At 71.4% G+C, this 57136-nt stretch carries 50 protein-coding genes, 2 pseudogenes and 1 riboswitch (2 of these 53 cut by a window edge); of the genes and pseudogenes, 19 read left to right on the forward strand and 33 right to left on the reverse strand.

The features are described from left to right. Together ACF073_RS03895 and ACF073_RS03900 are read left to right on the forward strand one after the other, a co-directional pair. Window positions 1–158: the end of a 2-oxoacid:acceptor oxidoreductase subunit alpha gene (locus ACF073_RS03895; RefSeq protein ID WP_392066573.1), read on the forward strand. The gene continues 1771 nt to the left of window position 1, outside the view; only the last 158 of its 1929 coding nucleotides appear in the window; the start codon falls outside the window, past its left edge; it ends in the stop codon at window positions 156–158. Then, window positions 151–1212, forward strand: coding sequence for a 2-oxoacid:ferredoxin oxidoreductase subunit beta (locus ACF073_RS03900; RefSeq protein WP_392066575.1), 1062 nt, complete (start codon window positions 151–153; stop codon window positions 1210–1212). The genes ACF073_RS03895 and ACF073_RS03900 overlap by 8 nt, the downstream gene beginning before the upstream one ends. Before the next feature lie 13 nt (window positions 1213–1225). Here the strand turns inward: ACF073_RS03900 and ACF073_RS03905 are convergent, their stop codons facing one another. Beyond that, window positions 1226–1666 (reverse strand): winged helix-turn-helix transcriptional regulator, encoded by a 441-nt coding sequence (locus ACF073_RS03905; RefSeq protein ID WP_392066577.1) that lies wholly within the window; start codon window positions 1664–1666, stop codon window positions 1226–1228. A gap of 93 nt (window positions 1667–1759) precedes the next feature. Between ACF073_RS03905 and ACF073_RS03910 the strand changes: the two genes are divergently transcribed. Continuing rightward, a complete protein-coding gene (locus ACF073_RS03910; RefSeq protein WP_392066578.1) occupies window positions 1760–2614 on the forward strand; it encodes an SDR family oxidoreductase in 855 nt (284 codons plus the stop codon). Between the two features lie 138 nt (window positions 2615–2752). Next, window positions 2753–3709, forward strand: coding sequence for an EamA family transporter RarD (gene rarD / locus ACF073_RS03915; RefSeq protein WP_392066580.1), 957 nt, complete (start codon window positions 2753–2755; stop codon window positions 3707–3709). A 71-nt stretch (window positions 3710–3780) separates the two neighbouring features. Here the strand turns inward: rarD and ACF073_RS03920 are convergent, their stop codons facing one another. Continuing rightward, complete coding sequence (locus ACF073_RS03920; RefSeq protein ID WP_392066581.1) at window positions 3781–4926, reverse strand: hypothetical protein; 1146 nt, start codon at window positions 4924–4926, stop codon at window positions 3781–3783. A 194-nt stretch (window positions 4927–5120) separates the two neighbouring features. On the opposite strand from ACF073_RS03920, the gene ACF073_RS03925 reads away from it, so the two are divergent. After that, window positions 5121–5732 carry a flavodoxin family protein gene (locus ACF073_RS03925; protein ID WP_392066583.1) on the forward strand — a complete coding sequence of 204 codons (612 nt, stop codon included), beginning with the start codon at window positions 5121–5123 and terminating at the stop codon, window positions 5730–5732. Here ACF073_RS03925 and ACF073_RS03930 read toward each other — a convergent pair. The 4 genes from ACF073_RS03930 to ACF073_RS03945 all read right to left on the reverse strand — a co-directional run bounded on the left by ACF073_RS03930 (window position 5729) and on the right by ACF073_RS03945 (window position 10295). Beyond that, a complete protein-coding gene (locus ACF073_RS03930; protein WP_392066585.1) occupies window positions 5729–6613 on the reverse strand; it encodes an ABC transporter permease in 885 nt (294 codons plus the stop codon). The two genes, ACF073_RS03925 and ACF073_RS03930, sit on opposite strands and share 4 nt — an antisense overlap. Then, window positions 6600–7802, reverse strand: coding sequence for an ABC transporter ATP-binding protein (locus ACF073_RS03935; RefSeq protein WP_392066587.1), 1203 nt, complete (start codon window positions 7800–7802; stop codon window positions 6600–6602). The genes ACF073_RS03930 and ACF073_RS03935 overlap by 14 nt, the downstream gene beginning before the upstream one ends. A gap of 34 nt (window positions 7803–7836) precedes the next feature. Further along, window positions 7837–9036: an outer membrane lipoprotein carrier protein LolA gene (locus ACF073_RS03940; protein WP_392066589.1), complete on the reverse strand. Its 1200-nt coding sequence runs from the start codon at window positions 9034–9036 to the stop codon at window positions 7837–7839. A 248-nt stretch (window positions 9037–9284) separates the two neighbouring features. Further along, window positions 9285–10295, reverse strand: coding sequence for a polyprenyl synthetase family protein (locus ACF073_RS03945; RefSeq protein ID WP_392066591.1), 1011 nt, complete (start codon window positions 10293–10295; stop codon window positions 9285–9287). A 588-nt stretch (window positions 10296–10883) separates the two neighbouring features. Continuing rightward, window positions 10884–11063: riboswitch (cyclic di-AMP (ydaO/yuaA leader) on the forward strand. A 4-nt stretch (window positions 11064–11067) separates the two neighbouring features. Between ACF073_RS03945 and ACF073_RS03950 the strand changes: the two genes are divergently transcribed. Continuing rightward, window positions 11068–11547: a transglycosylase SLT domain-containing protein gene (locus ACF073_RS03950; RefSeq protein WP_392066593.1), complete on the forward strand. Its 480-nt coding sequence runs from the start codon at window positions 11068–11070 to the stop codon at window positions 11545–11547. 142 nt (window positions 11548–11689) lie between these two features. Here the strand turns inward: ACF073_RS03950 and ACF073_RS03955 are convergent, their stop codons facing one another. The 3 genes from ACF073_RS03955 to ACF073_RS03965 form a co-directional block, all read right to left on the reverse strand. After that, window positions 11690–12502 carry an HAD family hydrolase gene (locus ACF073_RS03955; RefSeq protein WP_392066595.1) on the reverse strand — a complete coding sequence of 271 codons (813 nt, stop codon included), beginning with the start codon at window positions 12500–12502 and terminating at the stop codon, window positions 11690–11692. A 243-nt stretch (window positions 12503–12745) separates the two neighbouring features. After that, on the reverse strand, window positions 12746–13948 hold the full coding sequence (locus ACF073_RS03960) for an NAD(P)-binding domain-containing protein (protein WP_392066597.1): 1203 nt from the start codon (window positions 13946–13948) through the stop codon (window positions 12746–12748). Between the two features lie 46 nt (window positions 13949–13994). Beyond that, window positions 13995–15239, reverse strand: a complete 1245-nt coding sequence (locus tag ACF073_RS03965) for an ATP-grasp domain-containing protein (RefSeq protein WP_392066875.1) — start codon at window positions 15237–15239, stop codon at window positions 13995–13997. Window positions 15240–15507: 268 nt separating this feature from the next. On the opposite strand from ACF073_RS03965, the gene fahA reads away from it, so the two are divergent. The 5 genes from fahA to ACF073_RS03990 all read left to right on the forward strand — a co-directional run bounded on the left by fahA (window position 15508) and on the right by ACF073_RS03990 (window position 22108). Beyond that, the gene (gene fahA, locus ACF073_RS03970) at window positions 15508–16725 is read left to right on the forward strand and encodes a fumarylacetoacetase (RefSeq protein WP_392066599.1); all 1218 of its coding nucleotides are present in this window, start codon (window positions 15508–15510) and stop codon (window positions 16723–16725) included. 328 nt (window positions 16726–17053) lie between these two features. Further along, on the forward strand, window positions 17054–17992 hold the full coding sequence (locus ACF073_RS03975) for a M56 family metallopeptidase (protein WP_392066601.1): 939 nt from the start codon (window positions 17054–17056) through the stop codon (window positions 17990–17992). 160 nt (window positions 17993–18152) lie between these two features. Then, window positions 18153–18941, forward strand: coding sequence for a GntR family transcriptional regulator (locus ACF073_RS03980; RefSeq protein WP_392066603.1), 789 nt, complete (start codon window positions 18153–18155; stop codon window positions 18939–18941). A 34-nt stretch (window positions 18942–18975) separates the two neighbouring features. Further along, complete coding sequence (locus ACF073_RS03985) at window positions 18976–19203, forward strand: ferredoxin family protein (RefSeq protein WP_030347217.1); 228 nt, start codon at window positions 18976–18978, stop codon at window positions 19201–19203. Between the two features lie 139 nt (window positions 19204–19342). Further along, on the forward strand, window positions 19343–22108 hold the full coding sequence (locus tag ACF073_RS03990; RefSeq protein WP_392066605.1) for a fumarate reductase/succinate dehydrogenase flavoprotein subunit: 2766 nt from the start codon (window positions 19343–19345) through the stop codon (window positions 22106–22108). Window positions 22109–22136: 28 nt separating this feature from the next. Here the strand turns inward: ACF073_RS03990 and recQ are convergent, their stop codons facing one another. The 15 genes from recQ to ACF073_RS04065 form a co-directional block, all read right to left on the reverse strand. Then, window positions 22137–24131, reverse strand: coding sequence for a DNA helicase RecQ (gene recQ / locus ACF073_RS03995; protein ID WP_392066607.1), 1995 nt, complete (start codon window positions 24129–24131; stop codon window positions 22137–22139). A 201-nt stretch (window positions 24132–24332) separates the two neighbouring features. Then, complete coding sequence (nuoN, locus tag ACF073_RS04000) at window positions 24333–25982, reverse strand: NADH-quinone oxidoreductase subunit NuoN (RefSeq protein WP_392066609.1); 1650 nt, start codon at window positions 25980–25982, stop codon at window positions 24333–24335. Continuing rightward, on the reverse strand, window positions 25979–27550 hold the full coding sequence (locus tag ACF073_RS04005; protein ID WP_392066611.1) for an NADH-quinone oxidoreductase subunit M: 1572 nt from the start codon (window positions 27548–27550) through the stop codon (window positions 25979–25981). Before ACF073_RS04005 ends, nuoN begins: the two co-directional genes overlap by 4 nt. Window positions 27551–27555: 5 nt before the next feature. Next, entirely contained in the window at window positions 27556–29451 is a 1896-nt protein-coding gene (nuoL, locus tag ACF073_RS04010; RefSeq protein ID WP_392066613.1) for an NADH-quinone oxidoreductase subunit L, read from the reverse strand. A 15-nt stretch (window positions 29452–29466) separates the two neighbouring features. Next, the gene (gene nuoK, locus ACF073_RS04015) at window positions 29467–29766 is read right to left on the reverse strand and encodes an NADH-quinone oxidoreductase subunit NuoK (RefSeq protein WP_392066615.1); all 300 of its coding nucleotides are present in this window, start codon (window positions 29764–29766) and stop codon (window positions 29467–29469) included. Beyond that, on the reverse strand, window positions 29763–30605 hold the full coding sequence (locus ACF073_RS04020) for an NADH-quinone oxidoreductase subunit J (RefSeq protein WP_392066617.1): 843 nt from the start codon (window positions 30603–30605) through the stop codon (window positions 29763–29765). The genes nuoK and ACF073_RS04020 overlap by 4 nt, the downstream gene beginning before the upstream one ends. Next, window positions 30602–31213 carry an NADH-quinone oxidoreductase subunit NuoI gene (gene nuoI, locus ACF073_RS04025; protein WP_392066619.1) on the reverse strand — a complete coding sequence of 204 codons (612 nt, stop codon included), beginning with the start codon at window positions 31211–31213 and terminating at the stop codon, window positions 30602–30604. Before nuoI ends, ACF073_RS04020 begins: the two co-directional genes overlap by 4 nt. Continuing rightward, a complete protein-coding gene (gene nuoH / locus ACF073_RS04030) occupies window positions 31206–32570 on the reverse strand; it encodes an NADH-quinone oxidoreductase subunit NuoH (protein WP_392066621.1) in 1365 nt (454 codons plus the stop codon). The genes nuoI and nuoH overlap by 8 nt, the downstream gene beginning before the upstream one ends. Further along, window positions 32567–35071 carry an NADH-quinone oxidoreductase subunit G gene (locus tag ACF073_RS04035; RefSeq protein ID WP_392066623.1) on the reverse strand — a complete coding sequence of 835 codons (2505 nt, stop codon included), beginning with the start codon at window positions 35069–35071 and terminating at the stop codon, window positions 32567–32569. Before ACF073_RS04035 ends, nuoH begins: the two co-directional genes overlap by 4 nt. Continuing rightward, the gene (nuoF, locus tag ACF073_RS04040; protein WP_392066625.1) at window positions 35068–36414 is read right to left on the reverse strand and encodes an NADH-quinone oxidoreductase subunit NuoF; all 1347 of its coding nucleotides are present in this window, start codon (window positions 36412–36414) and stop codon (window positions 35068–35070) included. Before nuoF ends, ACF073_RS04035 begins: the two co-directional genes overlap by 4 nt. Continuing rightward, entirely contained in the window at window positions 36414–37280 is an 867-nt protein-coding gene (gene nuoE / locus ACF073_RS04045; RefSeq protein WP_392066627.1) for an NADH-quinone oxidoreductase subunit NuoE, read from the reverse strand. Before nuoE ends, nuoF begins: the two co-directional genes overlap by 1 nt. Then, window positions 37277–38617 carry an NADH-quinone oxidoreductase subunit D gene (locus tag ACF073_RS04050; RefSeq protein WP_392066629.1) on the reverse strand — a complete coding sequence of 447 codons (1341 nt, stop codon included), beginning with the start codon at window positions 38615–38617 and terminating at the stop codon, window positions 37277–37279. The genes nuoE and ACF073_RS04050 overlap by 4 nt, the downstream gene beginning before the upstream one ends. Next, a complete protein-coding gene (locus ACF073_RS04055) occupies window positions 38614–39378 on the reverse strand; it encodes an NADH-quinone oxidoreductase subunit C (protein WP_392066631.1) in 765 nt (254 codons plus the stop codon). Before ACF073_RS04055 ends, ACF073_RS04050 begins: the two co-directional genes overlap by 4 nt. After that, a complete protein-coding gene (locus tag ACF073_RS04060) occupies window positions 39375–39929 on the reverse strand; it encodes a NuoB/complex I 20 kDa subunit family protein (RefSeq protein WP_392066633.1) in 555 nt (184 codons plus the stop codon). The genes ACF073_RS04055 and ACF073_RS04060 overlap by 4 nt, the downstream gene beginning before the upstream one ends. A 13-nt stretch (window positions 39930–39942) precedes the next feature. Further along, complete coding sequence (locus ACF073_RS04065) at window positions 39943–40302, reverse strand: NADH-quinone oxidoreductase subunit A (RefSeq protein ID WP_003992243.1); 360 nt, start codon at window positions 40300–40302, stop codon at window positions 39943–39945. Between the two features lie 781 nt (window positions 40303–41083). Between ACF073_RS04065 and ACF073_RS04070 the strand changes: the two genes are divergently transcribed. Beyond that, entirely contained in the window at window positions 41084–41914 is an 831-nt protein-coding gene (locus tag ACF073_RS04070; RefSeq protein ID WP_392066635.1) for a C40 family peptidase, read from the forward strand. A gap of 368 nt (window positions 41915–42282) precedes the next feature. Beyond that, the gene (gene def / locus ACF073_RS04075) at window positions 42283–42906 is read left to right on the forward strand and encodes a peptide deformylase (RefSeq protein WP_392066637.1); all 624 of its coding nucleotides are present in this window, start codon (window positions 42283–42285) and stop codon (window positions 42904–42906) included. A gap of 18 nt (window positions 42907–42924) precedes the next feature. Here the strand turns inward: def and ACF073_RS04080 are convergent, their stop codons facing one another. Beyond that, window positions 42925–44208 (reverse strand): geranylgeranyl reductase family protein, encoded by a 1284-nt coding sequence (locus ACF073_RS04080; protein WP_392066639.1) that lies wholly within the window; start codon window positions 44206–44208, stop codon window positions 42925–42927. Window positions 44209–44306: 98 nt separating this feature from the next. Here ACF073_RS04080 and ACF073_RS04085 point away from each other — a divergent pair, with 98 nt between their 5' ends. Then, on the forward strand, window positions 44307–44825 hold the full coding sequence (locus tag ACF073_RS04085) for a GNAT family N-acetyltransferase (protein WP_392066641.1): 519 nt from the start codon (window positions 44307–44309) through the stop codon (window positions 44823–44825). An 82-nt stretch (window positions 44826–44907) separates the two neighbouring features. Beyond that, window positions 44908–45243: a PASTA domain-containing protein gene (locus tag ACF073_RS04090; RefSeq protein WP_392066643.1), complete on the forward strand. Its 336-nt coding sequence runs from the start codon at window positions 44908–44910 to the stop codon at window positions 45241–45243. A 49-nt stretch (window positions 45244–45292) separates the two neighbouring features. Here the strand turns inward: ACF073_RS04090 and ACF073_RS04095 are convergent, their stop codons facing one another. The 6 genes from ACF073_RS04095 to ACF073_RS04120 all read right to left on the reverse strand — a co-directional run bounded on the left by ACF073_RS04095 (window position 45293) and on the right by ACF073_RS04120 (window position 52429). Then, entirely contained in the window at window positions 45293–45988 is a 696-nt protein-coding gene (locus tag ACF073_RS04095) for a demethylmenaquinone methyltransferase (RefSeq protein WP_392066645.1), read from the reverse strand. 118 nt (window positions 45989–46106) lie between these two features. Next, entirely contained in the window at window positions 46107–46706 is a 600-nt protein-coding gene (locus ACF073_RS04100; RefSeq protein WP_392066647.1) for a hypothetical protein, read from the reverse strand. Window positions 46707–46723: 17 nt separating this feature from the next. Then, window positions 46724–47923: a cyclic dehypoxanthinyl futalosine synthase gene (gene mqnC, locus ACF073_RS04105; protein WP_392066649.1), complete on the reverse strand. Its 1200-nt coding sequence runs from the start codon at window positions 47921–47923 to the stop codon at window positions 46724–46726. Between the two features lie 71 nt (window positions 47924–47994). Further along, on the reverse strand, window positions 47995–49029 hold the full coding sequence (locus tag ACF073_RS04110; protein WP_392066876.1) for a prepilin peptidase: 1035 nt from the start codon (window positions 49027–49029) through the stop codon (window positions 47995–47997). Between the two features lie 76 nt (window positions 49030–49105). Continuing rightward, a complete protein-coding gene (locus ACF073_RS04115) occupies window positions 49106–51427 on the reverse strand; it encodes a PQQ-binding-like beta-propeller repeat protein (protein WP_392066651.1) in 2322 nt (773 codons plus the stop codon). A gap of 156 nt (window positions 51428–51583) precedes the next feature. Continuing rightward, window positions 51584–52429, reverse strand: a complete 846-nt coding sequence (locus tag ACF073_RS04120; protein WP_392066653.1) for a menaquinone biosynthetic enzyme MqnA/MqnD family protein — start codon at window positions 52427–52429, stop codon at window positions 51584–51586. A gap of 287 nt (window positions 52430–52716) precedes the next feature. On the opposite strand from ACF073_RS04120, the gene ACF073_RS04125 reads away from it, so the two are divergent. The 3 genes and pseudogenes from ACF073_RS04125 to ACF073_RS04135 form a co-directional block, all read left to right on the forward strand. Next, window positions 52717–52920: a cold-shock protein gene (locus ACF073_RS04125; protein WP_392066655.1), complete on the forward strand. Its 204-nt coding sequence runs from the start codon at window positions 52717–52719 to the stop codon at window positions 52918–52920. A gap of 393 nt (window positions 52921–53313) precedes the next feature. Then, window positions 53314–53827: pseudogene (locus ACF073_RS04130) on the forward strand (AzlC family ABC transporter permease); the annotation flags it as partial. Between the two features lie 5 nt (window positions 53828–53832). Beyond that, window positions 53833–54132 (forward strand): annotated as a pseudogene (locus ACF073_RS04135) (AzlD domain-containing protein); the annotation flags it as partial. On the opposite strand, the gene ACF073_RS04140 reads toward ACF073_RS04135, so the two are convergent. Both ACF073_RS04140 and ACF073_RS04145 read right to left on the reverse strand, forming a co-directional pair. Then, a complete protein-coding gene (locus ACF073_RS04140) occupies window positions 54132–55745 on the reverse strand; it encodes a serine/threonine-protein kinase (RefSeq protein WP_392066657.1) in 1614 nt (537 codons plus the stop codon). The pseudogene ACF073_RS04135 and the gene ACF073_RS04140 sit on opposite strands and share 1 nt — an antisense overlap. A gap of 264 nt (window positions 55746–56009) precedes the next feature. After that, a complete protein-coding gene (locus tag ACF073_RS04145; protein WP_392066659.1) occupies window positions 56010–56474 on the reverse strand; it encodes a hypothetical protein in 465 nt (154 codons plus the stop codon). A 327-nt stretch (window positions 56475–56801) separates the two neighbouring features. Here ACF073_RS04145 and ACF073_RS04150 point away from each other — a divergent pair, with 327 nt between their 5' ends. Further along, window positions 56802–57136, forward strand: the 5' portion of a protein-coding gene (locus ACF073_RS04150) for a class I SAM-dependent methyltransferase (RefSeq protein WP_392066660.1). The gene runs 298 nt beyond the window's last position; only the first 335 of its 633 coding nucleotides appear in the window; it begins with the start codon at window positions 56802–56804; its stop codon lies beyond the right edge, outside the window.

Genomic DNA, 57136 nt, shown 5'->3' on the forward strand with positions numbered 1-57136 from the left:
ACGACAAGGTCGTCATCCCCGAGATGAACCTCGGGCAGCTCGCCACCCTGATCCGGGCGAAGTACCTGGTCGACGCCCACTCCTACAACCAGGTCAACGGCATGCCGTTCAAGGCGGAACAGCTCGCCGCGGCGCTGAAGGAGGCCATCGATGACTGACGCCACCCACGGGCTGCTCCAGCTGGTCCCGAAGGCCGAGGCCAAACAGTCGATGAAGGACTTCAAGTCGGACCAGGAGGTGCGCTGGTGCCCGGGCTGCGGTGACTACGCGATCCTCGCGGCCGTCCAGGGCTTCATGCCCGAGCTGGGTCTGGCGCGCGAGAACATCGTCTTCGTCTCCGGCATCGGCTGCTCGTCCCGCTTCCCGTACTACATGAACACCTACGGGATGCACTCCATCCACGGCCGCGCCCCGGCGATCGCGACCGGCCTCGCCACCTCCCGCCGCGATCTGAGCGTGTGGGTGGTCACCGGTGACGGCGATGCCCTCTCCATCGGCGGCAACCATCTGATCCACGCCCTGCGGCGCAACGTCAACCTGAAGATCCTGCTGTTCAACAACCGGATCTACGGCCTGACCAAGGGCCAGTACTCGCCCACCTCCGAAGTCGGCAAGATCACCAAGTCGACGCCGATGGGCTCGCTGGACGCGCCGTTCAACCCGGTGTCGCTGGCGATCGGCGCGGAGGCGTCCTTCGTGGCGCGCACGATCGACTCCGACCGCAAGCACCTGACCGAGGTGCTGCGCGCCGCCGCCGAACACCCCGGCACCGCGCTGATCGAGATCTACCAGAACTGCAACATCTTCAACGACGGCGCCTTCGACGCCCTGAAGGACAAGCAGCAGGCCGACGAGGCGCTGATCCGTCTCGAGCACGGGCAGCCGATCCGCTTCGGTGCCGACGGCGCGAGAGGCGTCGTGCGCGACCGGCGGACCGGCGACCTCGAGGTGGTGACGGTGACCCCGGAGAACGAGGCCGACATCCTGGTGCACGACGCCCGCACCGCGTCCCCCACCACCGCTTTCGCCCTGTCCCGGCTGGCCGACCCGGACACCCTGCACCACACCCCGATCGGGGTGTTCCGCTCCGTCGAACGGCCCGTCTACGACACCCAGATGGCCGAGCAGCTCGACACCGCGGTCGAACAGCGCGGCAAGGGCGACCTGGGCGCGCTGCTCGCGGGCGGGGACACCTGGACGGTCGTCGGCTGATCCGGCGGGTGACTCACGAGGCCCGGGACTGGATTTCCCGGGCCTCGTCGTATGCCTCCCGGGCCCGCTCCACCGCGCCGAGGCGGTCGTGCGTCCACTGGGAGAGGCCCCGGATCCGCTCCGCCGCCTCGCGGCCGAGGCCGGTGAGCGAGTAGTCGACGCGCGGCGGGATGACCGGCTTGGCGTCCCGGTGGACCAGACCGTCGCGCTCCAGCGTCTGCAGGGTCTGGGCGAGCATCTTCTCGCTGACGCCCCGCCCGCCGAAGGCACTGATCGCCCGGCGCAGTTCGCTGAACCGGTACGACCGCTCCAGCAGCTCGATGAGGACGAGGACGCCCCAGCGGCTGGTGACGTGCTCCAGGACGAGGCGGTAGGGGCACAGCGCCTCGGCATCCGCGACCTGCTTGCCCGGCGAGGGCTGCTCCCCGACCGTGACCTTTTTGCTTACCGTCATGCCAGTACCTTACTTGAAAGTGGGTACTTTCCAATCGAAAGCGCAGCTCCTACGGTGAGTGTCACAAGCCATCCCACAAGGAGTTTCTGAACCATGAGCATCGTCGTCACCGGAGCCACCGGACACCTCGGCCGCCATGTGGTGGAGCAGCTGCTGGAGAAGGTTCCGGCGGAGCGGATCACCGCCGTCGTGCGCGACAGGGCGAAGGCCGCCGGCCTCGCCGCCCGCGGAGTGAGGCTCGCCGTCGCCGACTACAACGCGCCCGAGACCTTCGAGGGCCTGTTCGCCGCCGGTGACAAGGTCCTGCTGATCTCGGGCAACGAGTTCGACAAGGGCCGGGTGCGGCAGCACACGGTCGTCATCGACGCGGCCAGGGCCGCCGGGGTGGCACTGCTCGCCTACACCAGCGCCCCCGGCAGCCTGACGGCCGCACTGGCGGACGACCACCGGGCGACCGAGCGGGTGCTGCTCGCCTCCGGTCTGCCGTACAGCCTGCTGCGCAACGGCTGGTACCACGAGAACTACACCGAGAACCTGGCGCCGGTGCTGGAGCACGACGCGGTCGTCCAGGCCGCCGGCGACGGCCGGATCTCCTCGGCCTCGCGCGCCGACTACGCCGCCGCCGCTGTCGCGGTGCTGACCGGCGAGGGTTACGAGAACACGACGTACGAGCTGGGCGGCGACGAGGCGTGGGGCTTCGCCGAGTACGCGGCCGAGCTGAGCCGGCAGACCGGCAGGGAGATCGCCTACAACCCGGTCTCCACGGAGGCCCTCACCGCCATCCTGACCGGCGCCGGGCTGCCCGGGCCGCTGGCCGCGATCCTGGCCGGGGTGGACGCCTCGATCGAGAAGGGCGAGCTGGTCGTCTCCTCCGGCGACCTGTCCCGGCTGACCGGCCGCCCGACCACACCGCTGGCGAAGGCCGTGACCACCGCCCTGAAGGGCTGAGCCGGGACCGCTCGGCCGGCACCTGGCATCCCTGCCTGTCATGACCGTATGGCGATACGAGCATGACAGCCGAGGGTGCCCGGCGCTACCTTCGTCCTCGCGCGTCCATGCCGGACGCGCGAGCGCGAAGGAGGGGCCGTGGCCGGGACGTCCGACGGTGAGCACCGCATAGGTCTGCTGAACGGTTTCGCCGCCTATGGGATGTGGGGACTCGTCCCCCTGTTCTGGCCGCTGCTCAAACCCGCCGGCGCCCTGGAGATCCTGGCCCACCGCATGGTGTGGTCCCTGGCGTTCGTCGCCGGGGCGCTGCTCTTCGTACGCCGCTGGGCCTGGGCCAAGGAGCTGCTGCGCCAGCCCCGGCGGCTCGGTCTCGTCGCGGTGGCCGCCGCCGTCATCACGGTGAACTGGGGCGTCTACATCTGGGCGGTGAACGCCGGCCATGTCGTCGAGGCCTCGCTCGGCTACTTCATCAACCCGCTGGTCACCATCGCGATGGGCGTACTGCTCCTGAAGGAGCGGCTGCGGCCCGTGCAGTGGGCGGCGGTCGCGGTCGGCTTCCTCGCCGTCGTCGTCCTGACCATCGGCTACGGCCGGCCGCCGTGGATCTCGCTCTGCCTCGCCTTCTCCTTCGCCACCTACGGGCTGGTGAAGAAGAAGGTCGCCCTCGGCGGCGTCGAGTCACTGGCCGCCGAGACCGCGATCCAGTTCGTGCCGGCGCTCGGCTATCTGGTGTGGCTGGTCGCGCACGGCGACTCCAGTTTCATGAACGACGGCGCCGGGCACGCCGCCCTGCTGGCCTCCACCGGCATCGTCACCGCTCTGCCCCTGGTCTGCTTCGGCGCGGCGGCGATCCGCGTGCCGCTGTCCACGCTGGGCCTGCTGCAGTACCTGGCCCCGATCTTCCAGTTCCTGCTCGGCATCGTGTACTTCCACGAGGCCATGCCGCCCGAGCGGTGGGCCGGGTTCGCGCTGGTCTGGCTGGCGCTGATCCTGCTCACCGGCGAGGCGCTGCGCTTCGCACGGCGCCCGGGCCGGCTGACCGTACCGGTGAGCCGTGCGGCGGAGACTCCCGCGTCGGCACCGGCGGACGCCTGACCCGCGGGTCCGTACGGTCGGGCGGCGTCCCCTGAGCCCGAGGGCGCACCCCCGGGCGCGGCGCCGACCGGTCAGACCTGCGCCGCCTTGGCGGCACGGTCGGACAGGCGGACCATACGGGCGCGGGCGGACTCCAGCGGGCGCGGATCGTCCGCGGCGGGGCCCGGCTCGGCGGTGAGGTCCGTCCACAGGTCGATCAGGTCGCGGCCCAGCCGCAGCCCCTCCTCGGGGTCGCGCACCGCACGCCAGGCGGTGGCCGCGCTCTGCACGTTGCCGTAGGCGGCCTCCCCGTCCCGTGCCTGGCTGCGCAGCCGGGCGACGTCCAGGGACAGCCGGCAGGCGCGGACCGGCTCGTCCCCCAGATAGGCGATGTAGGCGGACAGTTCGCGCAGGTGCAGCACCTCGGCGTGGGCCGGCCCGAACACGGCCGACGCCTCGGCGAGCGTCCGGTCGGCCAGTTCCGCCGCCGCGCCGATACGGCCCGCCCGTACGGCCTCGTTGATACGGCCCATCGGCTCGGTGAGCAGCTCCGCGCCCTCGGCGGTCTCCGTCAGGGGCCCGTCCCCGAGCACCTCCTCGGCGACCGCGTCGAACCCGCGCGGCGGCGTGGGAGTGGGGGCGGGGGCGGTATCGGCCGGCTCGAACGGCAGGGCGATGACGGGGGCCCGGGTGGCGGGGGCGGGCGTGCCGGTGCTCCGCGCGGCGGGGGCGGGCGCGACAGCGTTCCGCGCGGCCGGCACAGGGGCGTCGGCGGACTCGTCCGGCACGGGCGCGTCCATCAAGGGCACGTCCATCAAGGGCGGCGGCCCGAACTGCCCGGTCGGCATCTGCACGGTCCCCGCCCGTACGGTCCCCGCCGCGGCACCACTCGACGGCGATTGCGCCCGTGACGGCGATGACGACGGCGCCTGCGACCGCGGCGCGGCCAGCTTCACCGGCTCCCCCGTCATCCGGCTGGAACCGTCCGCCGAGACCTCCAGGGGCACCACGCAGCCCGCGACGTCGTCGTGGATCGTGGCGCGTATGGGGGCGCCGAGGCTGATCGCCAGGCGCTGGAGGTGATTCAGGACGGCCTGCTGGATGTCCTCCCCCGGTGCCGCCACGACCCGGGCCGCACCCACCGACGCACTTCCCGCGCCGAGCACCCGGACGGGCACCACCGTCGGGTGCCCCACGGGCTGCTGCGCCCGCCTCTTCTCGAAGCTGAGTCCAGCCATCGGTGTCCCTCACTCCCCCGGCGCCGCGATCCGGTCGTACGCGTCCTGCCCACCAGTGTGTCGGCTGCCCCCGGCCTCCACGTCACCACGACGTCACAGCATCGCACCAGCCGAGCCCTGGCCAAAGTTAGTTGCGCATGCATAAGATGCACACGCCTTTATTCGCGGTACGACACGACTCATCTGGGGGACCCATGAGCCGCAGCTTCCTCTTCGTCCTGGGCAGCGCCCGCACGGAGGGCAACACCGAACTGCTGGCCCGCGAGGCCGCCGCACAGCTGCCCGCTGACGTGGAACAGCGCTGGATCCGGCTCGCCGACCACCCGCTGCCCGGCTTCGTCGACCTGCGGCACGACAGCGACCACGTCCGGCCGTCGCCGGACACCAGCGCCGGCCTGCTGCTGGACGCCACGCTCGCGGCGACGGACATCGTGATCGCCTCCCCGCTGTACTGGTACTCGGTGTCCCACCTCACCAAGACCTACCTGGACTACTGGTCCGGCTGGCTGCGCACCCCGGGCGTCGGCTTCGAGGAGACGCTGGCCGGCCGCACCCTCTGGGGCATCGCCGCGCTGGCGGACCACGAGCCGTCCGTCGCCGACCCCTACGTGGGCACCCTCAACAACTCGGCCGCCTACATGAAGATGCGCTTCGGCGGCGTTCTGCTGGGCAACGGCAGCGCACCCGGTGACGTACGCAAGGACACCGACGCGCTGGCGCGCGCCAAGACGTTCTTCGCGCAGGACGCGCCCCTCGCCCGCTTCCCCTACGAGACCGCCGGTGTCCAGGCCGGCGCGAACAGCTAGGCGCTGATGTCCTTCGCCGTGAACCGCGCCCAGGCCGCCGATCCGAACACGGCCGCGTAGAGGGCCTGGAGGCCCAGGTTCTTGACGAGGTCGTCCCAGTAGACGGGGTCCCGCATCAGATCGGCGAAGGACAGCCAGTAGTGCGGGAACAAGTAGGGCTGCACCGCGTGCAGCTGGGGTATCTGGTCGATGATCTGCACGGTGATGAGCAGGCCCACCGTGGTCGCCATCGCCGCGATGCCGCTGTTGGTGAGGGTCGACACGAATAGGCCGAGGGCCGCCACTCCGATCAGTGAGGCCGCGACGGCCAGGGCGATGAGCAGGGCGCGGCCGAGCCCGTCGGCGAAGCTGATCCGGGTGCCGGAGATCGTCGTCAGCTCTCCCAGCGGGAAGAGCAGCGCGCCGGCGATCAGCGCGGAGACGGCGACGACCAGGGTGGCCAGCAGGCAGAAGGCCATCACCGTCGTGTACTTGACGAGCAGCAGCCGGGTGCGGCCGGCCGGGGCCACCAGCAGATAGCGCAGGGTGCCCGCGCCGGCCTCCCCGGCGACCGCGTCGCCCGCGACGACGCCGACCGCCATCGGCAGGAAGAACGGCAGGGTCGCGGCCAGCGCGGTGAACACCAGGAACAGGCCGTTGTTGGTGATCTGCGAGATGAACGCCGGGCCCTCGCCACTGGCCCCGCCCGCCGGGCCGCCGCCCCGGGTCTCGATCTTCACCGCGATCCCGACCAGCACCGGCACCGCGGCCAGCACGCCGAGCAGGGCGAGGGTGCGCCACCGGCGGACGGTGGTGACCAGCTCGCTGCGCAGCAGCCCGAAGGTCCACAGGGGGCTCGGCCCGCGTACGGCGTCCGGCTGGAGCACATCAGCCCGCGACATCGAATCCCTCCCCGGTCAGCGCCACGAACGCGTCCTCGAGCGAGGCCCGTTCGAGCGTGAGGCCCCGGACGCGGACGCCCGCGGCGACCAGGGCCGCGGTCACCTCGGCGAGGTCCCGCTCGGGCGGTTCGCCGGTGACGCGGTCGCCGTCGGCGGTCACGTCCCCGACGCCCAGCTCCTTCAGCACGCGGGCCGCGTCGGCCGGGTCCGGGGTGGTCACCACCAGCCGGCCGCGCGCCCCCGCGGCCAGGTCGGCGACCGCGCCCTGGGCGATGAGCCGCCCCTGTGCCATGACCGCCGCGTGCGTGCACACCTGCTCGATCTCGTCGAGGAGGTGGGAGGAGAGGAAGACGGTCGTACCGTCCGCGGCCAGCTCTCTGATCAGGGTGCGGATCTCGCGCATGCCCTGCGGGTCGAGGCCGTTGGTGGGCTCGTCCAGGACGAGCAGCCGGCGCGGCTGGAGCAGTGCCGCGGCCAGCCCGAGGCGCTGCTTCATGCCGAGCGAGTACGCCTTCGCCTTCTTGCCCGCCGCGGCGGGCAGGCCGACCCGGTCCAGGGCGGCTTCGACGCGGGCACGCCGGGTGCGCGGGTCGGCGGTCGGGTCGGCGGCGTCGTAGCGCAGCAGGTTGTCACGGCCGGAGAGGAAGCCGTACAGGGCCGGGCCCTCGATGAGGGCGCCGACCTGCGGCAGGACCGTGCGGGCCGCCTTCGGCATGGGCCGGCCGAGCACCCGGACCGTGCCCGCGGTCGGTTCGATCAGGCCCATCAGCATCCGGATGGTGGTGGTCTTCCCCGAGCCGTTGGGGCCGAGGAAGCCGAAGACGCTGCCCGCCGGGACGGTCAGGTCGAGACCGTCCACGGCGAGCTGTCCGCCGCGGTAGCGCTTGGTGAGACCCCGCGTGGCGATCACGCTCGCCCGGTCCGCCGCCCCACCGGTGTCCGGCGCACCTGCTCGGTCCAGGCCCGGCGCACCTGCCCGGTCCGGGTGGGGTGCGCCGGCTCGGTCCGGGCGGGGTGCGCCGGCTCGGTCCGGATGGGGTGCGGCGGTTCGGGCGCGGTCGGGTACGGCGGCCGGGGGACGCGCGGGTGCGCGGTCCGGTACGCCGTTCGAGGGGCGCGCGGGCGCGTTCTCGGGCGCGCGCTCCGGGGCGTCCTTCGGGTCACGCCGCGCGGAGGACGGTTCGTCCATCGGCTCCCCCCTCGATTCGTCGTGCCCGGACGGGTCACTTCCCCGCGTCGGCCGCCTTCACCAGGGCGTCCTTGGTCACCGCGCCGGCGTACACCTTGCCGTCGTCGGTGATCAGGGCGTTGACCAGGCGGGTGGAGAAGACCGTGCCCTTGCCGAACTTCCCGGAGACCTCGTCGCCCAGGGAGCCGAGGAAGCCGCCGAGGTCACCGCCCTGGGAGCCGGTCGGCAGGCCGCCCTTGGCGCCCGTGTCGAAGGTGGCGACGGAGGTCCAGCCCTTGCCGAGGACGTTCAGCCCGGCCATGCCCCCGGCTACGTCCCCGCCGTGCTCCGGGGTGTGCCGCGGTGCCTCGGCGGCGTCCCGCTCCTCGGTGACCTTCGCCCCCTTGGGCGGGGTGAAGTCGAAGGCGGAGGCGGCCGGCCGGGCGAAGGAGACCTGGGTGAAGCCCGCGTCGACCACGGCGGCGCCGCCGCTCTTCGGGGTCAGCGTGAACTTCAGCGGCAGGCCGGTCCTGGCGTCCACGGCGATGCTGATGGCGCCGACCGTGGTGCCGGACTGCTTGGGCCGGATCAGCAGCTTGTAGGCGTCGCGGCCGGCGACCTGCGCGGTGCCGTCGACGGTGACGGACGTGGTGTCGTCCACCGACTTCAGCGCCTCGTCGGCGAAGTCCTTGGGCGTGGCCGGGGGCTCGGCACCGCGGCCCTTGCCGGAGCCGGCGGCCGTGGAGTGGAAGACCTGGTTGCTCTTGCTGTCGTAGCCCCAGACGTTCTTGCCGTCGTGGATCAGGCTGTACTCGGCGCCGCTCTCCAGCAGCGAGAGCTTCTGCCGGTCGGGGCCGTCGGCGGCGACGCGCAGGGTGTGCGTTCCGGTGACCAGCTCGGTGAGCTTGGTCTGCGGGTCGGCGGAGGAGCCGTCGCCCGAGCCCCGGGCGGCGCCGGAGAGCAGGCCGTTCTCCAGGCCGCCGAGGTCGGGCAGGCCGAGGTCGGTGCTGATCTTCACCGTGCCGGACAGCTGCTGCACGTCCGACTTGGCGATCTTCTCGATGAGCTGCTGTGCGCTGATCTTCGGCAGGTCGGGGTCGCCGGAGTCGGCGAGCGCCGGGACCAGCCCGATCGTGGCCGCCGCCACCCCCACCACCGCGACCGGGACCGCGTACCGGGCGGCCTTGCGCCGGCCGGAGGGCGCGTCCTCGTCCCGGGCGGCGCTCAGTGCGTCGTCGGATTCGTACGGTGCCATGTGTGCCTTACCTCCGTCGTCGGCGGCGGCTGTCCTCACGCTGGTCCACCTGAGCCGCCATTCTCACCCGAATCGGTGAGGAGTGGTGATTTCCGTGGTTTCCATCTGACCAAATCGGCCGTGAGGAAGCGTCAGACCGTGGAGCCAACTGCGTCTACTCCTGCGGTATGACATAGGAAGGCGACATCTCCACCCGACCCGTAGGGGTCGGGCCGGGGGGGTGCCGTGCGCGGCGGTGTCCGGCCGGGTCAGCCGGCCCGGTGCACCACCGCGTCGCACAGCTCCAGCAGCGCCGCCTTGGCGTCGCACTCGCGCAGCGGGGCCAGCGCGGCCCGCGCCTCCTCCGCGTACCGGACGGTGTCCCGGCGGGCCTGCTCCAGCGCGGGGTGCGCGCGCAGGGCGGTCAGCGCCTCCGCGTGCCGGCCGTCGTCACTGAGGTCGGAGTCCAGCAGCTCGCACAGCGCGAGGTCCTCGGCGAGGCCCAGCCGGGCGGTCCGCTCGCGCAGCCGGAGCACCGGCAGGGTCGGGACGCCCTCGCGCAGGTCGGTGCCCGGGGTCTTGCCGGACTCGTGGGAGTCGGAGGCGATGTCCAGGACGTCGTCCGCGAGCTGGAAGGCGACTCCCAGCCGTTCGCCGTACTGGGTGAGTACGTCGACGACCGTCTCGTCCGCGCCGGACATCATCGCGCCGAACCGGCACGCCACCGCCACCAGGGAGCCCGTCTTGCCGCCGAGCACGTCCAGGTAGTGCTCGACCGGGTCGCGCCCGTCCGAGGGACCCGCGGTCTCCAGGATCTGACCGGTGACCAGCCGCTCGAAGGCCAGGGCCTGCACCCGGACCGCCTCGGGGCCGAGGTCGGCGAGGATCTGGGAGGCGCGGGCGAAGAGGAAGTCGCCGGTGAGGACGGCGACGGAGTTGTCCCAGCGGGTGTTGGCGCTGTCCACGCCGCGCCGCACGGCCGCCTCGTCCATGACGTCGTCGTGGTAGAGCGTGGCGAGGTGGGTCAGCTCCACGACCACGGCCGACGGCACGACGCCCGGCGCGTAGGGGTCGCCGAACTGGGCGGCGAGCATCACGAGAAGTGGCCGGAAACGCTTCCCTCCGGCCCGTAGGAGGTGCTGCGCGGCCTCCGTGATGAACGGGACCTCGCTCTTGGTGGCCTCGAGCAAGCCTTCCTCGACAGCCGCCAATCCGGCCTGGACATCGGCTTCCAGAGCCTGGTCCCGCACGCTCAGCCCGAACGGCCCGACGACGGTCACGAGGGGTCTCCTGTCTGCTGGTGTCTGCTGGCGATTACGCGGTTTGTCGATAGGTCGTTGCCCTCACTCAAGTCAGCGTATCCGGTCCCGTTTCGATCACCGATAGCGCCCACCGGTCCAGCCCGGGCGGTATCGGACCATGACCGCCATGGTTTTGATCAGATGGTAATAACGGACATTTATCGACTTAACAGTAATCCGAGCACCGTGTCGTGACCTCTCCAGGCCCCCCTTTCGGTCACTCTCCCCCCATCGACCACTACGGCAACGACACGCACCACATCCCGGCTTCCACCATTAGTCCGACTTCAGGCGTGAATCCCTCTAATCCCTCATGTCTGATTTGCAGGGTTTTGCCATTTCGTGAATTGGGTCACTCGCCCCAGGGGTCCACTTCACTCCCCCGGACCCCCACCACCCCTTGCCGCGTCGGCGAGTTGAGGATTGGCAACCGCAAAGGATCAAGCGCCTCATACGGCGTCGATCAAGGTCAAATGGCGCATTGCGTGAATCCGGTACTTGTTCCCGACATGTGCGGTCGCATACGTTCCGGGCCGTCGGGCGGACGCCTAATCCTGCCGCCGCCCGCATAACCCATCGACGAACTCATTCGTACGGCAGGAGCGGGGGACCCAGGTAAGCCGCCGGACCGGAACGGCCCATGCCGCACCGGAACGGCTCGGGGTGAAGCCGTGCCCTCCCCAGGCACGGCCGGGCACCTCCCCGCCCGAACCCGACAGCTCACCTCGTAGGCGCCGGAGAGGAATCCCCCATGCTCGCTGCCGCTCAGCACCGCCGCACCCGCCTCGTCCGCACCCTCGCCGCCGTCGGATCCGGCGCGGCCCTCCTCGTCCTGCCGCTCATCGGCGCGACCAGCGCCTCCGCGACCACCGGCACCACCACGACGGCCGCCACCACCCCCGCCGGATACCCGAACAACCTCGACGGCTGGATCCGCGAGTCGCTCGCGATCATGAGCGAGAAGAAGATCCCGGGCACCTACAACGGCATCTACCGCAACGTCATCCGGGAGTCCTCGGGCAACCCGGCGGCCATCAACCTCTGGGACTCCAACGCCGCCAAGGGCATCCCGTCCAAGGGCCTGCTCCAGGTCATCGACCCGACGTTCAACGCCTACCACGTCGCCGGAACCTCGTTCGACATCTACGACCCGGTCGCGAACATCACCGCCGCCTGCAACTACGCGGCCGCGCGGTACGGCTCGATCGACAACGTCTTCAGCGCGTACTGACAGCCGCGGGCCGGCACCCGGCAGGCCCGGCCGGCCGGCACTCGGCCCCGACACCCGGCAGGCCCGGCCGACCGGCACCCGGCCCCCGGCAGGTCCGATCGGCCCGATCCGCCCGATCGGCCGGTGGCTACTGAGGTGCCGGTCAGTCGGTCGGGAACAGTCTTTCGAGGACGACGGCGATGCCGTCGTCCTCGTTCGACAGGGTGATCTCGTCGGCCACCGCCTTGAGTTCGGGATGGGCGTTGGCCATGGCGACACCGCGTCCGGCCCAGCCGAACATCGGGATGTCGTTGGGCATGTCGCCGAAGGCCAGCGTCCGCGCGGCGCCGATCCCAAGTCGTTCGGCGGCCAGCGCGAGGCCGGTCGCCTTCGTCACCCCGCTCGGCTGGAGTTCCACGGTGCCGGGCCCCGACATGGTGACCGTCGCCAGCGAACCCACCGCCGCGCGCGCCACGGCCGCCAACGCGTCGTCGGACAGGGACGTATGCCGCAGCAGCACCTTGCTGATGGGCGCGCACCACAGGTCGTCGCGGCGGGCGACGCGCACCGCGGGCAGGGTCGGGTGGGGCATCCGGTAGCCGGGCTCGATCAGCGTGAGTCCGTCCACGCCGTCCTGGTCGACCGCCGCGTAGACCTGCCCCACCTCCGCCTCGATCTTGCCGAGCGCGGTCTCGGCCAGTTCCCGGTCCAGCCGAACCGACCAGAGCAGGCGGTCGCCCCCGGCGTCGTAGACCTGCGCGCCCTGCCCGCACACCGCGAGCCCGGTGCAGCCCAGGTCCGCGAGGAGGGGCCGTACCCGCGGGGCCGGGCGGCCCGTCACCACCAGGTGCCGGGCACCGGCCCGCGCCACCCGCGCGAGCGCGGCGAGCGACCGGTCGGAGACGGTGTCGTCGCCGCGCAGCAGCGTCCCGTCCAGGTCGGTGGCGATCAGTGCATATGCGGGGGTGGGTGCCATGACCAGAGAATACGGACACGGCGGCCCCCCGACTCACCTGCCGTTCCACGCACTTACGTGCTGTTCGCCCCCAAGTGGGGTCTGTAGGTGCCTTGATGGCGGTGTGGCGGCGGCTCGGCCAGGTGCGGCGGCGGCTCGGCCAGGTGCGGCGGTGGCTCGGCAGGGTGCGGCGGTGGCTCGGCCGGTGCGTCCCCGCGCGCCCAGGAGCGGGCGGGCGGGGACCGCGGCTGCCGGCGCCGCCGCTCAGCCGTGGGCGGCGGCCAGGTGCCGCGCCAGGCGCGGGGAGGCGAACTCCGTACCGCAGACGAACCGCATCACCGGACCGTAGGACGACGCGGCCGGCAGGCCGGTGAAGTACAGGCCGGGCACGGAGGACACATAGCCGGGGCCCAGCCGGGGCGTGCCGCGGCTCACCGCGAGCCGGGTGCGCAGCCCGTGGCCGAGGAAGTCCATCGCCGCGATGTCGACGCGATAGCCGGTCGCGGCGATGACATGGTCGGCGATGAGCCGTTCGGTGTGGCCGGGATGGGCGCGGACGGTGAGCACGGGGCTGCCGTCCCGGATCTCGGCGCCCTCCACCCGGGAGACGTCCCGCACCTGCACGGCGCTCTCGAAGCGTTCACGCAGCCACCAGGCGCCGAGCGGGCCGAGGACGCGGCGGACCAGGTGGTGGCGGACGGCCTCGGGCAGGTGGCGGTAGGAGTGCGGGTAATAGCTGAGCGCCCACAGGGACCAGGCGCGGCCGAACGGGGACTCGGGACGGAACCTCGGCTGCTTCCAGGGCGGGGCGCCGAAGGCCACCCGGCCGCGGCCGCGCGCGACCACGCGCACGCGTGCGCCCGCCTCCGCCGCGAGCGCCGCCGTCTCCAGCGCGGACTGGCCGGCGCCGATGACGATCAGCTCCTTGCCGGCGAACCGGCCGAGATCATGGTGCTGCGAGCTGTGCGAGACGGGGCCTGCCGGGGCGGGGCCGCCGGCCGCGGCCGGTGCCAGCGCGGCCGGCAGGTGGGCGAGCCCGGACAGGCCGGTGGCGACGACGACCGCGCGCGCGGTGAACAGCTCGCCCGAGTCCAGCTTGAGTTCGAAGCCGCCGCCCGGGCCCTGGTCGACGGAGACGACCCGCACCCGCTCCAGCTCGGGCACCAGCTCGCGCTGGAACCACTCCCCGTAGGCGATGAAGGTCTCCACCGGGATGATGTCCTCGTCGGTCACCAGCCGGCGTGTCCCGGCCGCGTCGCAGTAGTCGGCCAGGGTGTGGCCGGGCTGCGGGCAGTCGAGGCTGGAGGCGGCGGGCGTCGACTTGAGGAGCATGCCCTGCGGCATGTGGGCACGCCAGCTCACCATGGGATCGCCGAAGACACGGACGGGGATGCCGCGCGCCCGCAGATGGGCGGCGGTGGACAGGCCGAACGGCCCCGCCCCGATCACTGCTACCGGTCGGATCACGAAGTCCCTCCCCAGGACGCGGTACGCCACGCTGTCGTGGCCTTGCCTACTTCGTGGCGGTGCTGCCGCCGCGGCGGCTGGTCCGCCACAGCTGATAGAGGTGCTTCGCGCCCGGGCGCACGAAGCGGGCGAGCATCGTGAGGAACGGCAGCGGGTCGTCACCCGCGAGCCAGGCCAGCTCCGTGCCGCTCGGCCTGGCCGGCGCGTGCGGTGTGGTGTAGCCGCTGCGACGGTAGGCGAGGAGGGCGGGCAGGTCGATGTTCTCCACGATGTAGCGGTGGCCGGCGCGCTGTTCCCCCTCCGGAACAGCGCGGCCGGTCAGGTGCAGGTGCATCGCACGGACGACGTCCACGCCCGACTCGTTCTCGAAGAGCCGGAACTGCGCGCCCATGCGCGGGTTGAAGTCGAGCAGCTTGTACTGTCCGTCGCGCCGGTCGAAGCGCAGGTCGAGGTCGATGATGCCGCTGAAGCCGATCTGCTTGATGAAACGTGCGGCGAGGTCGGCGAGTTCCGGGTTGTCGACGACGTACGCGTTCGCCGTCATGCCCGCGTGCGGCGGCCAGGAGCGGACCTTGACGCCGGTGAACAACGCGAGCGGGCTGGAGTCCTGGTCGAAGCAGGCGTGCACGATCCAGTCCTCGGCCTCCTCGCGCGGCAGGTACTCCTGGAGGATCACCCCGGGCTCCGCGCCCCAGTCGCGGGCCAGACCGAGCAGCCCCGCGCGCGTGCCGATCTTCGTGGTGCCGTTCACGGCGGGCCGCCGGCGCCGGACGAACGCCTCGCGATTCTTGGCCACCACCGGGAAGCGCGCCGTGTCGGCGAAGGCGACGATCTCCTCGTACGAGCGCGGGAACACCGCCGCCGGGCTGGCGATGCCATGCTCCGCACACAGTTCGTGCAGCCCCTGCTTGCTGGCCAGCCGGCGGGGCAGCACGGGGTCCACGCGCGGGAACAGGAAGGGCCCGGCCAGGTCGCCCTGGTGCTCGGCGATCAGTACGGCGGCCTCCTCGTCCGTCGGGATCAGGACGGCCGGGCGGCCGATCCGGCGGCCGATCCGCAGCAGGCCCTCGACGAGCCTGCCCGGGTCCTCCGCGCCGGTCGTGGGCCATACGAACGCCCTCTTCAGATAGCGCGAGGAGGCGGCCGGCGTGTACGGGTCCTCGGTGATGGCGTACATGGGCACGCCGAGGCGGCCCAGGCTGCGGATCGCGCCGACACCGCCGTGGTGCAGCGGGTAGCCACCGAACTTGACGATCAGCCCGGGCACCTCACGGTCGGCCACCACGGGCACGCTGACGACGCTTCCGGCCACGGGTCCCCCCACGTGTCCCCCCAATGGAACGGACCCACCCCGTCCGTGTCCCAAAGGACGCTAAGCCGGAATTGCCGCCTCCGACAAGGCTTATCCGGACATTGCGAACTCTTTAGACATCATGCGAGCAACCTTTCGAGTGGGGCGTGAACCACTGCCCAAGACACGTAGATCGCCCGTAACGTGTGGCCCGACCACATGGAACACATCGCCATGCATGGCCCGGATGAGAGTGAGGCAGCACCCCATGCCCCCCTTCGACGTCCCCGAGGACGACCCCTTCGGTCCGCACAACCTCCCCTATGGCGTGTTCTCGCCCTCCGGCAGCACGGAGCGGAGGGTCGGCGCCCGGCTCGGGAACCACGTCCTCGACGCGGGCGCCACCGCCGCGGCACTCGGCTCGCCCCACCACGCGCTGCTCGCCGGGCCCACCCTCAACCCGCTGCTGGCCGCCGGCCGCACCGCCTGGTCGGACGTACGGCGTGCCGTCACGTCCTGGGTCACCGACCCGGCGCACCGGAACACCGTCGAACCGCTGTTCCACCCCTTGTCCGAGGTGACCCTCCACCTGCCCTTCGAGGTGGCGGACTACGTCGACTTCTACGCGTCGGAGCACCACGCCCGGAACGTCGGCCAGATGTTCCGCCCGGAGGCGGCCGACTCCCTCATGCCCAACTGGAAGCACCTGCCGGTCGGTTACCACGGCCGCGCCGGCACGGTCGTCGTCTCCGGCACCGACGTCGCCCGGCCGTCCGGTCAGCGCAAGGCCCCGGCCGACCCCGCGCCCGTCTTCGGTCCCTCGGTCCGGCTGGACATCGAGGCCGAGGTCGGCTTCGTCGTGGGCGTGCCGACCGACATGGGCAGCCGGGTCGCGCTCGGCGACTTCCGGGAGCACGTCTTCGGGCTGTGCCTGCTGAACGACTGGTCCGCGCGGGACATCCAGGCCTGGGAGTACGTCCCCCTCGGCCCGTTCCTCGCCAAGTCCTTCGCGACCTCGGTGTCGGCGTGGATCACCCCGCTGGAAGCGCTGGAGCACGCGCGCGTGGCGCCCCCGGAGCGCACGCACCCGCTGCTGCCCTACCTGGACGACTCGGCGCCCGGCACCGAACTCGGCGGGTACGACCTGCGCATCTCCGTCGCCGTCAACGGCCATGTGGTCTCCGAGCCGCCGTTCTCCGCCATGTACTGGACCGCCGCCCAGCAGCTCACCCACATGACGGTCAACGGTGCCGCACTGCGCACGGGCGACCTGTACGGCTCGGGCACGGTGAGCGGTCCGGCCGAGCACCAGCGCGGCTCACTGCTGGAGCTGACCTGGAACGGCCGTGACCCCCTCGAACTCCCGGACGGCAAGCGCACGTTCCTGGAGGACGGGGACGTGGTGACCCTGTCGGCCTGGGCACCGGGCGCGGGCGGCCTCCGGGTGGGTCTGAGCGAGGTCAGCGGCCGGATCGTCGCGGGCTGAGCCGCGCTGCCGCCGGAGCCGGTGGGCGCCCCCGGCGAGGCGGGGGCCCGCACCGGCACGGCGGGAGTGCGCCCGCGACGCGCGTGACGGGGATCCCTGAGCGCGCGGAGCGCGGATCCCGTGGCCGTGCGGGCCGTGGTGCCGGTACGCGTGCGCGGTGTCGTGGGAGCCCGCCGCGCGCGCGTACCGCGGTCCGGCCGGATCGTCGCCGACACCTGACTCGCACCGCCCGACTTCGTCATACTGGCAGGGACACGCACCACGCACCCCGCGTGCCCGGCACCACCCGCTCCCGCACACCTCTCCGACCAGGAACCGGGGCCCCGGCATGACCGTCTGCCTGCTCCTGCTGAGCGCCGTCGCCCTGACGGCCGCCGTACCGGCACCGCGCGCGCTGACCCGGGCCGGCTGGACCGAACGGGACCCCGTGGTCGCGCTGTGGGTGTGGCAGTGCCTGGTCGCCACCGTCCTGCTGTGCTGCCTGACCGCCCTGGTCCTCGGCGCGGCAGCGGTCTTCCACACCGTCCGCGACCGCGTGTTCGCCCCCGCGCCGCCCGCCGTCACCGCCGCGTACGACCTGTCCACCGCACCCATCTGGGCCGCGGCACTCACCGTACTGCTGGCCTGCGGAGCCGCCTGGACCACCGCCATGCTGGCCCGCGAACTCCTGGAGGCCCGCCGCACCCGCGGCCAGGCCCGCGCGCACCTGCGCGAACGCGCCCCCGAGCTGCCGGCCGGACTCCCCGCCGCCCGCGGGCCGATGCTGGTCCTGGAGGACGAGTACCCCGACGCCTGGTGGATGCCCGGGCACCCGCCCCAGCTGGTCGTCACCACCGGCGCCCTCCAGCGCCTCACCGACCTCCAGCTGGACGCCGTCCTCACCCACGAACGCGGACACGCCCGCGCCCACCACGACTGGCTCCTGCACCTGTCCTCCGCCCTCGCCACGGGCTTCCCCCGCGTCCCGCTCTTCGCCCACTTCTGCGACCAGACGCACCGCCTGGTCGAACTGGCCGCCGACGACACCGCCTCCCGGCGCTGCGGACACCTCACCACCGCCCTCGCCCTCATCGAACTCAACCAGCACCGCGGCGTCCTCTCCTGCGCCTCCAGCCGCCGCCTCCTCGGCGAACGCGTCGACCGCCTGCTGGAACCGCCGCCGCGGCTGCTGCCCCGGCACCGGGCGCTGACGACGACGGTGGCCGCGCTGGTGCCGCTGCTCCCCCTGCTGATCATCTTCGCCCCGGGCCTGACGGCACTGTCCTGACGGCACTGTCCTGACCGCCCCTCCCAGCCGGCTCCGCCGGGTGGCAGATCTTGCCCCGCGGAGCGGAAAGCCGCAGCTCAGCGGCCTGCTGCTGGCGTCCTGACCTGGCGCAACACTTCAGCAACACGCCTTTCCCCACCGCATCGGTAGGGTTCCGGCCATGCCACCCAACGACCGCCCCCGAGACCACGCCGGGCAGGGCGCCGCGACCACCGTCGCCGCCCACCGCGCGCGGCGCCGGCTGCGGGCGGACCGGGCCCGGCAGCTCGCCGACCTGCTGCGCCGCCAGATCCTCACCGGCGCCTTCCCGGACGGCCCCCTCCCCCACGAGTCCACCCTCGCCGCCGACTACCGGGCCTCCCGCAACACCGTCCGCCAGGCCCTTGACCTGCTCCGGGCCGAGGGCCTTGTGGACCGGCTGCCCGGAGTCGGCACCGTCGTCGTCGCCCGCAAGTACCCGCACGGGCTCGACCGTCTGATGGGCCTGGCGGAAACCCTCCGCGAGCACGGCCGCGTCACCAACGAGGTCCGCACCGTGGGCCCCGCACCCGCACCCGCCCCGGTGGCCGAACGGCTCCGTGTCCCGGCCGGCGCCGACGTCCTCTACATCGAACGCCTGCGCCGCCTGAACGGCCTCCCCCTCTCCCTCGACCTCACCTACATCCCGCTCGACATCGGCACCGCGCTGCTCGGCGCCGACCTGGAGAACACCGATGTCTTCCGGCTCCTGGAAGCCATCACCGACCAGCGCCTCGGCCACGCCGAGATCACCCTGGAGGCGGTGAACGCGGACGCCCACTCCGCGGCCGTGCTCCAGGCCCCGCGCGGCGCCGCCGTACTGATGCTGGAGCGCCTCACCCACCTCGCCGACGGGCGCCCCGTCGACCTGGAGTTCATCCGCTTCCGCGGCGACCGCATCACCATGAGCGGCCTGCTGCACCGGTCGTAACCCCACCCCGCCTGCACCTTTCCTGGAGACAGCCATGCCCTTGGCGCCCCAGCGGGCCGATGTGCCCGTGACCATCGACGAGTCGAAGTGCATCGACGGCTGCACCCTCTGCGTGGACATGTGCCCGCTGGACTCCCTCGCCATCGACGAGAGCAGCGGCAAGGCGTACATGCACGTCGACGAGTGCTGGTACTGCGGCCCGTGCGCGGCCCGCTGCCCCACGGGAGCCGTCACCGTCAACATGCCCTATCTGCTGCGGTGACAGGCCCCGCCGGGTCCCGGGTGCGCCGCCGTGCGCGAGGTGCCCCGCCCCCGTGACCGTGGGGCCTTCGGCGATCCCGCGCGCGTGGCGCGCTGCCCCGCGTCCTCCTGACCTCGCTCGGCTTCTGAAAGGCATCCCGGTGACCAGTCCCGCGCCCACCCCCCTGGAGATTCCCGCCGTCACCGACGCCGAGGAGCTGACCTGCGGCGTCCTCGTCATCGGCGGCGGCACCGCCGGCACCATGGCCGCCCTGACCGCCGCCGAGCGCGGCGGGGACGTCCTGCTGCTGGAGAAGGCCCACGTCCGGCACTCCGGCGCGCTCGCCATGGGCATGGACGGCGTCAACAACGCCGTCGTCCCGGGCCGTGCCGAACCCGACGACTACGTCGCCGAGATCACCCGCGCGAACGACGGCATCGTCGACCAGTCCACCGTCCGCCAGACCGCCACGCGCGGCTTCGCGATGGTGCGGCGGCTGGAGTCGTACGGAGTCAAGTTCGAGAAGGACGAGCACGGTGAGTACGCGGTGCGCCAGGTCCATCGCTCCGGCTCGTACGTACTGCCGATGCCAGAGGGCAAGGACGTCAAAAAGGTCCTGTACCGGCAGTTGCGGCGGCGCGAGATGCGGGAGCGGATCCGGATCGAGAACCGGGTGATGCCGGTCCGGGTGCTCACCGCCGGGGGGCGGGCCGTGGGTGCCGTCGGGTTCAACACCCGTACCGGTGCCTTCGTCACCGTCCGCGCGGGCGCGGTGATCCTCGCGACCGGTGCCTGCGGCCGGCTCGGGCTGCCCGCCTCCGGCTACCTCTACGGCACCTACGAGAACCCCACCAACGCCGGTGACGGGTACGCCATGGCCTACCACGCGGGCGCCGAGCTGACCGGTATCGAGTGCTTCCAGATCAACCCGTTGATCAAGGACTACAACGGGCCGGCCTGCGCCTACGTCGCGAATCCCTTCGGGGGCTACCAGGTCAACCGGCACGGCGCGCGCTTCGTCGACTCCGACTACTGGTCGGGGCAGATGATGGCCGAGTTCGCCGCCGAGGTCGCCAGCGACCGCGGCCCGGTCTACCTCAAGCTCAGCCATCTGCCCGAGGAGTCGGTCGCCGCGCTGGAGTCGATCCTGCACTCCACCGAGCGGCCCACTCGCGGCACCTTCCACGCCGGCCGCGGGCACGACTACCGCACCCATGACGTCGAGATGCACATCTCCGAGATCGGTCTGTGCGGCGGTCACTCCGCCTCCGGTGTCCGGGTCGACGCACACGCCCGTACGACCGTTCCCCGTCTGTACGCCGCCGGCGACCTCGCCTGCGTCCCGCACAACTACATGATCGGCGCCTTCGTCTTCGGCGACCTCGCGGGTGCGGACGCCGCCCGGTACACGGCGTACGACGGGGAGCTTCCCGCGGACCAGGTGCGCGAGGCGCACGAGTTGGTCTACCGCCCGCTGCGCCACCCTGACGGCCCGCCGCAGCCCCAGGTCGAGTACAAGCTGCGCCGTTTCGTGAACGACTACGTGGCACCGCCGAAGTCCGGGGCGCGGCTCTCCCTCGCGCTGGAGGCGTTCGAGCGCATGCGCGCCGACATCGCCGCGATGGGCGCCCGCACCCCGCACGAGCTGATGCGCTGTGCCGAGGTCACCTTCATACGCGACTGCGCGGAGATGGCCGCCCGCGCCTCGCTGGCCCGTACCGAGTCCCGTTGGGGCCTCTACCACGACCGTCTCGACCACCCCGGGCGTGACGACGTCTCCTGGTTCCACCATCTCGATCTGCACAAGTCCCCCTCTGGTGCTATGGAGTTCACGGCTCGCCCGGTGGCTCCCTATCTGGTTCCGGTGGACGAGTTCACGCCTGTCGGCGGCCCCTCCCGGCAGCTGGGCGAGGTCCGCCCCGAACATGTGGCCACGGCCGGCCCGCGCGAGGTGGCGCCGGTGGCCGCGGGGCCCGGTTCCGCGCGCGCCGCGGGTCCCGCGGAGGGCGCCGGTGCCCGGGGCTCCGCCTCGCCCCGGCTGCTGGAGCTGCTGGAGCTGGCCGAGGCCGAGCCCGAACTCGCCGCAGTCGCGCCCTATCTGAGCGACGCGGATCCCGCGGTCCGCCGTACGGCCGTCTCGGTACTCACCGAGACCGTGCCGCCCGGCACCGGGCAGGCCCTGGCCGGTGCGCTCGCCGACGCCGACGCCGAGGTCCGCGCGAGCGCCGCGGCCTCACTGCGCGAACTCGTCGAGACGCTGCCACCCGAACCCGCCCTGGGTGCCGCCCTCACACGGGCCCTCGCCCAGGCCGACCCGGTGGTCCGTGCCGCCGCCCTCGATGTGCTGCGGGCCCTGCGGCTCGGCGAGGCCGGGGTCTTCGCGGCAGCGCTGGCCGACTCCGAGATCGCCGTCCGGACGGAGGCCGTACGGGCGCTCGTCTCGGTGGACGCGGTCCGGCCGCTGGCGGGCGCGGCGGACGATCCCTCCCGGGAGGTCCGGGTCACCGTGGCCAAGGCCCTGGCCACCGTCGGCTCGGCGCCGCTCGCCGCCCCCGACCGGGAGCTGCTCACGGCCGCTCTGGACCGGCTCACGGAGGACGGCGACCCGCTGGTGCGCGGGGCCGCGCTCGGCGCGCTGTCCGCCGTCGGCTGCCCGCCGCCGCTCGCCGGACGTGCCGTGGCGGCTCTGTCCGATCCGGCCTGGCAGGTGCGGTCCGGCGCCGCGACCGCCCTGTCGGCCGCCACGGCCGGCCCGGCCGTGGCCGCGCTCGCCAAGGCTCTCGCCGACCCCAACGCCGATGTCCGCAAGGCGGCGGTGCTGGCTCTGCGCCGGCACCTGGCCTCGCCGGAGGCCCGCGCGGCCCTCGCCACCGCCACGGCCGACCCGGACGCGGACGTGCGGGCCTACGCGGCGCGGGGGCTGTGAGCCCCGCACCGCGCCGGGGCCGGCCGGGCTATATCCAGTCCTCCGGCTCCGGCTCGTCCGAGGGCTCGGGCCAGTCGGCGTCCGGGGCGTCCTCCGTGGCGGCCGGGGCGGCCGTCCCGTCCAGGGAGGCCAGCACCTGGAGCACCCCTTCCCCGTACGTCGCCAGCTTCTTCTCGCCGACACCGCTCACCGTGCCCAGGTCCCGCACCGAGCCGGGCCGCCGGGCCACGATCTCCCGGAGCGTGGCGTCGTGGAAGATGACGTACGCCGGGACGCCCTGTTCCCGGGCCTGCTCGGCACGCCAGGCGCGCAGGGCCTCGAAGGCGGGGAGCAGCTCGTCGGGCAGTTCGGCCGCGGCGGCCTTGGCCTTGCGCTCGCCTCCGGCGCCGCCGGACCGCGACCGGGAGGCGGCCGGCTTCTTCGGCTCCTTGCGCAGCGGCACCTCTCGCTCGTTCCGCAGCACCGAGCCGCTCGTCTCGGTGAGCGCCAGCGTGCCGTACTCCCCTTCGACCGCGAGCAGCCCCTGGGCGAGCAGCTGCCGGATCGCGCCGCGCCACTCGCCCTCGGTGAGGTCCTGGCCGATGCCGAAGACGGACAGCTGGTCGTGGTCGAACTGGATCACCTTGCCGGTGCGCTTGCCGAGCAGGATGTCGACGATCTGGATCGCGCCGAACTTCTGACCGCGCTCCCGCTGCAGGCGGACCACCGTGGACAGCACCTTCTGCGCGGCGACCGTGCCGTCCCAGGTCTCCGGCGGGGCGAGGCACGTGTCGCAGTTGCCGCAGCCCGCGGGGTCGGGGTCCTGGCCGAAGTAGGCGAGCAGCTGGCCGCGGCGGCACTGGACGGTCTCGCACAGCGCGAGCATGGCGTCGAGGTGGGCGGCGGCCCGGCGGCGGTGCGCCTCGTCGCCCTCGCCGGACTGGATCAGCTTGCGCTGCTGTACGACGTCGTTCAGGCCGTACGCCATCCAGGCCGTGGACGGTGAGCCGTCGCGGCCCGCCCGGCCGGTCTCCTGGTAGTAGCCCTCGATCGACTTGGGCAGGTCCAGGTGGGCGACGAAGCGCACGTCCGGCTTGTCGATGCCCATGCCGAAGGCGATGGTCGCCACGACGACCAGGCCCTCCTCGCGCAGGAACCGGGACTGGTGCTCCGCGCGCGTGGCCGCCTCCAGACCGGCGTGGTACGGCACCGCCTGGATGCCGTTGGCGGTCAGGAACTCCGCCGTGCGCTCCACCGAGTTGCGCGAGAGGCAGTACACGATGCCGGCGTCGCCCGCGTGCTCCTCCCGCAGGAAGGCGAGCAGCTGCTTTTTCGGGTCGGCCTTGGGCACGATCCGGTACTGGATGTTGGGCCGGTCGAAGCTGGCGACGAAGTGGCGGGCCGCCGGCAGCTTCAGCCGCTCGGTGATCTCCTGGTGGGTGGCGCGGGTGGCCGTGGCGGTGAGGGCGATCCGCGGGACGTCCGGCCAGCGCTCGCCGAGCAGGGACAGGGCGAGGTAGTCGGGGCGGAAGTCGTGGCCCCACTGGGACACGCAGTGCGCCTCGTCGATCGCGAAGACGGAGATCTTGCCGCGGGAGAGGAGGTCCAGCGAGCTGTCCAGGCGCAGCCGCTCCGGGGCCAGGTAGAGCAGGTCGAGCTCACCGGCCAGGAACTCGGCCTCGACCATGCGCCGCTCGTCGAAGTCCTGCGTGGAGTTGATGAAGCCGGCGCGGACGCCGACGGCGCGCAGGGCGTCGACCTGGTCCTGCATGAGGGCGATCAGCGGGGAGATCACCACGCCGGTGCCGGGCCTGACCAGGGCCGGGATCTGGTAGCACAGCGACTTGCCGCCGCCGGTCGGCATGAGGACGAGGGCGTCGCCGCCCGCCACCACATGCTCGATGATCGCCTGCTGCTCGCCCCGGAAGGCGTCGTATCCGAAGACGCGGTGCAACGTGGCCAGCGCCTCGCTGTCGGTCACGCCCGGTCCCTCGGTCACCTGTGGCATCTCGCTGATCCCGCCCGTCACGCCCGTCACGCCCATCGTCCTTGCCCCCGTCGGTCCCCCGTGTGTCGTCTCTCGACCGCTGCATCCACCATAGGGGCCCGGACCGACAGCCTCGGAGTTATCCACAGGCTCGCCGGCCGCTCCACGCCACGAACCCGATCTCCGTTCGCCCCTCGCACGCCGCCGCCCGGCCCCCTCAGGACGGGGTGCCGGGCAGCGGGGTGCACGAGGGGGGCGTCAGCGCACGAACACTCCTGCCTGGCTCGCCAGGTCCAGGAAGTACTGGGGCGCCACGCCGAGGACCAGTGTCACCGCCACGCCCACGGCGATCGCGATCGTCGTCAGCGGTGACGGCACGGCGACGGTCGGGCCCTCCGGCCGCGGCTCGCTGAAGAACATCAGCACGATCACGCGGATGTAGAAGAACGCGGCGATGGCCGAGGAGATCACACCGACCACGACCAGCGGAACCGCCCCGCCGTCCGCCGCCGCCTTGAACACGGCGAACTTCCCGGAGAACCCGGAGGTCAGCGGGATACCGGCGAAGGCCAGCAGGAACACCGCGAACACGGCCGCCACCAGCGGCGAGCGCCGGCCGAGGCCCGCCCACTTGGACAGGTGGGTCGCCTCGCCGCCCGCGTCCCGCACCAGCGTGACCACCGCGAACGCGCCGATGGTCACGAAGGAGTAGCCCGCCAGGTAGAAGAGGACGGACGACACGCCGTCCTTCGACGTGGCGATGACACCCGCGAGGATGAATCCGGCGTGCGCGATGGACGAGTACGCGAGCAGCCGCTTGATGTCGGTCTGCGTGATGGCGACGATCGCACCGCCCAGCATGGTGATGATCGCCACCGCCCACATGACCGGCCGCCAGTCCCAGCGCAGCCCGGGCAGGACGACGTAGAGCAGACGCAGCAGCGCGCCGAACGCGGCCACCTTCGTCGCCGCCGCCATGAAGCCGGTCACCGGGGTGGGTGCGCCCTGGTAGACGTCGGGGGTCCACATGTGGAACGGCACCGCGCCCACCTTGAACAGCAGGCCCATCACGAGCATGGCGCCGCCGATCAGCAGCAGCGCGTCGTTGCCCATGGTGCCGGCGAGGGCCGGGTCGATGTTGGTGGCCGTGCCGTCGACGACCTGGGCGATGCGCGCGTACGACACCGAGCCCGCGTAGCCGTACAGCAGGGCGATGCCGAACAGGGTGAACGCCGAGGCGAACGCGCCCAGCAGGAAGTACTTGACGGCGGCCTCCTGCGACATGAGCCGTTTGCGGCGGGCCAGCGCGCACAGCAGGTACAGCGGCAGGGAGAAGACCTCCAGGGCCACGAACAGCGTCAGCAGGTCGTTGGCCGAGGGGAAGACCAGCATGCCGCCGATCGCGAAGAGCAGCAGCGGGAAGACCTCGGTGGTGGTGAAGCCCGCCTTCACCGCGGCCTTCTCGCTGTCGCTGCCGGGTACCGAGGCGGCCTGCGCCGCGAAGGAGTCGACCCGGTTGCCGTGCGCCGCCGGGTCCAGGCGCCGTTCGGCGAAGGTGAACAGGCTGACCAGGCCGGCCAGCAGGATCGTGCCCTGCAGGAAGAGGGCCGGCCCGTCGACCGCGATCGCGCCCATGGCCGCGACATGCGACTTCGTGGTGCCGAATCCGTCGGCCGCGAGTGCGATGACCGCGGCGAACGCGGCGCACAGGGCTACGACGGACACGAACACCTGCGTGTAGTAGCGGGCCCTGCGCGGCACGAAGGCCTCGACGAGCACCCCGACCAGCGCCGCACCGACGACGATCAGCGTCGGCGACAATTGTCCGTATTCGATCTTCGGCGCGTCGATCTTCGAGATCGGTTCGGCCGCCGTTGTCCACAGGCTGTGGACAGCTGCTGCGCTCACTTGGCCGCCTCCACCTCGGGCTTGGGGTCCTTCTTGTGTACGTCGGACATGGTCTGCTTGACCGCCGGATTGACGATGTCCGTGACGGGCTTCGGATAGACGCCCAGGAAGATCAGCAGCACGATCAACGGGGCCACGACGACCAGCTCGCGCGCGCGGAGGTCGGGCATCGCGGAGACCTCCGGCTTCACCGGGCCCGTCATCGTCCGCTGGTACAGGACGAGGGTGTAGAGCGCGGCGAGGACGATGCCGAAGGTGGCGATGACGCCGATCGCCGGGTAGCGCGCGAACGTGCCGACCAGGACCAGGAACTCGCTCACGAACGGCGCGAGTCCGGGCAGCGACAGGGTGGCGAGGCCGCCGATCAGGAAGGTGCCGGCGAGCACCGGGGCCACCTTCTGCACGCCTCCGTAGTCGGCGATGAGCCGCGAGCCGCGCCGGGAGATCAGGAAGCCGGCGACCAGCATCAGCGCGGCCGTGGAGATGCCGTGGTTGACCATGTAGAGCGTGGCTCCGGACTGGCCCTGGCTGGTCATCGCGAAGATACCCATGACGATGAAGCCGAAGTGCGAGATCGACGCGTAGGCCACCAGGCGCTTGATGTCCCGCTGGCCGACGGCGAGCAGCGCGCCGTAGACGATGCTGATCAGCGCCAGTACGAGGATCACGGGCGTCGCCCACTTGCTGGCCTCCGGGAACAGCTGGAGGCAGAAGCGGAGCATCGCGAACGTGCCCACCTTGTCGACGACCGCGGTGATGAGCACGGCGACCGGTGCCGTGGACTCCTGCATGGCGTTGGGCAGCCAGGTGTGCAGCGGCCACAGCGGCGCCTTCACCGCGAAGGCGAAGAAGAAGCCGAGGAACAGCCAGCGTTCGGTGCTGGTCGCCATGTGCAGGGAGCCGCTCGCGCGGGCCTGGGCGATCTCCTGGAGGCTGAAGTTCCCGGCCACCACGTAGAGGCCGATCACCGCGGCGAGCATGATCAGGCCGCCGACCAGGTTGTAGAGCAGGAACTTCACCGCGGCGTACGACCGCTGCGTGGCGGCCGTCTCCTCGCCGTGCGCGTGGGCACGGTCCCCGAAGCCGCCGATGAGGAAGTACATCGGGATCAGCATGGCTTCGAAGAAGATGTAGAAGAGGAAGACGTCGGTGGCCTCGAACGAGATGATCACCATCGCCTCGACCGCGAGGATCAGCGCGAAGAAGCCCTGGGTGGGCCGCCAGCGGCGGCTCCCGGTCTCCAGCGGGTCGGCGTCGTGCCAGCCCGCGAGGATGATGAACGGCATCAGTACGGCGGTCAGCGCGATCAGCGCCACCGCGATGCCGTCGACGCCCAGTTCGTACCTGACGCCGAAGTCCTTGATCCAGGCGTGGGACTCGGTGAGCTGGTAGCGGGAGCCGCCCGGGTCGAAGCGGACCAGGACGGTGACCGCCAGGGCGAGCGTGGCGAGCGAGACGATCAGCGCCAGCCATTTGGCGGCGGTGCGCCGGGCGGCCGGTACGGCGGCCGTGGCGACGGCCCCGAGGGCCGGGAGCACCGCCGTCGCTGTGAGTAGAGGAAACGACATCGGTATCAGACCGCCCTCATCAGCAGGGTCGCGGCGACCAGGAGTGCCGCACCGCCGAACATCGAGACCGCGTAGGAGCGGGCGAAGCCGTTCTGGAGTCGGCGCAGCCGTCCGGACAGGCCGCCGAAGCCGGCCGCCGTCCCGTTGACGACACCGTCGACCAGGGTGTGGTCGACGTACACGAGGGAGCGCGTCAGGTGCTCGCCGCCGCGCACCAGGACCACATGGTTGAAGTCGTCCTGGAGCAGGTCACGGCGGGCCGCGCGGGTGAGCAGCGAACCGCGCGGGGCGACGGCCGGGACGGGCTTGCGGCCGTACTGGGCCCACGCGATGGCGACGCCGATGAGCAGGCACACCATGGTGGCGCCGGTGACCGTCGCCGCGCTGAGCGGGGAGTCGCCCTCCTGGTGCCCGGTGACCGGCTCCAGCCAGTGCAGGAAGCGGTCGCCGATGCTGAAGAAGGCACCGCCGAAGACGGAGCCGACGGCCAGCACGATCATGGGGATCGTCATGACCTTCGGGGACTCGTGCGGGTGCGGTTCGTTGCCGTTCGCGTCGGGCTGCCAGCGCTTCTCGCCGAAGAACGTCATCAGCATCACGCGCGTCATGTAGAAGGCGGTGATGGCCGCGCCGAGCAGGGCCGCGCCGCCGAGGATCCAGCCCTCGGTGCCGCCCTTGGCGAACGCCGCCTCGATGATCTTGTCCTTGGAGAAGAAGCCGGACAGACCGGGGAAGCCGATGATCGCGAGATAGCCGAGACCGAAGGTGATGAACGTGACGGGCATGTACGTGCGCAGCCCGCCGTACCTGCGCATGTCGACCTCGTCGTTCATGCCGTGCATGACCGAACCGGCACCGAGGAAGAGCCCGGCCTTGAAGAAGCCGTGCGTCACCAGGTGCATGATCGCGAAGACGTACCCGATGGGGCCGAGGCCCGCGGCCAGCACCATGTAGCCGATCTGCGACATGGTCGAGCCGGCCAGTGCCTTCTTGATGTCGTCCTTGGCGCAACCGACGATCGCACCGAACAGGAGCGTGACCGCGCCGACGACGGTGACGACCAGCTGGGCGTCGGGCGCGGCGTTGAAGACGGCGGCGGAGCGGACGATCAGGTAGACGCCGGCGGTCACCATCGTCGCCGCGTGGATCAGGGCCGAGACCGGGGTCGGGCCCTCCATGGCGTCCCCGAGCCAGGACTGCAGCGGCACCTGGGCGGACTTGCCGCAGGCGGCGAGCAGCAGCATCAGCCCGATCGCGGTGAGCTTGCCCTCGGAGGCGTCACCGGTGTGGCTGAAGACGGGGCCGAAGGCGAAGCTGCCGAAGGTGGTGAACATCAGCATGATCGCGATCGACAGGCCCATGTCGCCGACGCGGTTGACCAGGAATGCCTTCTTCGCGGCCGTGGCGGCGCTCGGCTTGTGCTGCCAGAAGCCGATCAGCAGGTACGAGGCGAGGCCGACGCCCTCCCAGCCGACGTACAGCAGCAGGTAGTTGTCGGCGAGGACGAGCAGCAGCATGGCCGCGAGGAACAGGTTCAGATAGCCGAAGAAGCGGCGGCGCCGCTCGTCGTGCTCCATGTACCCGACCGAGTACAGGTGGATCAGCGAGCCGACACCCGTGATGAGCAGGACGAAGGTCATCGACAGCTGGTCGAGGCGGAAGGTGACGTCCGCCTGGAAGCCGGCCACCGGGATCCAGCTGAACAGGTGCTTGACGAGCGTGCGGTGTTCGGCGTCGTTGCCGAGCAGGTCGACGAAGAGGATGACGCCGAAGACGAACGAGGCGGTCGACAGGAGCGTGCCGATCCAGTGGCCGACACGGTCCAGGTGCCGGCCTCCGACCAGCAGGACGGCCGCTCCGAGCAGGGGCGCCGCGATGAGCAGCGCGATGAGGTTCTCCACGATTCTTCCGACCCCTTACAGCTTCATCAGGCTGGCGTCGTCGACCGAGGCCGAGTGGCGGGTACGGAACAGCGACACGATGATCGCGAGGCCCACCACGACCTCCGCGGCGGCGACGACCATCGTGAAGAAGGCGATGATCTGGCCGTCGAGGTTGCCGTGCATCCGGGAGAAGGTGACGAACGCGAGGTTGCAGGCGTTCAGCATCAGCTCGATGCACATGAAGACCACGATGGCGTTGCGCCGGACGAGGACGCCGGTCGCGCCGATCGTGAACAGCAGGGCGGCGAGGTAGAGGTAGTTGACCGGGTTCACTTCGACGCCTCCTCGGGCCGCTTGAACGTCTCCGGCTCGACCGCCGTACGCTCCAGGCGCTCCTCCGCGCGCTGTTCCAGCGCCCGTAGGTCGTTCATCGCCTCGGCGGACACGTCACGGATCTGGCCGCGGTCGCGCAGCGTCTTGCTGACGGTCAGCTCGGACGGGGTGCCGTCGGGCAGCAGGCCCGCGATGTCCACGGCGTTGTGCCGGGCGTAGACACCGGGGGCGGGCAGCGGCGGGATGTGCACGCCTTCGCGGATGCGCTGCTCGGACAGCTCGCGCTGGGTCTTGGCGCGCTCCGTGCGCTCGCGGTGGGTGAGCACCATGGCACCGACGGCGGCCGTGATGAGCAGCGCGCCGGTGATTTCGAAGGCGAAGACGTACTTCGTGAAGATGAGGGCCGCGAGGCCCTCGACGTTGCCGTTCGCGTTCGCCTGGCCGGTGCCGGTGAACTCCGTCAGCGAGGCGTGGCCGATGCCGGCGAACAGCAGGACCCCGAAGCCGACCCCGCACACAAGGGCCAGCCAGCGCTGGCCCTTGATGGTCTCCTTCAGGGAGTCCGCCGCCGTGACGCCGACGAGCATCACCACGAACAGGAACAGCATCATGATCGCGCCGGTGTAGACGACGATCTGCACGATCCCGAGGAAGTAGGCACCGTTGGCGAGGTAGAACACCGCCAGGACGATCATGGTGCCGGCGAGGCAGAGCGCGCTGTGCACGGACTTCCGCATGAAGACGGTGCACAGGGCGCCGATCACCGCGATGGTGCCGAGGACCCAGAACTGGAAGGCCTCACCGGTGGAGGTCGTGTAGGCGGCGAGCTGCGCGCTCATGCGTCCACCTCCTGGTCCTCTGGGTTCTCCCCTTTGGACACGGCCACCTGCGGCACGGTGCCCGGCGCGGCCTGGGTCACCAGGCCGCGGTAGTAGTCCTGTTCGTCGGTCCCCGGGAAGATCGCGTGCGGCGTGTCGACCATGCCGTCCTCGAGGCCGGCGAGCAGCTGCTCCTTGGTGTAGATGAGGTTGGCGCGGCTGGAGTCGGCCAGCTCGAACTCGTTCGTCATCGTCAGCGCGCGCGTGGGGCACGCCTCGATGCACAGTCCGCACAGGATGCAGCGGGCGTAGTTGATCTGGTAGACGCGGCCGTACCGCTCGCCCGGCGAGTAGCGTTCCTCGTCGGTGTTGTCGGCGCCCTCCACGTAGATGGCGTCGGCGGGGCAGGCCCAGGCGCACAGCTCGCAGCCGACGCACTTCTCCAGGCCGTCCGGATGGCGGTTGAGCTGGTGCCGTCCGTGGAACCGCGGGGCTGTGGTCTTCTTCTGCTCCGGGTACTGCTCGGTCAGCCGCTTCTTGAACATGGCCTTGAAGGTCACGCCGAAGCCGGCCACGGGGTTCTGGAAGCCGGGCTTGGTCGACCCGGACTCCTGAGGCTCCTCAGCCATCGGACGCCTCCTTTCCATCCGAAGATCCGTCACTGACAGTGTCCGGTCCACCACTGACAATCAGCTCCCGCTCGCGGTGCGAGCGGCGCCTCGGCACCGGCGGCAGCTCCTGTCCGGGCAGCGGCGGTACGGGGAATCCGCCCGCCAGCGGGTCGAAGTCCGGCTGCTGGGCGGCGGGCTGCGCGGCCGTCCTGTTCTTCTCGCGGAACATGTCGGCGACGAAGGAGATCAGCAGCAGGGCGAGGACACCGCCGCCGACGTAGAGGGCGATGTCGGCGAAGTCGTAGTTCTCGTTGCGCAGCGCGCGGACGGTCGCGACCAGCATCAGCCAGGTCACGGAGACCGGGATGAGGACCTTCCAGCCGAGCTTCATCAGCTGGTCGTAGCGGACCCGCGGGAGCGTGCCGCGCAGCCAGATGAAGAAGAACAGCAGCAGCTGGACCTTGATGACGAACCAGAGCAGGGGCCACCAGCCGTGGTTCGCGCCCTCCCAGAAGCTGCTGATCGGCCAGGGGGCACGCCAGCCGCCGAGGAACAGGGTGGCCGAGACGGCGGAGACCGTCACCATGTTGACGTACTCGGCGAGCATGAACATCGCGAACTTGATCGACGAGTACTCGGTGTTGAAGCCGCCGACCAGGTCGCCCTCGGACTCCGGCATGTCGAAGGGGGCGCGGTTGGTCTCGCCGACCATCGTGATGACGTAGAGGATGAAGGAGACCGGCAGCAGCAGGATGTACCAGCGGTCGTGCTGGTGCTCGACGATCGTGGACGTCGACATCGACCCCGAGTAGAGGAACACCGAGGCGAACGCGGCGCCCATGGCGATCTCGTAGGAGATCATCTGCGCGCAGGAGCGCAGGCCGCCCAGGAGCGGATAGGTGGATCCCGAGCTCCAGCCCGCCAGCACGATGCCGTAGATGCCGACCGAGGCGACCGCGAGGATGTAGAGCATCGCGATCGGCAGGTCGGTGAGCTGCATCGTGGTGCGGTGGCCGAAGATCGAGATCTCGTTGCCGGCCGGCCCGAACGGGATCACCGCGATCGCCATGAAGGCCGGAATGGCCGCGACGATCGGCGCGAGGATGTAGACCGCCTTGTCCGCGCGCTTGACGACGAGGTCTTCCTTGAGCATCAGCTTCACGCCGTCGGCGAGCGACTGGAGCATCCCCCAGGGGCCGTGCCGGTTCGGGCCGATGCGCAGCTGCATCCACGCGACGACCTTGCGTTCCCAGACGATGGAGAACAGCACGGTCACCATCAGGAAGGCGAAGCAGAACACCGCCTTGACGACGACCAGCCACCAGGGGTCGCGGCCGAACAGCGAGAGGTCTTCGGCGGCCAGGTACGCGTTCATGCCTCCACCTCCTTGGGGGCTTCGTCGGCCACTGCCGCCGGGCCGATACGGACGAGGGAGCCCGGCTGCGCTCCGGTGCCGGAGCCGACTCCGGCACCCGCGGAGTTCAGCGGGAGCCAGACCACGCGGTCCGGCATCTCGGTGATCTGAAGGGGCAGCTCGACCGAGCCCGCGGGACCGGTGACGGCCAGCGCTTCGCCGTTCGCGACGCCCGCCTCGGCGGCCGTGGCGGCGGACACGCGCGCGCGTGCGGCGTGCCGGGTACCAGCGAGCGCCTCGTCGCCCTCCTGGAGGACGCCCTGGTCGAGCAGGAGCCGGTGTCCGGCGAGTACGGCCTCGCCGACGGCCGGGCGGGGCAGCACGCCCGCGGACTCCACGGGGCCGGAGGCCCGGGCGCCGGCCCAGGGGCCGAGCCGGTCGATCTCCGCGCGTGTGGTGCGCAGATCCGGCAGGCCCAGGTGGACGTCCATGGCGTCGGCGAGCATCTGCAGCACGCGCGCGTCGGTCGGCGCGAGCCGGCGGGTCATCTGGTCGGGTTTGAGCGCGGCCTCGAAGAAGCGCACACGGCCCTCCCAGTTGAGGAAGGTGCCCGCCTTCTCGGCGGCCGCGGCCACCGGCAGGACGACATCGGCGTGCTCGGTGACCTCGCTGGGCCGCAGCTCCAGCGACACCAGGAAGCCGACGCTCCGCATCGCCTCGCGCGCGCGTGCCGGATCGGGCAGGTCGGCGACCTCCACACCGGCGACCACCAGCGCGGAGATCTCTCCGGTGGCGGCGGCCTCGACGATCTGGTGGGTGTCGCGGCCGTAGCGCGGCGGGAGTTCGGCGAGCCCCCAGGCGGCGGCGACCTCCTCCCGCGCGCGCGGGTCGGTCGCCGGACGGCCGCCCGGCAGCAGCGAGGGCAGCGCGCCCGCCTCGACGGCGCCGCGCTCACCGGCCCGGCGGGGGATCCACACCAGCTCGGCGCCGGTCGCGGCCGCGGCACGCAGCGCGGCGGTGAGGCCGCCCGCGACGGCGGCCAGCCGCTCTCCCACGACGATGACCGCGCCCTCAGCCCGCAGGGCCTCGGCGGCGCGGGTGCCGGGCTCCTCCAGGCCGGTGCCGCTCGCGAGGGCGTCCAGCCACTCCGTCTCGGTGCCCGGAGCGGCCGGCAGCAGCGTGCCGCCCGCCTTCTCCAGGCCCCGGGTGGCGTGCGTGGCCAGCGCGAACACCTGCTGCTTGTGGTTGCGCCAGGCCTTGCGCAGCCGCAGGAAGACGCCGGGTGCCTCCTCCTCCGACTCGAACCCCGCCAGGAGGACGGCGGGCGCCTTCTCCAGGGAGGTGTACGTGACGCCCGTACCGTCGAGGTCACGGCCTCGGCCGGCCACCTGGGCCGCCAGGAAGTCGGTCTCCTCGGCGCTGTGCACGCGCGCGCGGAAGTCGATGTCGTTGGTGTCGAGCGCCACGCGCGCGAACTTGCTGTACGCGTACGCGTCCTCGACGGTCAGCCGGCCGCCGGTGAGGACGCCGGCCCGGGAGCGGGCGGCGGTCAGGCCCGCCGCGGCCGCCTGGAGCGCCTCGGGCCAGGAGGCGGGCTCCAGGACGCCCTCGGCGTTGCGGACCAGCGGGGTGTCGAGGCGGTCCTTCGCCTGCGCGTACCGGAACGCGAAGCGTCCCTTGTCGCAGATCCACTCCTCGTTGACCTCGGGGTCGTTGGCGGCGAGCCGCCGCATGACCTTGCCGCGCCGGTGGTCGGTGCGGGTCGCGCAGCCGCCGGAGCAGTGCTCGCAGACCGACGGCGAGGAGACGAGGTCGAAGGGGCGGGAGCGGAATCGGTAGGCGGCCGAGGTGAGCGCGCCGACCGGGCAGATCTGGATGGTGTTGCCGGAGAAGTACGACTCGAACGGGTCGCCCTCGCCGGTGCCGACCTGCTGGAGCGCGCCGCGTTCGAGCAGCTCGATCATCGGGTCGCCCGCGATCTGGTTGGAGAAGCGGGTGCAGCGGGCGCACAGCACGCACCGCTCGCGGTCGAGCAGCACCTGGGTGGAGATCGGTACGGGCTTCTCGTAGGTCCGCTTCTTGCCTTCGAAGCGGGACTCGGCGTTGCCGTGCGACATCGCCTGGTTCTGCAGCGGGCACTCGCCGCCCTTGTCGCAGACCGGGCAGTCCAGCGGGTGGTTGATGAGCAGCAGCTCCATCACACCGTGCTGGGCCTTCTCGGCGGCCGGCGAGGTGAGGTGGGTCTTGACGACCATGCCGTCCGTGCACGTGATCGTGCAGGACGCCATCGGCTTGCGCTGGCCCTCGACCTCGACGATGCACTGGCGGCAGGCGCCGGCCGGGGCGAGGAGGGGGTGGTCGCAGAACCGCGGGATCTCGATGCCGAGCTGCTCGGCGGCCCGGATGACCAGGGTGCCCTTGGGCACGCTGATCCCGATGCCGTCGATCGTCAGCGAGACGAGGTCCTCCGGCGGGACCGCCGCCTCTCCCCCTCCGCTGGGGGCGCTGGTGGTCACGGTCATGCGTTCACCTCCGGGCGGTCCGCCCAGGCCGTCGACTTGGCCGGGTCGAAGGGGCAGCCCCGGCCCGTGATGTGCTGCTCGTACTCCTCGCGGAAGTACTTCAGCGAGGAGAAGATCGGGGATGCGGCGCCGTCGCCGAGGGCGCAGAACGACTTGCCGTTGATGTTGTCGGCGATGTCGTTCAGCTTGTCGAGGTCGGACCTGACGCCCTTGCCGGCCTCGATGTCCCGCAGCAACTGCACCAGCCAGTAGGTCCCTTCGCGGCAGGGTGTGCACTTGCCGCAGGACTCGTGGGCGTAGAACTCGGTCCAGCGGGTCACGGCCCGCACCACGCAGGTCGTCTCGTCGAAGCACTGGAGGGCCTTGGTGCCGAGCATGGAGCCGGCGGCGCCGACGCCCTCGTAGTCGAGGGGGACGTCGAGGTGCTCGTCGGTGAACATCGGCGTCGAGGAGCCGCCCGGCGTCCAGAACTTCAGGCGGTGGCCCGGCCGCATGCCGCCGCTCATGTCGAGGAGCTGGCGCAGCGTGATGCCGAGCGGGGCCTCGTACTGGCCGGGGCTCGCGACGTGGCCGCTGAGCGAGTAGAGCGTGAAGCCCGGGGACTTCTCGCTGCCCATCGACCTGAACCAGTCCTTGCCGTTTTTCAGGATGGCGGGAACCGACGCGATCGACTCGACGTTGTTCACCACAGTGGGACAGGCATAGAGGCCTTCCACCGCAGGGAAGGGGGGACGGAGCCGCGGTTGACCACGGCGGCCTTCGAGCGAGTCGAGCAGTGCGGTCTCCTCACCGCAGATGTACGCGCCAGCGCCCGCGTGCACGGTGAGGTGGAGATCGAGTCCGCTGCCCAGGATGTTCTCGCCGAGGTAGCCCGCCGCGTAGGCCTCGCGCACGGCCTCGTGCAACCGCCGCAGGACGGGGACGACTTCACCACGCAGATAAATGAAGGCATGCGACGACCTGATGGCATAACACGCGATCACAATGCCCTCGATGAGGCTATGCGGGTTCGCGAAGAGGAGCGGGATGTCCTTGCAGGTGCCCGGCTCCGACTCGTCGGCGTTGACAACTAGATAGTGCGGTTTTCCATCTCCCTGCGGAATGAACTGCCACTTCATCCCGGTGGGGAATCCAGCGCCGCCGCGGCCGCGCAGCCCGGAGTCCTTGACGTACGCGATCAGGTCGTCCGGTGACATGGCGAGCGCCTTGCGGAGCCCCTCGTACCCTTCGTGCCTTCGGTAGACGTCCAGCGACCAGGACCGGTCCTCGTCCCAGAAGGCCGACAGCACGGGTGCGAGCAGCTTCTCCGGGCTCGTGTCCTTGACCTCGGGTACCACGGTCATCACTCCCCCTCCTCGGCGGCGGGCCCTGCCGGGTGGGCCGGGTCGGAGGCCGATGTCTCCTGCGGCGCGTCATGGGAACTGAGGTGCTGGGCCGGCGAGGGCTCATGCACCCTGTCCTGCGGATCCTCGTGAGGACCTCCGCGCGGATGGACCACGCGCGCGGGTGCGGCCTCTCCCCTTGCCAGGCGGAGGCCCACCAGCGAGGCGGGTCCCGCACTGCCGCTCTCCTCGACGGCCCCGGGCCGCTCGTCGGGGAAGCCGGCCAGGATCCGTGCGGTCTCCTTGAACGTGCACAGCCGGGCCCCGCGCGTGGGCTCCACGGGCCGCCCCGCGCGGAGGTCGTCGACCAGCCGCTTGGCGCTGGCCGGGCTCTGGTTGTCGAAGAACTCCCAGTTGACCATCACGACCGGCGCGAAGTCGCAGGCCGCGTTGCACTCGATGTGCTCCAGGGTGACCTTGCCGTCGTCGGTGGTCTCGCCGTTGCCGAGACCCAGGTGCTCCTGGAGGGTCTCGAAGATCGCGTCGCCGCCCATCACCGCGCACAGCGTGTTGGTGCACACGCCGACCTGGTAGTCACCGGAGGGCCTGCGCCGGTACATGGTGTAGAAGGTGGCGACCGCGGTGACCTCGGCCGTGGTCAGGTCCAGCATGTCCGCGCAGAACCGCATCCCGGTGCGCGTGACGTGGCCCTCCTCGGACTGCACGAGGTGGAGCAGCGGCAGCAGGGCGGACCGGGAGTCCGGGTAGCGCGCGATCACCTCGCGCGCGTCCGCCTCCAGGCGGGCCCGGACGTCGTCCGGGTAGGCGGTCGCGGGCAGCTCGGGCATGCCCAGGCTGACGCCCCGCTCCGAAGAAGAGGTGGTCACCGGTCGACGCCTCCCATCACGGGGTCGATGGACGCGACGGCGACGATGACGTCGGCGACCTGGCCGCCCTCGCACATCGCCGCCATGGCCTGCAGGTTGGTGAAGGACGGGTCGCGGAAGTGGACCCGGTAGGGGCGGGTGCCGCCGTCGGACACGACGTGCACCCCGAGTTCGCCCTTGGGCGACTCGACGGCCGCGTACGCCTGTCCCGGCGGGACGCGGAAGCCCTCGGTGACCAGCTTGAAGTGGTGGATCAGGGCCTCCATGGAGGTGCCCATGATCTTCTTGATGTGGTCGAGGGAGTTGCCGAGGCCGTCCGGTCCCAGGGCGAGCTGGGCGGGCCAGGCGATCTTCTTGTCGGCGACCATGACCGGGCCGGGCTGGAGCCGGTCGAGGCACTGCTCGACGATCCTGAGCGACTGGCGCATCTCCTCCAGGCGGACGAGGAAGCGGCCGTAGGCGTCGCAGGTGTCGGCGGTCGGGACGTCGAAGTCGTACGTCTCGTAGTCACAGTAGGGCTGCGACTTGCGCAGGTCGTGCGGCAGGCCGGTGGAGCGCAGGATCGGGCCGGTCGCGCCGAGGGCCATGCAGCCGGCCAGGTCGAGGTAGCCGACGTCCTGCATGCGGGCCTTGAAGATGGGGTTCCCGGTGGCGAGCTTGTCGTACTCGGGGAGGTTCTTCTTCATCTTCTTCACGAACTCGCGGATCTGGTCCACCGCGCCGGGCGGCAGGTCCTGGGCGAGTCCGCCGGGCCGGATGTACGCGTGGTTCATGCGCAGGCCCGTGACCAGCTCGTAGATGTCGAGAATCATTTCACGATCGCGGAATCCGTAGATCATGATCGTGGTGGCGCCCAGCTCCATGCCGCCGGTGGCGATGCACACCAGGTGGGAGGACATCCGGTTCAGCTCCATCAGGAGCACCCGGATGATCTTGGCACGTTCGGTGATCTCGTCCTCGATGCCGAGGAGCTTCTCGACGCCGAGGCAGTACGCGGTCTCGTTGAAGAAGGACGTCAGGTAGTCCATGCGCGTCACGAACGTGGTGCCCTGCGTCCACGTGCGGAATTCGAGGTTCTTCTCGATGCCGGTGTGGAGGTAGCCGATGCCGCAGCGGGCCTCGGTGACCGTCTCGCCCTCGATCTCCAGGATCAGCCGGAGCACTCCGTGGGTGGACGGGTGCTGGGGACCCATGTTGACGACGATGCGTTCGTCGTCGGCGCGGGCCGCGGACTGGACGACCTCGTCCCAGTCGCCACCGGTGACCGTATATACGGTGCCCTCGGTGGTCTCGCGCGCGGACGCGGCCGACGCGGCGGATGCTGACTGCGTGCTCACGAGTACGACCTCCGCTGGTCCGGAGCCGGGATCTGGGCGCCCTTGTACTCGACGGGGATGCCGCCGAGGGGGTAGTCCTTGCGCTGCGGGTGGCCCTGCCAGTCGTCCGGCATCATGATCCGCGTCAGGGCCGGGTGGCCCTCGAAGACGATTCCGAAGAAGTCGTAGGTCTCGCGCTCGTGCCAGTCGTTGGTCGGATAGACGGAGACCAGTGACGGGATGCGCGGGTCGCTGTCGGGGGCGCTGACTTCGAGGCGGATCAGCCGGTTGTGGGTGATCGAGCGCAGGTGGTAGACGGCGTGCAGCTCGCGGCCCTTGTCGTTCAGGTAGTGGACGCCGCTGACGCCGGTGCACAGCTCGAAGCGCAGGGCCGGGTCGTCGCGCAGGGTGCGGGCGACGCGGAGCAGGTGCTCGCGTTCGATGTGGAAGGTCAGCTCGTCGCGGTCGACGACCGTCTTCTCGATGGCGTTGCCGGGGAGGAGTCCCTGTTCCTCCAGGGCGCCTTCCAGTTCGTCGGCGACCTCGTCGAACCAGCCGCCGTAGGGGCGGGTCGCCGGTCCCGGGAGTCGGACCGAGCGGACCAGGCCGCCGTAGCCGGAGGTGTCGCCGCCGTTGGCGGCGCCGAACATGCCGCGCTGGACGCGGATCTCCTCGCCGCCGTCGCCGCGCTGGCCGGGGAGGTTGGAGGCGGCGAGGTCCTTCTCGGGGTTCACCCCGTTCGCGGACCCGTTGTCGCCGTGGGTGCCGTTCGCGTCGCTCACCGCAGCAGCCCCTTCATCTCGATCGTGGGCAGGGCCTTGAGCGCCGCCTCCTCCGCCTCGCGGGCGGCCTCCTCGGCGTTCACGCCGAGCTTGGAGGACTGGATCTTCTGGTGGAGCTTGAGGATCGCGTCGATCAGCATCTCGGGCCGCGGCGGGCAGCCGGGGAGATAGATGTCGACGGGGACGATGTGGTCGACGCCCTGGACGATCGCGTAGTTGTTGAACATGCCGCCCGAGGAGGCGCAGACACCCATGGAGATCACCCACTTGGGGCTGGGCATCTGGTCGTAGACCTGCCTCAGGACGGGCGCCATCTTCTGGCTGACCCGGCCGGCGACGATCATCAGGTCCGCCTGGCGCGGCGAGCCGCGGAAGACCTCCATGCCGAAGCGGGCGAGGTCGTAGCGTCCGGCGCCGGTGGTCATCATCTCGATGGCGCAGCAGGCGAGGCCGAAGGTGGCCGGGAAGACGGACGCCTTGCGTACCCAGCCCGCGGCCTGCTCGACGGTGGTGAGCAGGAAACCGCTCGGCAGCTTTTCTTCGAGTCCCATGTCGTGTGGCCCCTCAGTCCCATTCCAGGCCGCCGCGCCGCCATACGTACGCGTACGCGACGAAGACGGTGAGCACGAAGAGCAGCATCTCCACGAGCCCGAAGATCCCCAGGGCGTCGAAGGTGACGGCCCAGGGGTAGAGGAAGACGATCTCGATGTCGAAGACGATGAAGAGCATCGCCGTCAGGTAGTACTTGATGGGGAAGCGCCCGCCGCCGGCCGGCGTGGGGGTCGGCTCGATGCCGCACTCGTAGGCTTCGAGCTTGGCGCGGTTGTACCGCTTCGGACCGATCAGCGTGGCCATGACCACGGAGAAGATCGCAAAGCCTGCCCCGAGGGCTCCCAGTACGAGGATGGGCGCATACGCGTTCACCGCTCCTCGCTCCTCTCAGTCGGCACTGACTGCATGGGGGTCCCCCCTGGTCGAGCGGAGCCGAGACCTTGGGGGAGGTGCACTGGACTCACGCCTGCCTCACCGGTCCCACGAGCCCCGCGCGTCCCGGCGAAGATCGAGAACATGTGAAGCAGGTCACAAGCCCAACTGCCTCGCATCTTATGCCCGCCGCTCTGTGATCTGCGACACGGGGTATTGCACAAGCTTTGTGATCTCCACCACCTGACGAAGGATCATGAAGTCGGATGATGGGTGATCTTCACACTCGAAGCGTTCAGTTGATCACCAGAAGTGACATTCTCGCTTGTCGTCCCAGGCCGGAGGGGGCGTCTCCATATCAAGAGACTTCCAGTGCATGCAAATTGGTGCTGGATGCGGGGGTCTGATAGTGCGCTTCATTCACACCTCGGAGGGAGGCGCGGGACGGGTGTGGACGGGGGCCGGGGCGCGTGCACGCGTTCACGAGCTGCGCACGCGGGGGACGCCGGGGTTCCGGTGACCGTTCCGTGACCTCCGCCACATTCATGAGAGGCCCATGAGAACCGGGCTTGGCCAACGACCTCAACCGGTGGTAGGCGGGGGGCAATCCGGACTTAATGATCAAAGACCGTGATCAAGGGCTTGATCACGTGCGCCCGCAATGTCCGTTACGGCGTCAATAAAGAGTGACGCGCCCGGGATTCCGGGTCTCGATTGAACAACTGTGGCGCAGGACACGTTTCTTGAAGATATGAAGGAGCCCCTGGTACCGGTTGTTCCCATGTCCCACACCGCTCACATACGCAGCCACCGGAAGCCCCGCCGCAGCGCGTCGACCCTCGCCGTGCGGGCCGGAGTTGCCGGTGGCGTCCTCGGCACCCTGGCAGTCGCCGGGGCGTCCGGCTCGGCGAACGCGGCCGAGCCGGTGACGCAGACCCTCGAACTGCCCACCCTGACGGCCGACCTGGCAGCCCAGGCGGCCCAGTCCGCGGACGCCACCGAGCAGGCGGCTGCCAACTACCAGCTGCAGGCCGAGCGTGACGCGGCTGCCACAAAGGCCGCGAAGCAGGCCAAGGCGGACCTCGTCGAGGCCAAGAAGAAGGCGGCGGAGGCCAAGAAGAAGGCCGAGCAGGAGGCCCGCAAGGAGGCGGCGGCCCGCGCCTCGCGCAACGCGGAGCGGACCACGCTGTCCACCACGGCGGACTCCGGATCCACCTCCACCTCCACCTCGACGTCCACCGACACCTCCCCGGCGACCGGTTCGGCCGCCGCGGTCGTCAGCTTCGTCAAGTCGCAGGTCGGCAAGGCGTACGTCTCCGGTGCCACCGGTCCCAGCGCCTACGACTGCTCGGGTCTGGTGCAGACGGCCTTCAAGCAGGTCGGCATCAGCCTGCCGCGGGTCTCCCAGGACCAGTCGACCGCCGGCACCCAGGTCTCGCTGAGCAACCTGCAGCCGGGCGACATCCTGTACTGGGGCAGCGCGGGCAGCGCGTACCACGTCGCGGTGTACGTCGGCGACGGCATGTTCGTCGGTGCGCAGAACCCGTCCAGCGGCGTCGTGGAGCGCTCGCTGTCGTACGACCCGCCCACCGGCGCCGTGCGGGTGCTCTGAGCGCGTCCCGCACCACTCACACGCGTAGGGCCGCGGCCGCTCGGGGGCAGCGGCCCTCGTGTCGTCCCTGAAGCGCGCCCAGCGCGCCCGGCTCCCTGCCCTGGCGCCGCGCGCCCTCCGCGCCCTCGGGCGGCGCCTCGGAGCGCCCTGGGGCTCCCTGGGGCGCCCTGGGCGCCCTCAGCGCGCTTCCACGCCCGCCCGCGCCCCTGCCGGGCTCTCACCACGCCCCGGGCTCCGCTCGCCCGGGTCCTCACCTCGCCCGCGCCCTCAGCTCGCCCTCGTATGCGACGCCTTCCCCGTGCACGCACTGGCATGCTCGGCTCGGGCCGCCGGACGGCGGCCCGTTCGCGAGTGAAGGAGGCAGTGCGATGCCACGTGTGTTCGTGCAGGGCGGTCCCGTCGACCGGTTCCCGCGGTACGCCCCCGAGGCCGGGCGCGGTGCGGTGCGCCGTATCACCGAGGTCGGCGAGGAGGTGCTGCACAGGCCGTGCCGGGACGTCACGGAGTTCGGGCCCGACCTCGCCGCGCTCATCGACGACATGTTCCGCACCATGTACGTCGCCGACGGGGCGGGGCTGGCGGCGAATCAGGTCGGGGTCGGTCTGCGGCTGTTCGTGTACGACTGCCCCGATGATGACGGTGTCCGACATGTCGGGCACATCGTCAATCCGGTGCTGGACACGCCCACGAGCGGGCGACGGCTGCTGGACGAGGGCGAGGGCTGCCTCTCGGTGCCGGGTGCGGTGCTGGCCGTACCGAGGCCGGACCGGGTCGTCGTACGGGGGCAGGACAGGGACGGTGCCGCCGTCGTCGTCGAGGGCACCGGGTACTTCGCGCGGTGCCTCGCGCACGAGACCGACCACACCGACGGGCAGGTCTATCTGGACCGGCTGGCGAAGCGGGACAAGAAGGACGCGCTGCGGCAGATGGCGGACCGGCGGGACGAGGTGTACGCCCGCCGGGCCGCCAAGGCCGCCGCGTTCAGCGCCTAGCCGGGCGCCCGCGTCCGGTCACGCCTTCGGGGCCACCTTGCTCAGGCCGTTGATGATGCGGTCCATCGCGTCGCCGCCCGTGGGGTCGGTGAGGTTCGCGAGGAGCTTCAGGGTGAACTTCATCAGCATCGGGTGGGTCAGACCGCGCTGGGCGGCGATCTGCATGACCTTCGGGTTGCCGATGAGCTTCACGAAGGCGCGGCCGAGCGTGTAGTAGCCGCCGTAGGTGTCCTTGAGGACGCGCGGGTAGCGCTGGAGGGCGATCTCGCGCTGGGCGGGCGTCGCGCGCGCGTGGGCCTGCACGATGACGTCGGCGGCGATCTGGCCGGACTCCATGGCGTAGGCGATGCCCTCGCCGTTGAAGGGGTTCACCAGGCCGCCGGCGTCGCCGACGAGCAGCAGCCCGCGCGTGTAGTGCGGCTGGCGGTTGAAGGCCATGGGGAGGGCGGCGCCGCGGATCGGGCCGGTCATGTTCTCCGGGGTGTAGCCCCAGTCCTCCGGCATGGAGGCGCACCACGCCTTGAGGATCTCGCGCCAGTCCAGCTCCTTGAAGGAGGCGGAGGTGTTCAGCACGCCGAGTCCGACGTTCGACGTGCCGTCGCCCATGCCGAAGATCCAGCCGTAGCCGGGCAGCAGCCGGTCCTGGGCGCCGCGGCGGTCCCACAGTTCCAGCCAGGACTCCAGGTAGTCGTCGCCGTGGCGCGGGGAGGTGAAGTAGGTGCGCACCGCGACGCCCATCGGGCGGTCCTCGCGGCGGTGCAGGCCCATCCCGAGGGACAGCCGGGTGGAGTTGCCGTCGGCGGCGACGACGAGCGGCGCGTGGAAGGTGACCTCGCGCTTCTCCTCGCCGAGCTTGGCGGTGACGCCGGTGATGCGGCCGGTGCGGTCGTCGATGACCGGGCCGCTCACGTTGCAGCGCTCGTGCAGGCGGGCGCCGGCCTTCTGGGCGTTGCGGGCGAGCTGCTCGTCGAAGTCGTCGCGCTTGCGGACGAGTCCGTAGTTCGGGTAGGAGGCGAGATCCGGCCAGTCCAGCTGGAGCCGGGAGCCACCGCCGATGATGCGCAGACCCTTGTTGCGCAGCCAGCCGGCCTCCTCGGAGATGTCGATCCCCATGGCGACGAGCTGCTTGACCGCGCGCGGGGTGAGACCGTCGCCGCAGACCTTCTCGCGCGGGAACTCGGTCTTCTCCAGGAGCAGGACGTCGAGGCCGGCCTTGGCGAGGTGGTACGCGGTCGTGGAGCCGGCTGGCCCCGCGCCCACGACGATCACATCGGCGGAGTGGTCGGAGAGGGGCTCGGTCACGGCGGGATCTCCCCAAGGTTAGAAATCTGCGTGCCGACCGGCACTGGACATGGGCAGTCTATTCAGCAGAATTGATCACCCGGCTGAAGGGCTGCCCTGTGAACCGACCTCTCCCCGCGGTACGGCTGCGCGTTCCCACGCACGAGGACGCGGTCGCCTGGCACCGGGTCTTCGACAACCCCGAGGTCATGGAGTTCTACGGCGGCAGGCCGGCGGCGCTGTCGGTCTACGAGGAACTCACCGCGCGGCAGCGGCGGCACGACGCCGAACACGGCTTCTGCCTGTGGACGTTGCTGGACGAGACGGGCGAGGTGATCGGCTTCACCGGCGCGCAGCCGTGGTCGCCGGACTGGGGCCCGGTCGGCGAGACCGAGATCGGCTGGCGGCTCGGGCGGGCGTACTGGGGCAAGGGGTACGCCACCGCGGCGGCGCGGGAGACGATCGGCCGGGTGCGGGCGGCCGGGGTGCCCGATGTGGTGGCGGTGGTCCGGCAGGGCAACGCGCGGTCGATCGCGCTGGCCCGGCGGCTCGGCATGGAGCAGGCGGAGACCTATACGCATCCGAGGCTGAGCGAACCGGCGCTCTGCTTCCGGCTCCCCCTCAATCACCCACAGTAGTCAACTGTTACAGAAAGCCACCGGCGCCTTCCGGGCGGGCCGCCCGGGAGTTACCCTGCCAGTACCGCTGGGGGTGACATCTGTGCGCATAACACCCAAGACACCCGAAGTACGTGTCCCGCATCTGGTGGGTCTGATGGCGATGGACGCGCGCGAAACGGCCCGGGCGCAGGGTCTGTTGCTCGCCGCGCCGGACCGCCCGGACTTCCACCTCGCCGTCGTGGACTACGTCGTACGCCAGTATCCGCAGCCCGGCGCCGAGGTGCCGCGGGAGTCGCTGGTGTACGTGTGGTTCGACTTCGGTGACGGCGACGGCGGCGGAGGGGTGCGTGAACCACGCATCCCGGGACCGCCGCGGGGCGGACTGCAACGGGAGCTGGACCAGCCCGGGGATCCGTACGCGGTCAGCTCTCCTTGAAGCGCCGGTCCAGCTCCACAGCGCCGGTCCAGCTCTCCTCGGCGCCGGTTCAGCTCTCCTTGAAGCCCCGGTGCAGCGCGACGACGCCTCCGGTGAGGTTGCGCCAGGCCACCTTCGACCAGCCCGCCTCGCGCAGCCGCCCGGCGAGGGCGGGCTGGTCGGGCCAGGCCCGGATGGACTCGGCGAGGTAGACGTAGGCGTCCGGGTTCGAGGACACCGCGCGCGCGACCGGCGGCAGCGCCCGCATCAGGTACTCGGTGTAGACGGTGCGGAACGGCGCCCAGGTCGGGTGGGAGAACTCGCAGATCACCACGCGCCCGCCGGGGCGGGTCACCCGGTACATCTCGCGCAGGGCCGCGTCCGTGTCCTGGACGTTGCGCAGCCCGAAGGAGATCGTCACCGCGTCGAAGGTGTCGTCCTTGAAGGGCAGCTTCGTCGCGTCGCCCGCGGTGAACGGCATCCAGGCGCGCTTGCGCTTGCCGACCTGGAGCATCCCGAGGGAGAAGTCGCAGGGGACGACGTAGGCGCCGGTCTGCGCGAAGGGCAGGGAGGAGGTGGCCGTACCGGCGGCGAGGTCGAGGATCTTCTGCGCCGGGCGCGCGTCGACCGCGTTCGCCACCTCCTTGCGCCAGCGCCGGTCCTGGCCGAGCGACAGCACGTCGTTCGTCAGGTCGTACCGTTCCGCCACGTCGTCGAACATCGAGGCGACTTCGTGCGGCTGCTTGTTCAGGGAAGCGCGGGTCACCCGCCCATTCTTGCAGCCCCGTCCCACGGCGGGAGCCTCGGCTTGTCCGAGCGGGACGGGGGGTCCGGGCGGGCGGTCGCGCAGCGGCTGCGGCGAGGGCGCCGGGCCCCGGCGCGCGTCAGCGGCTCCGGAACACCAGCCGGCCGCCGATCACGGTCGCCACGCAGGTCCCGGCGCCGCGGCGGACCAGCTCGGCGCGGTCCGCGACGTCGAACACGGCGAACCGGGCGGGACCGCCCGGCACCAGCTTCGGCAGCAGGATCAGCGGGCTCGGGGAGAGCGCCGCCGGGCCCGGGAGACGTTCCGGGCGCTGCCCCACCGCGAGCCCGGCCCTGCGCACCGCGTCGGCGGCGGCCCGCGACCGCAGTTCCCCGGCCACCGCCACCGTGCCGTGCGCCAGCATCCGCTGCACCCCGCGCCGCGCGCTCGCGCCGAGGCGTACCGGTTCGGTACGGAAGATGGCGCGCGCCCGCTCCCCGCCGATGGGCTCGGTGCCGAGGGCGTCGGCCTCGCGCGGGTCGGGGTGGTAGGTGGCCTCCAGCAGCTCCGGGCCGTACGGGTTCAGCAGCCCCGGCGTCAGGATGCCGGGCCAGCGCCGCACCCTGGCCGCCGGGTTGGCCGCGGCCAGTTCCTCGTACGGGCCGACGGCGGCGACGGACGCCCCGTCGACCAGGACCGCCGCTTCGGGCGACTGCTCGGCGACGTGAAGTGTGAGCACGGGACCCCTGGTCGGCGCTAGTTGGACGCGAGCAGCTTCAGCTCGGGATGTGCGGTGCCCCCGGCGATGGCCGTGGAGGAGATGTGGGAGGCCACGCGGTCGTCGACCGGGTCGTCGGCCGGGTCGTCGTGGACGACGAGGTGCTCGTACGTCGTGGCGCGCTGGGCCGGGACGCGGTCCGCCTTGCGGATCAGGTCGATGATCTCCTGGCGGTTGGAGCGGTGCTTGGCGCCGGCCGAGGAGACCACGTTCTCCTCCAGCATGATCGAGCCGAGGTCGTCCGCGCCGTAGTGCAGGGAGAGCTGGCCGACCTCCTTGCCCGTGGTGAGCCAGGAGCCCTGGATGTGCTGGATGTTGTCCATGAACAGCCGGGCGATGGCGATCATCCGCAGGTACTCGAAGAGCGTCGCCTGGGTGCGGCCCTTCAGGTGGTTGTTCTCGGGCTGGTAGGTGTACGGGATGAAGGCGCGGAAGCCGCCCGTACGGTCCTGTACGTCCCGGATCATCCGCAGGTGCTCGATCCGCTCGGCGTTGGTCTCGCCGGTGCCCATGAGCATGGTGGAGGTGGACTCGACACCCAGCCGGTGCGCGGTCTCCATGATCGCCAGCCAGCGCTCGCCGCTCTCCTTCAGCGGGGCGATGGCCTTGCGCGGGCGCTCGGGCAGGAGTTCCGCGCCGGCGCCGGCGAACGAGTCGAGACCGGCCTCGTGGATCCGGGTGATGGCCTCCTCGACCGACACCCCGGAGATACGGGCCATGTGCTCGACCTCGGACGCGCCCAGCGAGTGGATCACCAGCTGCGGGAAGGCGTCCTTGATGGCCTTGAAGTGCTTCTCGTAGTACTCGACGCCGTAGTCCGGGTGGTGGCCGCCCTGGAACATGATCTGGGTGCCGCCGAGTTCGACGGTCTCGGCGCAGCGGCGCAGGATGTCGTCGAGGTCGCGGGTCCAGCCCTTGGCGGTGTCCTTGGGGGCCGCGTAGAAGGCGCAGAACTTGCACGCCGTGACACACACGTTCGTGTAGTTGATGTTGCGCTCGATGATGTACGTGGCGATGTGCTCGACGCCGGCGTACCTGCGGCGGCGAACGGCGTCGGCGGCCGCGCCCAGGGCGTGCAGGGGCGCGTCGCGGTAGAGGTCGAGTGCTTCCTCGGGCGTGATGCGTCCGCCCGCCGCGGCTCGGTCGAGCACGGACTGGAGGTCGGCCTTCTCGGTCACCGGGCGTCCCTTTCGTCAAGCGGTGGGGGCAGACCGAACCAGCCTACGCCAGCCGTTTCGGGCGAAAGACCTCAGGCCGCGTACGCACCGATCAGCAGTCCGGCGAGGGCGCCGGCGAGCAGGAACGGGCCGAAGGGCACAGCGGACTTGCGGTCCGCCCGCCGGGCCAGCACGAGCACGCCGCCGTAGAGCGCGCCGAGCAGGAAGCCGGCGAAGGTGCCGAGCAGCACGGCGGACCAGCCGTACCAGCCGAGCACGGCGCCCGTGCCGACGGCCAGTTTGACGTCGCCGAACCCCATGCCGCCCGGGTTGAGGCGGTACAGCGCGTAGTAGCCGGCGCCGAGGGCGAGGGCGCCGTAGAGGGCGGTGGTCCAGTGGCCGGCGTGTTCGGGGAGCGCGGCGGCGAGGCCGAGCAGGGCGAGGGCGGCGGCGGCGAGCGGCAGGGTCAGCGGGTCGGGCAGCCGGTGCACCCGGAAGTCGACGGCGGCGAGGAGCACGCCGACGGGCGCGAGCAGCAGCCAGACCGCCAGCTCGGGCCGCGTGCCGGTGGCGGCGGCGAGGGCGGCGCAGACGAGGGCGGTGGCGGCGGCGAGGAGGAGAGCGGAGGGGGCGTGCGGCGGGGGGTGCGATGCGGAAGGGGCGTGCGGCGCGGGGTGCGATGCGGAGGGGACGTGCGGCGCGGGGTGCGATGCGGAGGGGACGTAGGGGGCGGGGTACGACGCGGAGGGAACCCCCTGCCGGGACTCAGCCCCGGCACCGGCGCCCGGCTCCCCGGGCTCCGGACTCCCGCCCGGCACCCCGCGCTCCGCACTCCCGCCCGGCACCCCGCGCTCCGCACTCCCGCCCGGCACCCCGCGCTCCGGCCCCTTGGCCGGCACCCCGCGCTTCGCCGTCCCGCCCGGATCCCGGCGCACCGCGCTCGCGCGCGGTCCGCACTCCCCGCACCCGGTCCCGCCCAGCCACCCCCGGACCGGGTGGCCGGCGGGGCAGTAGCCGCGCCAGGGTTCGCCGGCCGGGACGGCGAAGCGGTAGGCGGCGCGGGGCAGCAGCAGGCCCGCCAGCAGGCCCCACACCGCGGCGCCGAGCACCAGCACCCCCGTGGTCATCCCGCCCACAGCCGCCACCCCCGTCACACCGTCGTTTCCCGCGCCATGTCCCCCGCCCCGGGTGTCCCTACCCGGTTCAGACGGCCGGCATCGCGTAGACGTCCTGGCCGTTGGCCGTCAGCAGCCGGTTGCCGGACAGGGCGATCTGCCACTGGTCGCCGGTGTCCTTGTTGTCGGTCCAGCTCCAGCGCTTGCGGCCGGTCTTCGCGTCCAGCGCGACGACACCGCCGGCGACGGCCTGGCCGCCGCAGTACAGGGTGGTGCCGTACTTCAGGAACACCTCCGGGGCGCCGCGGTCGTTCTCCTCGCACAGCCAGATCCGCTTGCCGGTGCGGACGTCGACGGCCCAGATGCCGCGGTCGTGGTCGGCGACGTAGAGGACGCCGTCGATGACGGTGGGGTTGTAGAAGCCGCGGCGGCCGTTCGGGGACAGGGTCCACCGGGTGGCCCCGGTCTTCGCGTCGACGGCGGTCAGTTCGTCGCCGGGCAGGAAGACGAGGCCGTCGGAGGCGCTGGGCCGCCACGTCCAGTCGTCGCCGATCTTCTTCGTCCACAGCTGGCCGCCGGTGGCGGTGTCGCGGACGGTGAGGTTGTACTTGGAGTCGGCGTAGACCAGGTACTTGCCGGCGACGGAGCCCTCGACGTCGTAGTCGTCGGTGCCCCAGTCGCGCTTCTGGATCCACACGGTCTTGCGGGTGGCGATGCTGACGGCGGCGATCGCCGTGCGGTACTCGGTGGCGCTCTTGGACTCGCCGTAGTCCTTCGCCGTGACGTAGACGTGCTCGTCGTCGACGGCGATGGTGTCCTCGATGTCGATGTGCTTGCCGAGCCGGCTGCGCCACACCTCCTCGCCGGTCCCCGCGTCACGGGCGACGAGGACGCCGTCGTAGTCGCCGTCGGGCAGGTAGATCCGGCCGCCGCGGTGGAGCAGCTGGGAGCCGGGGACGACGATGTCCGGCTTGCTCCAGCGGGGCTTGCCGGTCTTCACGTCGTACGCCACGAGGGGGTCGCCGCTGATCAGCAGCAGGCCGTTGCGGACGAGGAGCGGTACGGAGGTGCTGGTGCTGTCCTCGGCGAGCGGCTGGTGCCACAGCGGCTGGGGGGCCACTCCGGCGGGCGGGGTGGTGAAGTTCTCGGCGGCGGGCTCGCCCGAGGCGACGCCCTTGCCGCCGGCCGGTGCGCCGGCGGCGGTGCCGTCGTCCCGGCCGAGCCACCAGGCGGTGCCCCCGCCGACGGCCGCGACGGCGGCGGCGCCGCCGAGGGCGAGGGAGAGGGCACGGCGCCGGGTGGGCCGGGCGGTCCGGGCGGTCCGGGCGGGCGCCTCGGAGGCGCCGAACGGCACGGTGCCGGGCACGGGGGCACCGGGCACGGGGGCACCGGCGGCCGGCGTCGCCGCCCCGTCCAGCATGGTCGGCGGCGGCCCGAACCCACCGGCCACAGCCCCGGCCACAGCACCAGCACCGGCACTGGCACCGGCACCAGGGCTCACCGCCGCCCGCGCCTCGGGGGCCTCCAGGTCCAGGATCCCGGCCGCGTGCGTGGCGATGGTGGAGGCGACGGCCGACGGCAGCCAGTCGCGGAGCAGGCCCTCGACGCCCTGCGGGGCCAGCGCGGTGACGATCTCGGCCGGCGCGGGCCGGTCCGCCGGTTCCTTCAGCAGGCAGGCGCGGACCAGGCCGAGGAGCGGGCGCGGTATGCCGGTCAGGTCGGGGTCGCCGTGCACGACCTGGTAGAGCAGCGCGGCGTGCGAGGCGGCCTCGCCGAAGGCGCCGCGCCCGGTGGCCGCGAAGGCGAGGACCGCGCCGAGGGAGAAGACGTCGCCCGCCGGGCCGACGTCCTTGCCCATCGCCTGCTCCGGCGGCATGTAGCCGGGCGAGCCGACGACGACGCCGGTCTGGGTCATCCGGGTGCCGTCCACCGCGCGGGCGATGCCGAAGTCGATGACCCGGGGTCCGGCGGCGGCGAGCAGGACGTTCGACGGCTTGAGGTCGCGGTGGATGAGGCCGGCCGCGTGGATCTCCTGGAGGGCGGCGGCGAGCCCGGCGCCGAGCGCGCGCACGGTGTGCTCGGGCAGCGGGCCGTGGGTGGCGACGACCTCGGTCAGGTCGGGGCCGAGCACGTACGAGGTGGCCAGCCAGGGCAGCGGCGCCCCGGGGTCGGCGTCCACGACGGCGGCGGTGTACTGCCCGGAGACGGCCTGGGCGATCTCGGCCTCGTGCCGGAAGCGCTCGCGGAACCCGGCGTCGGCGGCGAGGTCGGGGCGTACGACCTTGACGGCCACGGTCCGGCCGCCGGGCGAGCGGGCCAGATAGACCCGGCCCATGCCGCCGGCTCCGAGTCTGCGCAGCATCCGATAGCTGCCCAGCTCCCGTGGATCGTCCGGCTGAAGTGTCTCCATGGCGGGATTACCCCGTCCTTCCCCGTCGTGTGCGTCGGCGTCCTGCGCGTCGACGCGGACACAGTAGTGACGGGTGGGGACGGGGAGAGCGACGGGGCGGCCCGGCGGACTGGGCAACGGGCCGTCCCCGTACGGGAACCGAGGGACGTAAGGGACCTAAGCGAGCAGGTCCACCTTGACGTCGCCCGGGAAGCCGGTCGTCGGGCCGACGCGGCGGGCGAACTCGGCGACGGCCGCCAGCTGCGGGGCGCCGAAGCTGAAGTCGAGGGTGGTGAAGTACTGGGCCAGGGCGGCCTCGTCGAACGCCTCCCAGCGGGCGGCCTGTTCGGCGACCTTGCCGACCTCTTCCAGGGAGAGGTTGCGGGAGTCGAGGAACGCCTCGTGGACCTTGCGGGTGATGTGCGGCTCGCGCTCCAGGTAGTCCCGGCGGGCGGCCCACACCGCGAAGACGAACGGCAGGCCGGTCCACTCCTTCCAGAGGGCGCCGAGGTCGTGCACCTGGAGGCCGAAGCGGGGGCCGTCGTGGAGGTTGGCGCGCAGGGCGGCGTCGCCGATGAGGACGGCGGCGTCCGCCTCCTGCATCATCAGGCTGAGGTCCGGCGGGCAGGTGTAGTAGTCGGGCCGGACGCCGTAGCGGTCGGCCAGCAGGAGCTGGGCGAGCCGGACCGAGGTGCGGGAGGTCGAGCCGAGGGCGACCTTGGCGCCGTCCAGCTGGTCCAGCGGGACCTGCGAGACGATCACGCAGGACATCACCGGGCCGTCGCAGCCGACGGCGATGTCCGGGAAGGCGACCAGGTCGTCGGCGTTGCGCAGGAACTCGACGAGGGTGATCGGCCCGATGTCGAGATCACCGCGCACGAGCTGCTCGCTGAGCTTCTCCGGGGTGTCCTTGGTCAGCTCGAAGTCGAGGAGCGTGCCGGTTCTCGCGAGCCCCCAGTAGAGGGGCAGGCAGTTCAGGAACTGGATGTGGCCGACACGCGGCCGGGTGCGAGAATTGTCCACATCGCGACAGTAGACCCCGGGCGCCGCGGCGCCGGAACCGACCCCGCCTCCGAACGGCCTAACGGACGTTCAAACGTCCGGGTGAAGTGATCTTGACCTCTATTGCTTTCGCCTGCCTGCGTGCTAGGCTCATCGCAAGTTGCAGTTTGGTTTCCCTTGCAGTACAGAGCCTGCGGAGCATGTAACCGCGGGCTCTCGTCGTTTTCAGACATATGCAGTTGTGCAGCACCGTTTCACACTTGCAGGTTCTGGAGCAGGGCAACCCTTTGTGAGCCCAAGGAGGGCTTATGGCTACCGGAACCGTGAAGTGGTTCAACGCCGAAAAGGGCTTTGGCTTCATCGCCCAGGAGGGCGGCGGCCCCGACGTCTTCGTCCACTACTCCGCGATCAATGCCACCGGCTTCCGCTCCCTTGAGGAGAACCAGGCGGTGACCTTTGATGTGACGCAGGGCCCGAAGGGTCCTCAGGCGGAGAACGTCTCTCCCGCCTGATTCCTGCCTGATCGCAGAACCTGAGTGCAGTACCCAAGGAGCCCCGCGCCTTACGGCGACGGGGCTCCTGCCTTTCCGGCCCCGCGCCGTTCACCGTGCCGGTCATCCCTCGTTCACGCGCCGTCACCAGACCCCGGTCACCACGATATGTTTCACCGCCCCGGAACACCCGTACGTTCTCGGATCCAGTCAGACGAGGTACAGATCCCGGCGGGCGCCGGGCGGGCAGGCGCAGAGCAGTGAGGCCACATAGCTTGACTGGTCGGAGTGGACCGTCGGCCCCTGGACCGCCCCGATCACCTGGACCGTGGGCGCGGTGGCTCGACCAGTGCGCTGAGCGACTTGGCGATGCCGGCGTGCTTGGCCAGTTCGGACAGCCTTCCGGTATGAGCGCCGGTGCTGATCGCGCTGCTGGTGTACGCGGGGTCGGCGCAGTTCAGCGCGGTGGATGTGCTGCTCGCCAGGAGCGGGCCGGTCGCGGGCGTCGCCACCGGGCTGCTGCGGAACATCCGGACGGCCGCGTTCAGCCTGGCCGTGGCGGAGATTCTCGGCACCGGCTGTGCGAGCCGTTCCCGTGGCACGCACCTGGTCGCCGACAAGACGGTCGCCTTCGCCATCTCCCAGCCCGATCGGGTCCGTCGGCGCCGGGCCTTGTGGATCTCCGGGCTGGGCCCGTTCGCCGTGTGGAAAACCGGTGTGCTAGCCGTGCCGTGGCGGGTGGCGCGCTCGGCGACACGACCCGCTACAGGCTGGACGCCGCCTTCCCGGCCGTCCTGGTCGCGCTGGTCCTGCCCGCCTGGCGCTGGCGGTCACACCCGCCGTCCCGGCCGTGGTCCCGGTGCTGCTCGCCCTCACCGGGCTCGTTCTGCACCGCCGCCGGGCCGCCGCGCCCGGAACCATGGCGTGAACGCCATGGTGGGCATGTTCCTTGCACTGGCCGGCGGCACGTACGCCTTCCGGCTGGTCGGCCCGGTGATGCACGGCCGGGTCACGGTCCCGCCCGCGTGCGGGAGCTGGCGTCGGCGAGCGCGGTGGTCCTGCCGAGCGCCCTGCTGGCCACCGCGCGCTGACCGAAGCCGGCGGATTCGCCGACTGGGGCCGCCCGGCCGGGTCCTGGCGGGCACCGCCCTGGCCTGGCGCCGGGCCCGGTTCGCCGTCGTCGTCCTGGGGGCGGCGGTGACAACAGCGCTGCTGCGGCTGGCCGGGACGGGTCAGGCCGCCTTGCGCCAGATCGTCAGTTCACCGTCGAGGAAGGCGATGTCCGGCATCGCGGTCGACTTCGTCTGGATCACAAACACCCCGATGGTGCCGTGCGAGTCCTTCATGCAGATCTCGGTGCCGTTTGCCGCCCCGGCCAGCGGAAGTCTGTGCGTCTTGCTGTGCGCGAGCATGAGACGGCACATGTCGAGGGTGGCCTCGCCGGGCTTTCCGTAGGACTGGAGGAAGACTGCGGTATCGCTTTCCAGTTCACAGCCGATCATCTTGCAGCCGAAGCGGATGTCGCCCTTGCGGTTCTTCAGCTCGGCGTCCGGGTTCCCCAGGTTTACCGAGTTCTCCGGTCTCAGTGACACCAGGGGGTACGGGGTGGCTACCGGGTCCCGGCGCGAGGGCAAAAGGGATGACGGCGTCTCACGCGCACCGCCGCCGGTTCGCACAGCTTCCGAATCAGAGGAGGGACGCGACGCATCCTGCGACTTCGCGGCCCCTGCTGGAGTGGACGCGGCGGAGCGGACCCCGTCCGAGCGGCGTAGCGCGTCCTGCGCGTCCATGAGCGACCAGGCCGTGGCCGCCACCAGCAGCGCGCCCCCGACCACACCGGCGGCCGTGATCAGCGCGGTGCGCCGGCCGCGCGCCCTGCGCTGCTCCACCGTCGGCTGCGGCCACCCGTACAGCGGCTGCGGGTGGGCCCGGGTCGGCTCGGACACCGGCGCCGGGACCACGACCTCGGGTCCGGTGATCTCCCGCCACACGGCGGGCCCCCCGCCCGCGTCGGCGTCGGCCCCCAGCCGCTGCCGGCAGAATTCCACGATCTCGGCCGGAGTGGCCCGCTCCGCCGGGTCGGCGGCCAGGCACCGGGCGAACAGCGGGCGCAGCGGCTCGGGCAGCGCGTCGAGGTCGGGTGCGGAGTGCACGATCCGGTACAGCACGTTGACGGCCGGGCCGTCGCCGTAGAGCGACCTGCCCAGCGCCGCGAACGCGGCGGTCTGGCCGAGCGCGAAGACATCGGTCGCCGCGGTGACCTCGCCGCCGGACGCCTGTTCGGGAGCCATGAACGACGGGGTGCCGATCGTGCCGCCCGTCGCCGTGTAGGAGGTGCCGTCGGCGGCCAGCGCGATACCGAAGTCGATCACCCTCGGCCCGTCGGCGGCCAGCAGCACGTTGGACGGCTTCAGGTCCCGGTGCACGATGCCCTCGCCGTGGATGGCCTGCAACGCCTCGGCCACTCCCGCCATCAGCCACAGCAACGCCGGAACGGGCAGCGGCCCCCGCCGGGCCACGGCCTCCGCCAGCGACGGCCCCGGCACGTACAGGGTGGCCAGCCACGGCGGTACGGCGTCGGCATCCGCGTCGATCAGCTCGGCGGTGTACGCGCCGCGCACCCGCCGGGCCGCCTGGATCTCCCGGCCGAAGCGCCGCCGGAAGTCCGGGTCGTCCGCCAGCTCCGGCCGTACGACCTTGATCGCGACCGGGCGTCCGCCCTGGGTGTGCGCCAGGTAGACCCGGCCCATGCCGCCCGCGCCCAGCCGGGCGGCGAGCCGGTACCCGGCCACGACGGGCGGATCGTCCGCCTGGAGCGGCTGGAATATCTCCGCCATATGGTCCATAAGCCCACTACCCCCACTTAGATACAAGGTCCAAGAACAGCAGCCTAGGGGGGTTGCCCGTGCCAAACGCGCGGTCATCTTTGCATCCGCCAGACCAGATCGGCCACGGTCCATGGCCCCAGCCGCAGGCCTCGGTGACGGCCGCCGGGCCGCCCAACAGAAGACTAAGTTGGACGGCACTCCTGAAAATGAGACACCCTCATCGAGGGCTTGCACACTGGCTGGACCGCAACCTACGTCTGACCACCCGCCAGAGAGCGACGGTCAGCAACCGCGCCGTTTGGCGTCGTAACGACCGAGTGTCACACCTCGCCAGGTGATCGAGCCGACTGCCGCGACACAGTAGTTCGCCGTACCAGTCACGCCAACGGGACCTGCCTGGTACGCGTACTTGCCTTCGTCCGTATCGGAGTCAACACCGTGGCATAGCTGCCCCTCGCCCGACTTCTCCGAGCAGCGGATGATGTGGACGAAGGTCTCGGTAGCGACGCCGTAGGCGGGGCCGCGGTGCTGGAAGCAGGCGCTGTTAGTGCCGCCGTTGCTGCTGTTGTAGTAGATGGTCAGCTGACCGACGATCTCTCCGGTCGCGGGGTACGGAATGTTCTCGCTGTAGGTGATGGTGCCTGAGCAAGAGGTAGCTGCCTGCGCGGGGGTGGATATGAGCATGTTGACACCAACGAGGGTGGCCAGAGTGGTGAGCAGGACCACAGGGCGACGAGGGAGGCGCATGATATTTCCTTCTGGGCAATGGGCCGGGATAGCCGCAGATCATCGTAAGGCCCCCTACATGCAGCACATCCCTCCCACGAAAAATACTGACGGACACTCAAACTGGCTGCGAGTCAACCCACTCAGTCACTCCCGGCTGCGTCACTCTGGTCCGAGTCGCCGCCCATCGCCCCCCGAACGCCCCGTCGGTGGCGACATCCGCTAGAGGCAGGACCAACACGCGCAAAGCGCCCGTTCCTATGCAGTACGCCGTCGGCACTCAGGGTCAGCGAACTCGAAGGTCGGTACCCAAGGCACTGTCAGTGGGGCCCGCTACGGTCCCTCCCCATGACCGACACCCGCACGTTCTACGACACCGTCGCCGAGGACTACGCCGAGCACTTCCGGAATCCGCTCGCCGACCGGCCGCTGGAGCGGGCGCTGCTCGCCGCGTACGCCGAGCAGGTCGGGCCGGACGGCACGGTCGCCGACCTGGGCTGCGGGCCCGGTGCGGTCACCGCCCACCTGGCCGGCCTCGGCCTGTCCGTCTACGGCCTCGACCTGTCCGAGTCCATGATCGCCGTCGCCCGCCGCGAGCATCCCGGGCTGCGGTTCGAACGGGGCTCCATGCTGGAGCTGTCCGTCGCCGACGGTTCCCTGGCCGGGGTCGTCTCCTGGTACTC

Source organism: Streptomyces sp. NPDC015171 (assembly GCF_043079545.1).
In the GTDB taxonomy this organism is placed as follows: Bacteria; Actinomycetota; Actinomycetes; order Streptomycetales; family Streptomycetaceae; genus Streptomyces.

Coding starts and splice junctions, on each gene's coding strand:
- ACF073_RS03975 (WP_392066601.1), top strand. CDS start 17,054: ATGACCGTCTGCCTGCTCCTGCTGAGCGCCGTCGCCCTGACGGCCGCC.
- ACF073_RS03935 (WP_392066587.1), bottom strand. CDS start 7,802: ATGGACGAACCGTCCTCCGCGCGGCGTGACCCGAAGGACGCCCCGGAG.
- ACF073_RS03925 (WP_392066583.1), top strand. CDS start 5,121: ATGAGCCGCAGCTTCCTCTTCGTCCTGGGCAGCGCCCGCACGGAGGGC.
- fahA (WP_392066599.1), top strand. CDS start 15,508: ATGCCCCCCTTCGACGTCCCCGAGGACGACCCCTTCGGTCCGCACAAC.
- ACF073_RS03920 (WP_392066581.1), bottom strand. CDS start 4,926: ATGGCTGGACTCAGCTTCGAGAAGAGGCGGGCGCAGCAGCCCGTGGGG.
- ACF073_RS04145 (WP_392066659.1), bottom strand. CDS start 56,474: ATGCGCCTCCCTCGTCGCCCTGTGGTCCTGCTCACCACTCTGGCCACC.
- ACF073_RS03980 (WP_392066603.1), top strand. CDS start 18,153: ATGCCACCCAACGACCGCCCCCGAGACCACGCCGGGCAGGGCGCCGCG.
- ACF073_RS04070 (WP_392066635.1), top strand. CDS start 41,084: ATGTCCCACACCGCTCACATACGCAGCCACCGGAAGCCCCGCCGCAGC.
- nuoF (WP_392066625.1), bottom strand. CDS start 36,414: ATGACCGTGGTACCCGAGGTCAAGGACACGAGCCCGGAGAAGCTGCTC.
- ACF073_RS03955 (WP_392066595.1), bottom strand. CDS start 12,502: ATGGCACCCACCCCCGCATATGCACTGATCGCCACCGACCTGGACGGG.
- ACF073_RS03950 (WP_392066593.1), top strand. CDS start 11,068: ATGCTCGCTGCCGCTCAGCACCGCCGCACCCGCCTCGTCCGCACCCTC.
- ACF073_RS04115 (WP_392066651.1), bottom strand. CDS start 51,427: ATGGAGACACTTCAGCCGGACGATCCACGGGAGCTGGGCAGCTATCGG.
- ACF073_RS03910 (WP_392066578.1), top strand. CDS start 1,760: ATGAGCATCGTCGTCACCGGAGCCACCGGACACCTCGGCCGCCATGTG.
- nuoI (WP_392066619.1), bottom strand. CDS start 31,213: ATGGCTGAGGAGCCTCAGGAGTCCGGGTCGACCAAGCCCGGCTTCCAG.
- ACF073_RS04110 (WP_392066876.1), bottom strand. CDS start 49,029: ATGACCACGGGGGTGCTGGTGCTCGGCGCCGCGGTGTGGGGCCTGCTG.
- ACF073_RS03985 (WP_030347217.1), top strand. CDS start 18,976: ATGCCCTTGGCGCCCCAGCGGGCCGATGTGCCCGTGACCATCGACGAG.
- ACF073_RS04005 (WP_392066611.1), bottom strand. CDS start 27,550: ATGTCGTTTCCTCTACTCACAGCGACGGCGGTGCTCCCGGCCCTCGGG.
- ACF073_RS04125 (WP_392066655.1), top strand. CDS start 52,717: ATGGCTACCGGAACCGTGAAGTGGTTCAACGCCGAAAAGGGCTTTGGC.
- ACF073_RS03930 (WP_392066585.1), bottom strand. CDS start 6,613: ATGTCGCGGGCTGATGTGCTCCAGCCGGACGCCGTACGCGGGCCGAGC.
- def (WP_392066637.1), top strand. CDS start 42,283: ATGCCACGTGTGTTCGTGCAGGGCGGTCCCGTCGACCGGTTCCCGCGG.
- ACF073_RS04035 (WP_392066623.1), bottom strand. CDS start 35,071: ATGACCGTGACCACCAGCGCCCCCAGCGGAGGGGGAGAGGCGGCGGTC.
- ACF073_RS03905 (WP_392066577.1), bottom strand. CDS start 1,666: ATGACGGTAAGCAAAAAGGTCACGGTCGGGGAGCAGCCCTCGCCGGGC.
- ACF073_RS03900 (WP_392066575.1), top strand. CDS start 151: ATGACTGACGCCACCCACGGGCTGCTCCAGCTGGTCCCGAAGGCCGAG.
- ACF073_RS04140 (WP_392066657.1), bottom strand. CDS start 55,745: ATGGACCATATGGCGGAGATATTCCAGCCGCTCCAGGCGGACGATCCG.
- nuoH (WP_392066621.1), bottom strand. CDS start 32,570: ATGAACGCGTACCTGGCCGCCGAAGACCTCTCGCTGTTCGGCCGCGAC.
- ACF073_RS04060 (WP_392066633.1), bottom strand. CDS start 39,929: ATGGGACTCGAAGAAAAGCTGCCGAGCGGTTTCCTGCTCACCACCGTC.
- ACF073_RS03940 (WP_392066589.1), bottom strand. CDS start 9,036: ATGGCACCGTACGAATCCGACGACGCACTGAGCGCCGCCCGGGACGAG.
- recQ (WP_392066607.1), bottom strand. CDS start 24,131: ATGGGCGTGACGGGCGTGACGGGCGGGATCAGCGAGATGCCACAGGTG.
- ACF073_RS04020 (WP_392066617.1), bottom strand. CDS start 30,605: ATGAGCGCGCAGCTCGCCGCCTACACGACCTCCACCGGTGAGGCCTTC.